The 47,903-nt window shown below is 69.5% G+C and carries 47 protein-coding genes, 2 tRNA genes and 1 pseudogene; 34 read left to right on the top strand and 16 right to left on the bottom strand.

Features of this window, described 5'->3' with window-relative positions:
• Positions 1–21 precede the first annotated feature (21 nt).
• The 6 genes from ACFWV3_RS43255 (at position 22) to ACFWV3_RS43230 (ending at position 6,333) form a co-directional block, all read left to right on the top strand.
• Positions 22–94 (top strand) — tRNA-Gly (locus tag ACFWV3_RS43255).
• A 1-nt stretch (position 95) separates the two neighbouring features.
• Positions 96–167: transfer RNA gene (locus ACFWV3_RS43250), tRNA-Val, on the top strand.
• A gap of 151 nt (positions 168–318) precedes the next feature.
• Positions 319–927, top strand: a complete 609-nt coding sequence (locus ACFWV3_RS43245) for a TIR domain-containing protein (RefSeq protein ID WP_382419793.1) — start codon at positions 319–321, stop codon at positions 925–927.
• On the top strand, positions 912–2,558 hold the full coding sequence (locus ACFWV3_RS43240) for a KGGVGR-motif variant AAA ATPase (protein WP_382419792.1): 1,647 nt from the start codon (positions 912–914) through the stop codon (positions 2,556–2,558). The genes ACFWV3_RS43245 and ACFWV3_RS43240 overlap by 16 nt, the downstream gene beginning before the upstream one ends.
• Before the next feature lie 11 nt (positions 2,559–2,569).
• Positions 2,570–3,178: a hypothetical protein gene (locus ACFWV3_RS43235; RefSeq protein ID WP_382419791.1), complete on the top strand. Its 609-nt coding sequence runs from the start codon at positions 2,570–2,572 to the stop codon at positions 3,176–3,178.
• The gene (locus tag ACFWV3_RS43230; RefSeq protein WP_382419790.1) at positions 3,175–6,333 is read left to right on the top strand and encodes an ATP-binding protein; all 3,159 of its coding nucleotides are present in this window, start codon (positions 3,175–3,177) and stop codon (positions 6,331–6,333) included. Before ACFWV3_RS43235 ends, ACFWV3_RS43230 begins: the two co-directional genes overlap by 4 nt.
• A 50-nt stretch (positions 6,334–6,383) precedes the next feature.
• On the opposite strand, the gene ACFWV3_RS43225 is transcribed toward ACFWV3_RS43230, so the two are convergent.
• Positions 6,384–7,019: a hypothetical protein gene (locus tag ACFWV3_RS43225; RefSeq protein ID WP_382419789.1), complete on the bottom strand. Its 636-nt coding sequence runs from the start codon at positions 7,017–7,019 to the stop codon at positions 6,384–6,386.
• Positions 7,020–7,237: 218 nt separating this feature from the next.
• On the opposite strand from ACFWV3_RS43225, the gene ACFWV3_RS43220 reads away from it, so the two are divergent.
• Positions 7,238–7,420 carry a hypothetical protein gene (locus ACFWV3_RS43220; RefSeq protein ID WP_382419788.1) on the top strand — a complete coding sequence of 61 codons (183 nt, stop codon included), beginning with the start codon at positions 7,238–7,240 and terminating at the stop codon, positions 7,418–7,420.
• 103 nt (positions 7,421–7,523) lie between these two features.
• A complete protein-coding gene (locus ACFWV3_RS43215; protein ID WP_382419787.1) occupies positions 7,524–8,708 on the top strand; it encodes a helix-turn-helix domain-containing protein in 1,185 nt (394 codons plus the stop codon).
• Here the strand turns inward: ACFWV3_RS43215 and ACFWV3_RS43210 are convergent.
• Positions 8,699–11,641 (bottom strand): tetratricopeptide repeat protein, encoded by a 2,943-nt coding sequence (locus ACFWV3_RS43210; RefSeq protein WP_382419786.1) that lies wholly within the window; start codon positions 11,639–11,641, stop codon positions 8,699–8,701. The two genes, ACFWV3_RS43215 and ACFWV3_RS43210, sit on opposite strands and share 10 nt — an antisense overlap.
• A gap of 128 nt (positions 11,642–11,769) precedes the next feature.
• Between ACFWV3_RS43210 and ACFWV3_RS43205 the strand changes: the two genes are divergently transcribed.
• The 9 genes from ACFWV3_RS43205 (at position 11,770) to ACFWV3_RS43165 (ending at position 20,148) form a co-directional block, all read left to right on the top strand.
• Positions 11,770–12,342 (top strand): hypothetical protein, encoded by a 573-nt coding sequence (locus ACFWV3_RS43205; protein ID WP_382419785.1) that lies wholly within the window; start codon positions 11,770–11,772, stop codon positions 12,340–12,342.
• An 88-nt stretch (positions 12,343–12,430) separates the two neighbouring features.
• Positions 12,431–13,357 (top strand): hypothetical protein, encoded by a 927-nt coding sequence (locus tag ACFWV3_RS43200; RefSeq protein WP_382419784.1) that lies wholly within the window; start codon positions 12,431–12,433, stop codon positions 13,355–13,357.
• A gap of 212 nt (positions 13,358–13,569) precedes the next feature.
• Positions 13,570–14,691 (top strand): ABC transporter substrate-binding protein, encoded by a 1,122-nt coding sequence (locus ACFWV3_RS43195; protein ID WP_382419783.1) that lies wholly within the window; start codon positions 13,570–13,572, stop codon positions 14,689–14,691.
• Positions 14,688–15,605, top strand: coding sequence for an ABC transporter permease (locus ACFWV3_RS43190; RefSeq protein WP_382419782.1), 918 nt, complete (start codon positions 14,688–14,690; stop codon positions 15,603–15,605). The genes ACFWV3_RS43195 and ACFWV3_RS43190 overlap by 4 nt, the downstream gene beginning before the upstream one ends.
• On the top strand, positions 15,593–16,375 hold the full coding sequence (locus ACFWV3_RS43185) for an ABC transporter permease (RefSeq protein ID WP_382419781.1): 783 nt from the start codon (positions 15,593–15,595) through the stop codon (positions 16,373–16,375). Before ACFWV3_RS43190 ends, ACFWV3_RS43185 begins: the two co-directional genes overlap by 13 nt.
• A gap of 6 nt (positions 16,376–16,381) precedes the next feature.
• The gene (locus ACFWV3_RS43180) at positions 16,382–17,410 is read left to right on the top strand and encodes an ABC transporter ATP-binding protein (protein ID WP_382419780.1); all 1,029 of its coding nucleotides are present in this window, start codon (positions 16,382–16,384) and stop codon (positions 17,408–17,410) included.
• A complete protein-coding gene (locus tag ACFWV3_RS43175) occupies positions 17,407–18,537 on the top strand; it encodes a low temperature requirement protein A (RefSeq protein WP_382419779.1) in 1,131 nt (376 codons plus the stop codon). Before ACFWV3_RS43180 ends, ACFWV3_RS43175 begins: the two co-directional genes overlap by 4 nt.
• 54 nt (positions 18,538–18,591) lie before the next feature.
• Positions 18,592–18,987, top strand: coding sequence for a VOC family protein (locus tag ACFWV3_RS43170; protein ID WP_382419778.1), 396 nt, complete (start codon positions 18,592–18,594; stop codon positions 18,985–18,987).
• On the top strand, positions 18,988–20,148 hold the full coding sequence (locus tag ACFWV3_RS43165; protein ID WP_382419777.1) for an MFS transporter: 1,161 nt from the start codon (positions 18,988–18,990) through the stop codon (positions 20,146–20,148).
• 31 nt (positions 20,149–20,179) lie between these two features.
• Here ACFWV3_RS43165 and ACFWV3_RS43160 read toward each other — a convergent pair whose 3' ends face one another.
• Positions 20,180–21,661, bottom strand: coding sequence for an LVIVD repeat-containing protein (locus ACFWV3_RS43160; protein ID WP_382419776.1), 1,482 nt, complete (start codon positions 21,659–21,661; stop codon positions 20,180–20,182).
• A 135-nt stretch (positions 21,662–21,796) separates the two neighbouring features.
• On the opposite strand from ACFWV3_RS43160, the gene ACFWV3_RS43155 reads away from it, so the two are divergent.
• Positions 21,797–22,399, top strand: a complete 603-nt coding sequence (locus tag ACFWV3_RS43155) for a DUF305 domain-containing protein (RefSeq protein ID WP_382419775.1) — start codon at positions 21,797–21,799, stop codon at positions 22,397–22,399.
• Between the two features lie 7 nt (positions 22,400–22,406).
• Here ACFWV3_RS43155 and ACFWV3_RS43150 read toward each other — a convergent pair whose 3' ends face one another.
• The gene (locus ACFWV3_RS43150; RefSeq protein ID WP_382419774.1) at positions 22,407–22,733 is read right to left on the bottom strand and encodes an antibiotic biosynthesis monooxygenase family protein; all 327 of its coding nucleotides are present in this window, start codon (positions 22,731–22,733) and stop codon (positions 22,407–22,409) included.
• A gap of 80 nt (positions 22,734–22,813) precedes the next feature.
• Here ACFWV3_RS43150 and ACFWV3_RS43145 point away from each other — a divergent pair, with 80 nt between their 5' ends.
• The gene (locus tag ACFWV3_RS43145; RefSeq protein WP_382419773.1) at positions 22,814–23,404 is read left to right on the top strand and encodes a TetR/AcrR family transcriptional regulator; all 591 of its coding nucleotides are present in this window, start codon (positions 22,814–22,816) and stop codon (positions 23,402–23,404) included.
• Here ACFWV3_RS43145 and ACFWV3_RS43140 read toward each other — a convergent pair.
• Entirely contained in the window at positions 23,397–24,221 is an 825-nt protein-coding gene (locus ACFWV3_RS43140; RefSeq protein ID WP_382419772.1) for an SDR family NAD(P)-dependent oxidoreductase, read from the bottom strand. The genes ACFWV3_RS43145 and ACFWV3_RS43140 overlap by 8 nt on opposite strands.
• Before the next feature lie 3 nt (positions 24,222–24,224).
• Complete coding sequence (locus ACFWV3_RS43135; RefSeq protein ID WP_382419771.1) at positions 24,225–25,127, bottom strand: SDR family NAD(P)-dependent oxidoreductase; 903 nt, start codon at positions 25,125–25,127, stop codon at positions 24,225–24,227.
• A gap of 71 nt (positions 25,128–25,198) precedes the next feature.
• Between ACFWV3_RS43135 and ACFWV3_RS43130 the strand changes: the two genes are divergently transcribed.
• From ACFWV3_RS43130 to ACFWV3_RS43110, 5 genes are all read left to right on the top strand, one after another.
• Positions 25,199–26,110, top strand: a complete 912-nt coding sequence (locus tag ACFWV3_RS43130) for a LysR family transcriptional regulator (RefSeq protein ID WP_382419770.1) — start codon at positions 25,199–25,201, stop codon at positions 26,108–26,110.
• 77 nt (positions 26,111–26,187) lie between these two features.
• Entirely contained in the window at positions 26,188–27,081 is an 894-nt protein-coding gene (locus tag ACFWV3_RS43125; protein ID WP_382419769.1) for an ABC transporter ATP-binding protein, read from the top strand.
• The gene (locus ACFWV3_RS43120; RefSeq protein WP_382419768.1) at positions 27,065–27,790 is read left to right on the top strand and encodes an ABC transporter permease; all 726 of its coding nucleotides are present in this window, start codon (positions 27,065–27,067) and stop codon (positions 27,788–27,790) included. Before ACFWV3_RS43125 ends, ACFWV3_RS43120 begins: the two co-directional genes overlap by 17 nt.
• A 9-nt stretch (positions 27,791–27,799) precedes the next feature.
• Complete coding sequence (locus tag ACFWV3_RS43115) at positions 27,800–28,954, top strand: sensor histidine kinase (protein ID WP_382419767.1); 1,155 nt, start codon at positions 27,800–27,802, stop codon at positions 28,952–28,954.
• Between the two features lie 387 nt (positions 28,955–29,341).
• Positions 29,342–29,965: a response regulator gene (locus ACFWV3_RS43110; RefSeq protein WP_382419766.1), complete on the top strand. Its 624-nt coding sequence runs from the start codon at positions 29,342–29,344 to the stop codon at positions 29,963–29,965.
• A 105-nt stretch (positions 29,966–30,070) separates the two neighbouring features.
• On the opposite strand, the gene ACFWV3_RS43105 is transcribed toward ACFWV3_RS43110, so the two are convergent.
• The 9 genes and pseudogenes from ACFWV3_RS43105 to uraH all read right to left on the bottom strand — a co-directional run bounded on the left by ACFWV3_RS43105 (position 30,071) and on the right by uraH (position 38,567).
• Entirely contained in the window at positions 30,071–30,427 is a 357-nt protein-coding gene (locus ACFWV3_RS43105; RefSeq protein WP_382419794.1) for a gamma-glutamylcyclotransferase, read from the bottom strand.
• A 40-nt stretch (positions 30,428–30,467) separates the two neighbouring features.
• Positions 30,468–31,364, bottom strand: a pseudogene (locus ACFWV3_RS43100) (XdhC family protein); the annotation flags it as partial.
• A 55-nt stretch (positions 31,365–31,419) separates the two neighbouring features.
• Positions 31,420–32,826: an NCS2 family permease gene (locus ACFWV3_RS43095; RefSeq protein WP_382419765.1), complete on the bottom strand. Its 1,407-nt coding sequence runs from the start codon at positions 32,824–32,826 to the stop codon at positions 31,420–31,422.
• A gap of 98 nt (positions 32,827–32,924) precedes the next feature.
• Positions 32,925–33,386, bottom strand: coding sequence for a nucleoside deaminase (locus tag ACFWV3_RS43090; protein ID WP_382419764.1), 462 nt, complete (start codon positions 33,384–33,386; stop codon positions 32,925–32,927).
• A gap of 19 nt (positions 33,387–33,405) precedes the next feature.
• Complete coding sequence (locus tag ACFWV3_RS43085; protein ID WP_382419763.1) at positions 33,406–35,592, bottom strand: molybdopterin cofactor-binding domain-containing protein; 2,187 nt, start codon at positions 35,590–35,592, stop codon at positions 33,406–33,408.
• Complete coding sequence (locus ACFWV3_RS43080; protein WP_382419762.1) at positions 35,589–36,941, bottom strand: 8-oxoguanine deaminase; 1,353 nt, start codon at positions 36,939–36,941, stop codon at positions 35,589–35,591. The genes ACFWV3_RS43085 and ACFWV3_RS43080 overlap by 4 nt, the downstream gene beginning before the upstream one ends.
• On the bottom strand, positions 36,938–37,399 hold the full coding sequence (locus tag ACFWV3_RS43075; RefSeq protein ID WP_382419761.1) for a (2Fe-2S)-binding protein: 462 nt from the start codon (positions 37,397–37,399) through the stop codon (positions 36,938–36,940). Before ACFWV3_RS43075 ends, ACFWV3_RS43080 begins: the two co-directional genes overlap by 4 nt.
• Positions 37,390–38,250 carry an FAD binding domain-containing protein gene (locus ACFWV3_RS43070; RefSeq protein ID WP_382419760.1) on the bottom strand — a complete coding sequence of 287 codons (861 nt, stop codon included), beginning with the start codon at positions 38,248–38,250 and terminating at the stop codon, positions 37,390–37,392. Before ACFWV3_RS43070 ends, ACFWV3_RS43075 begins: the two co-directional genes overlap by 10 nt.
• Before the next feature lie 2 nt (positions 38,251–38,252).
• On the bottom strand, positions 38,253–38,567 hold the full coding sequence (uraH, locus tag ACFWV3_RS43065; protein ID WP_382419759.1) for a hydroxyisourate hydrolase: 315 nt from the start codon (positions 38,565–38,567) through the stop codon (positions 38,253–38,255).
• A gap of 144 nt (positions 38,568–38,711) precedes the next feature.
• On the opposite strand from uraH, the gene ACFWV3_RS43060 reads away from it, so the two are divergent.
• The 10 genes from ACFWV3_RS43060 to ACFWV3_RS43015 all read left to right on the top strand — a co-directional run bounded on the left by ACFWV3_RS43060 (position 38,712) and on the right by ACFWV3_RS43015 (position 47,456).
• Entirely contained in the window at positions 38,712–40,148 is a 1,437-nt protein-coding gene (locus ACFWV3_RS43060; RefSeq protein WP_382419758.1) for a PucR family transcriptional regulator, read from the top strand.
• Positions 40,149–40,157: 9 nt separating this feature from the next.
• Complete coding sequence (locus ACFWV3_RS43055) at positions 40,158–40,463, top strand: hypothetical protein (protein WP_382419757.1); 306 nt, start codon at positions 40,158–40,160, stop codon at positions 40,461–40,463.
• 66 nt (positions 40,464–40,529) lie between these two features.
• The gene (locus tag ACFWV3_RS43050) at positions 40,530–40,853 is read left to right on the top strand and encodes a hypothetical protein (protein WP_382419756.1); all 324 of its coding nucleotides are present in this window, start codon (positions 40,530–40,532) and stop codon (positions 40,851–40,853) included.
• 50 nt (positions 40,854–40,903) lie between these two features.
• The gene (locus ACFWV3_RS43045; protein ID WP_382419755.1) at positions 40,904–41,626 is read left to right on the top strand and encodes a hypothetical protein; all 723 of its coding nucleotides are present in this window, start codon (positions 40,904–40,906) and stop codon (positions 41,624–41,626) included.
• 128 nt (positions 41,627–41,754) lie between these two features.
• Positions 41,755–42,597, top strand: coding sequence for a helix-turn-helix domain-containing protein (locus ACFWV3_RS43040; RefSeq protein ID WP_382419754.1), 843 nt, complete (start codon positions 41,755–41,757; stop codon positions 42,595–42,597).
• Positions 42,598–42,682: 85 nt separating this feature from the next.
• Positions 42,683–43,582, top strand: coding sequence for a superoxide dismutase (locus ACFWV3_RS43035; protein ID WP_382419753.1), 900 nt, complete (start codon positions 42,683–42,685; stop codon positions 43,580–43,582).
• Positions 43,583–43,755: 173 nt separating this feature from the next.
• Positions 43,756–46,104, top strand: coding sequence for a nitrate- and nitrite sensing domain-containing protein (locus ACFWV3_RS43030; protein ID WP_382419752.1), 2,349 nt, complete (start codon positions 43,756–43,758; stop codon positions 46,102–46,104).
• The gene (locus ACFWV3_RS43025; RefSeq protein WP_382419751.1) at positions 46,101–46,535 is read left to right on the top strand and encodes a roadblock/LC7 domain-containing protein; all 435 of its coding nucleotides are present in this window, start codon (positions 46,101–46,103) and stop codon (positions 46,533–46,535) included. The genes ACFWV3_RS43030 and ACFWV3_RS43025 overlap by 4 nt, the downstream gene beginning before the upstream one ends.
• Entirely contained in the window at positions 46,535–46,900 is a 366-nt protein-coding gene (locus ACFWV3_RS43020; RefSeq protein WP_382419750.1) for a DUF742 domain-containing protein, read from the top strand. The genes ACFWV3_RS43025 and ACFWV3_RS43020 overlap by 1 nt, the downstream gene beginning before the upstream one ends.
• A complete protein-coding gene (locus tag ACFWV3_RS43015; protein WP_382419749.1) occupies positions 46,881–47,456 on the top strand; it encodes an ATP/GTP-binding protein in 576 nt (191 codons plus the stop codon). The genes ACFWV3_RS43020 and ACFWV3_RS43015 overlap by 20 nt, the downstream gene beginning before the upstream one ends.
• A gap of 19 nt (positions 47,457–47,475) precedes the next feature.
• Here ACFWV3_RS43015 and ACFWV3_RS43010 read toward each other — a convergent pair.
• A partial coding sequence (locus ACFWV3_RS43010; protein WP_382419748.1) for a hypothetical protein occupies positions 47,476–47,903 on the bottom strand: 428 nt, incomplete at its 5' end.

Below are 47,903 nucleotides of genomic sequence, written 5' to 3'. Positions count from 1 at the left end.
ATCACGAAGTCAGTGATGTACGCGGATGTAGCGCAGTTGGTAGCGCATCACCTTGCCAAGGTGAGGGTCGCGAGTTCGAGTCTCGTCATCCGCTCGGACGATTAGCTCAGCGGGAGAGCACTACCTTGACACGGTAGGGGTCACAGGTTCAATCCCTGTATCGTCCACTCCACCGAGAAGCCCTCGATCGAACATGATCGGGGGCTTCTCGCTGTTCGCGGGGTCGCCCAGTTTTTGTCCAGTTAATGGTCGGAACGGCGTAAAGTGCCCACTTTTTTGTCTTTTATGGCGGCTTGACCGCCTCTACTGTTGTTTCCCGTGTCCGGCTACGACTTCGATTTCTTCATCAGCTACAGCCGTCAGGGCAGTGTCCAGAAATGGTTGTTGAACCACTTCTACAACAAGCTCAAGGACTGCCTCGCCGACGAATGCGCGCCCGCGCCGAGGGTCTACATGGACCGCCACATGCCCAGGGCCGTGGAGTGGTCCCACAACCTCCAGACCTCGCTGCGGCACAGCAAGATCATGATCCAGGTCATGACGCCGCACTACTTCACGTCCGGTTGGTGCATGGCGGAGCTGTACAGCATGCGGGCGCGGGAGGAGATGCTCGGCTTCGCGAGCGCCAGGATCCCTCAGGGGCTGATCTACCCCATCCTCTACTCCGATTCGGAGAACTTCCCGGAAGAGGAAAGGATGCGCAAATACCACGACTTCAAGGAATTCGCGCATCCTGATCCGGTCTACCAGCAGACCGTGCACTACTTCCAGTTCCACAAAGAAGTGAAGCAGTTGGCACGAGATCTGGTCGAGCTGGCGCACCAGGTGCCTGACTGGCAGCCAGACTGGCCGATCGTCGAACTCCCCGAGCCGATCGTGACTCCACGTCCGTCCTTGCCGAGGTTCAAGCCATGTCCGGAACCGTGATCACGTTCTACTCCTACAAAGGCGGAGTCGGGCGCAGCTTCACCCTGGCGAACACGGCGGTGCTGCTCGCCCGCTGGGGTTACCGGGTGCTCGCCGTCGATTGGGACCTGGAGGCACCCGGCCTCCACCTCTACTTCCGGCCGCATCTTTCGCAGATGCCGGACGGCGGTGTTGTAGATCTCGCCCACGACTTCATCCGAAAAGTTGAGATGCCCAGGTCGCACACGGTTTCCGTGGACGTCGACGGTGGAGTTCTCGACCTGATGGCGGCGGGCAAGGTCGTCGGCAACAAGCTGGACGCCGACTACGCGTACCGGATGCAGGAGATCGACTGGGCCGACCTGTACGAACAGGGGTTCGCCGAGTACCTCGAGGACCGCCGCGAGGAGTGGATCGCCAAGTACGACTTCGTGCTGATCGACAGTCGCACCGGGGTCTCGGACATCGCCGGCATCTGTGCCGCGCAGCTGCCGGACCGGTTGGTGGTCGTGTTCACCGCCAACGAGCAGAACCTGAACGAGGTGGTGGACATCGCCCGTCTCGCGGACCTGGCCAGGGACCGCCTTCCTTACGACCGACCACGTCACCAGGTGATGCCGGTGCTGTCGCGGCTCGACAACCGCCAGGAATATCAGCGGGCCGAGGAGTGGCATCAGAAGTGCACTGGTGTCGTCGCCCCGTTGTTCAGCAACTGGCTGGTCAAGGGCGTCACCCCGGAACAGATGATGCGACATCTGACGGTGCCGTACATCTCCTTCTGGAGCTTCGGCGAGCTGCTGCCGGTGATGACCGAGCGGCCTCCGTCGCCGGACCAGATCTCGTTCGCGCTGGAGACAGTCGCCGCGGTGATCGCGCACCAATTCGACCGGACCGATCTGCTGGCCGACAACCGCGATGCCTACGTGGCGGTGGCCCGCTCGCGGAGGCGCAACTTCGACTGGGACCTGCTCGTGTCCAGTCCGCGAACGCTGTGGCGCACGAGCACGGAGCTGATCACCGAGCTTCACCTGCTCGGCGTGACCGCGAACAGGTCCGTGTCGGGCGACCCGGAGTTCCTCGAACGGACCGGTGATCCCGCAGAGCACCTGTGCCTCGTGGTCGACGGCGAGCTGAGCCGGTGGCAGCTGACGGAGGCCGAACGGTTCGTGCGGCGGACGCTCGGGCCCGACGGTGCGCAGCGCCAGATGTTCTGCCTGCTGACCCGAGGAACGGACCGGGAGAGGTTGCCCGGTTTCCTGCGCAGCCTGAGGCATCTGGAGTTCGACCCGGCTGCACGACCCGTGGGAGTGGCGCGGGAGCTGCACGACCTCGTCAAGGCGACGCCCGCTCCGGAGACCGAGCCCGATCTCGAAGCGCTGCGCAGTGCTCAGGCGGCGTTGCGGGAGTTGCCAGGACATCTGCCGTACGCGGGGAGGTTCGCCCTTCTCGAGGAAACGGTGCGAGGTATGGCCGGGGCGCTGGACGACGGGGACATGGACTCGCTGCGCGATCGGTCCGCCGATCTGCTGCTGATCGGCAAGTCCCACCGCAATGGAACCGGTCCGGCGGTGCCGGCGCCTTTGCGTGACGAGCTGGGCGCTCTCCTCACCCGAGTCGATCGACGAATCAGCACGTTCACACACAGAGACTGAAAGGCGGCGTGATGCCGGAGACGTACAGCCCTCAGGCACGGGCGGCATTGATGCAGCTGATGCTGGAAGACCGCGCGATCTCGCACAAGGAGTTGGGCGAGCGGTTCAAGATCAAGATTCCGCCGCAGGTCCGTGGACCGCTGAACGACGACGAGTTGATGTCGACCTCGAAGGAGGGCGGCAAGCTGGTGCACGAGATCACCGACAGGGGCATCGCGTGGTGCTTGAACGATCTCGTCGGCGGAGACGCGCCCACCCAGTCAGGCCCACTGGCCAGGGCTCACACCGAGATGCTCCGACGAATCGTCGGGTTTCTCCATAGGCGCGGACTGTTCGCCGAAGCGCTCCGTTCAGGGGACCTCGAGTCGTTGATCCGCTCTGCTTACAGCGATCTGGCCACCGCGCCGGAGGACTGGATCCGGCTGGCTCGCATCCGTACCCGGTTGAACGGCGCCGACAAGAGCGAGGTGGACGACGCGCTGCTCGAGATGATGAAGACCGGGACGGTCCACCTGGCTCCGGACTCGAACACGAAGATGCTCACCTCCGAAGACCGTGCGGCGGCTGTCCGGATCGGTGGTGAGGACCTGCACCTCATCGCGATCGAGGAACGTTCGTGACCGCGCGGTTGAGGGAGGCGTTGGCCGCACTGCGGTTCAACTCCGCCGAGACGCCGGACGACGTCTGGCAGACCTCGCCCTCGCACGTCGACGGACTGCACCCGAGAGCGGAACACCGCATCAGCGCTGGAATCGCGGATGCCAAGTCGAGCACCGGTCCGAGCCCCATCGGGCTCGCACTGCAGGGGCGCAAGGGCGTGGGGAAGACCCACCTGCTCGGCTCCGTGCGCCGCATGGTGCAGAGGGAAGGAGGCTACTTCTTCCTGATCGAGCTCACGTCGGGCCAGATGTTCTGGGACGACGTCGCTGACGCGATGCGCAGTGAGCTGCTCAGGCCCAGCGACGTCGGCGACCTCCAGATCACCGTGCTGCTGAAACAACTGTGTGAGCGTGCGGGTGCCTCGGAGGAGACCACTCGTGCGATCGTCGGTGAGGCCCCGCTGATCCCCGACGATCTTCGCGCGTTGCTCAACGGCCTTCGCCAGGTGGACGGCCGGGTCGCGGTCGAATGCGGTGACACGATCAAAGCTCTGGTGCTCTACGCCTCCGAGTACGCGGACATCGGCCGTGCCTACCTCGAAGGACTCGACGACGCACAGGACGAGCGACGGCACTGGAGTCTGCCGGGCAAACCGAAGCGCCCGCAGACCCTCGTGCGGGACATCTCGCGCATCCTGGCGCTCACAGGTCCCAGCGTCGTGGCGGTCGACCAACTGGACACGTTGGTCAACAAGAGCCAAGACCACTTCGACGAGGACACGTCGAACAGCGAGTTGGCACAGGAGATCGCGCTCATCTCGGACGGGTTGATGCAGCTCCGCGAAACGACACGGCGAACGCTGACGATCGTGGCCTGCCTGCCGAACACCTGGGTGAAGCTCGGGTCCATCGCGAGTGACACCGTGGGAGACCGTTTCTCCACGACCCCGATCCTCGCCGCGATCATGGACCCGGAAATCGCCCGTGCGCTCGTGGAGAAGTGGCTCGGGGTCATCTACCAGCGCAAAGCCATCACCCCACCGCATCCGACGTGGCCCGTTGCTCGCGAGGCGTTCGCGACCTGGCAGCCGATGACTCCACGCGAGCTGCTCAAACGCATCCACGCACACGCGGAAAGCTGCTTTCACGGTGAGATAAAGGAACTGCGTTCGTTCGACGAACAGCCTCCCCCAGCGGAGGTGGTGGCGAGAGCTCCAGTCGCACCTGCTGGGCAAGCGCCAGACGACCTGGCCGAGCTCGACGCCGAGTTCGCGAGGCTGCGTGCTGAGGCGAGCCTGGCGGCTGCGGACGTCAAACCGCACAACGAGGACGAGGTCATGCCGGAGCTGCTGCTCGCCGGCCTGAGGTCCTGGGTCACCGAGATCGGCAACGACGACCTCACCTGGCACCCGGAAGCCCAATCGGACGACAACAGTCTGCACGCAGGGCTGCGGCACACCGTGGACGAGGAGAAGGACGTCGAGGAGCGGTGGGTGTTCCGGCTCATCGCGAGCAGCCACGGCAACCGCGTGCTGCGCCGGTTGCGGGACGCCCGTGCCGCGGCGGAGAACGTGCGGGGCCGCCACCTGATCCTGATTCGCAACGGCTCCAAGGGATGGACCGGCGCGAAGACCCGCGGTGAGCTCGCGGAGTTCGAGCGCGCCGGTGGCAGGAGCATCAACGTCTCCGATGACGACCTGCGAACTTTCGGCGCGTTGAAGGAGATGTGGTCAGCGCAGAGCTACCAGCTGTTCGCGTGGCTCGCCGCGCGCAAACCCGCCAGCGACACCACCTTCCTGCGGCAGATCCTGCCTGATCCGGCGCGGGCAGCGGCCAGGAGCGGGCACCAGGAGACGCGACCGCCGCCGCGGCCGAAGTCCTCACCGCCACGTCAGCAGCCGGAGCCGGAGACTCAGCCGGTGCCGGAATCTCAGCCTCGGGTCGCCGGGGACCCGGCCAAGCCCAGGGAGATCGTGCTCGGGATGGACGGCGAGATCCGGATCGCGCTCGAGTCGTTGCGCAAGCACGCGATCGTGTTCGCCGGGTCCGGTAGTGGCAAGACGGTGTTGTTGCGCCGGATCGTCGAAGAGTGTGCGTTGCAAGGGGTTTCGGCGATCGTGCTGGATCCCAACAACGACCTGGCGCGCCTTGGCGATGCCTGGCCCGAGCCGCCGGGGGAGTGGCGGGACGGGGACGCGGAGAAGGCTGCTGCCTACCTGGCCGGCACCGAGGTCGTGGTGTGGACGCCTGGGCGGGCCAGTGGGCGGCCGTTGGTGTTCCACCCCTTGCCGGATTTCGCTGAGGTTCGGGGGGATGAGGACGAGTTCGTCGCGGCCATCGAGGCTGCGGTGGCTCGGTTGGTGCCCCATGCCCGGATTGCCAACGAGACCAAGTTCGCTGTGCGTGGGCGGGCTGTGCTCAAGGAGGCGTTGAAGCACTACGCGCGCAACGATCGGCGGGATCTCCACGGGTTCGTGGACCTGTTGGCGGAGCTGCCGGACGGGGTCAGCGGGCTGAGCTCGGCGACGGCGACCGCTGCTGATCTCGCGGAGACGTTGCGGGCGGCCATGGTCAACGATCCTTTGCTTGGTGGCCAGGGGGAACCGACTGATCCCGGGGTGTTGTTGCGGCCGTCCGCTGGCAAGAAGGCGCGGATCTCGGTGATCAGTTTTGTCGGGTTGCCGTCGGACGAGCAGCGGCAGGGGTTCATCAGCCAGCTGCAGCTCGAGGTGTTCGCCTGGATCAAGCGGAACCCGGCGGCGGATCGGCCGCTCGGTGGGTTGATGGTGATGGACGAGGCGCAGACGATCGCGCCTTCCGGTGGGGTCACGGCCTCCACGCAGACGACGATCCTGCTGGCGTCGCAGGCGCGGAAGTACGGGCTCGGGTTGTTGCTCGCCACGCAGGCGCCGAAGGGTGTGCACAACCAGATCACCGGCAACGCCACCACGCAGTTCTTCGGGCGGTTGAACAGTCCCGCGCAGATCGCGGCGGCCACGGAGATGGCTCGGGCCAAGGGGAGCTCGGTCGCGGACATCTCCCGGCTGGAGCGCGGGCAGTTCTACGTCACCGGGGACACCTTCGGGTTCCGGCGGATGCGGGCGCCGCTGTGCCTGAGCCACCACCCGCCCAGTCCGTTGCGGCTGGAGGAAGTGGTCGAGCGGGCCAGGAAGTGAGCGAAGGGCGGTGTCCCCGGGAGGGGGCACCGCCCTTTCGCGTCGAGCCGTCACGCGGACAGCATGTCCTCGATCCGTTGCCACAGCGTGGAGAACTGGTCGGTGGTGCCGCCGAGGACGACGAAGTTCACCGTGTCGTCGTCGCGCGTCTCGACCGCGTAGACGGTGTTGTCCTCGCGCTCGACCCGCACGGCGACCGTGGTGCCGTCCAGGTGCAGGCTGCCGGAGAGCCGCTTGGCGAGCGTGGGGGACGCGGCCGCGAACTGCTCGGCGAGGGCGCGCAGCGGGTTGTTCTGCTGCGCGGGTTCGGGCTCGGGTTCCGCGGCCGGCTCCGGCTGCTTGAGCGCGGCGACCAGGTCGGCGACGAGCACCCGCTCGTGGCCCGCGGTCTCGGCGGCCTCGACGCGGGCCACCAGGGTGTCGACGAGGTTCCCGTCGGCGTGCAGGTGCGGTGACGACGACGGGTCGTCGCCGGTCAGCACCGGCAGGACGTGCTCGTCGTCGGTCCGCACCTCGTCCGCGGTCGACACGAACGGCACGAGGAAGCGCACCTCGGCCTGGGGCAGGTCGTTGCCCTCCAACACGGTCAGGCCCCGCTGGCGGCACGCCTCCACCACCTCGTCGGCCACGGCGCGCTGCTCCTCTGCGAACGAGACGGCGATGTCGTAGCTCGCGGATTCGGTCACTTCAACCTCCCTGATGACTCCCCGGCCGGCGGCCGGGTGCGCGGAGTGTTCACCACGGGTGTTGACCGGAAGTGGATGAGGAGTGGACGTGTTGACCACCTCGGTGGGCAACGGGAAACACCTGGTTCCGCGCTTTTTCTCGACGAATGCTCGAAGGGAGCCCGCCGGGAGCGGGCGAAATCCGGAAATTCAAATCCGATCCCTTCGGAGGATTCGCCATGTCCAAAATCGTGTCCACTTTCGTGGCGGGTGCCGCCACGCTGCTGACCGCCATCGCCGTCGCCGCCTCCGTTTCCGGTGGTGTCGCGGCCAACGCGGACGAGGAGAACCCGCCCAAGCCGCCCACCACGACAACCACGACCGAGACGCAGGACGGCGGCGGCAACCCGTGGCACGACTGACGTAGCCGCGAATTCGCCCCGGCCATTCGTGACAATGGCCGGGGCGATTGCGTGGCGATGATTGTGATGATGTACTCGCGGGACGCCGGACCAGGAGGCTGTCGTGGCTGAAACTTTTGGTGAGCTGCTGCGTGCGCACCGCCTCGCCGCAGGGCTCTCGATGGGGCAGCTGGCGAAGCTGACCCATTACAGCAAGGGATATCTCAGCAAGATCGAGAATGACCTCAAACCACCGACGCCGACCTTGGCGCGGCTGTGCGACGGAGTGTTGGACGTCGGCGGGCGGCTGGTCGAGGCAGCGGCGTGCGGCGGGCCTGCGCTCGGTCGCCGGCAGGTGTTGGTGGTGGGCACGATGCTCGGGGTCGGAGCGCTCGCGGGCAACGGGGCGCGGTCGGTGCCGGACGAGCAGGTCATCGCGGGGATGCGCACGTCGTTCGAGCAGTTGCGCGAACTCGGCCTGCGGACCAGCCCGGCGGTGGTCCTCGAACCGCTGAAAGCCCTGCACCACACGGTGCACGCGCTCGCGCGGGAGAACGCCGGCGTCGTCGGCACCCGGTTGTTGTTGCTGGCCGCCAGGATCGCCGAGTACACGGGCTGGATGAGCCAGGAGGCCGGTGACGAGCAGAACGCGGTGTGGTGGACCAGGCAGGCCTCGGAGCTGTCGCGTGCGGCGGGGGACCCGGACATCGCCAGCTACGCGTTCGTCAGGGAGGCCGGCATCGCGCTCTACCGGCAGGACGCCGCGGGCACGATCAGCCTGGCCCAGCAGGCGCAGTGGATCGGCAGAGCCGGCTCGCGCGTTCTCGCGCTCGCCGCACGACGGGAGGCGCAGGGGCACGCTCTCGCCGGAGACCGGCACGCCACCGAGAGCGCGTTCGGCCGCGCCGCACGGCTCATGGCGTGCGCGTCACCGGTTGGTCCGTATCCCGCACTTGGCACCAGCGCGCCCGATCCGCTCGAACTGGCGCGGGGATGGGCGTTGTCGGACCTCGGGCTCAACGCCGAGGCAGCCGCGGTGCTCGACCGGCAGCTGACGTCGGTGCCCGCCGGATCACGCCGCACCAGGGCCAGGTTCGGGGTACGGCGGTCACTCGCCCACGCGTTGTCGGGTGAGATCGAGCAGAGCTGCCACACGCTCGCCGACACCCTGGACGACGTGGCGCACATCGACTCCGCGACGGTGCGGGCCGACCTGCGGCAGCTGGCCAGGACCCTGGGCAGGTGGCACAACCACGGTGCCGTGCGGGAGGTCTACCCCGATCTCAAGCGCCTGCTTGCTCACCGTTGACCGCACGCGCAGGCCAACGTCGCCCGTTCGGCCCGCACCTCCTCCGCCTCCGGCTGGCCGAGCTCGGCGAACACCGCCTCCGCGGCCTGCCAGTGCTCGACCGCGTCAGCGTGCCGGCCGAGCGCGTGCATCGTCCGTGCCACACCGATCTCGCCGTGAGAGCGGTGGGTGCGGTTGCCGGTGCCGGTCGCGAGGTCGAGCAGTTCCAGGTAGAGCCTCAGCGCTCCCGGCCGGTCGCCACCGTCGCTGGCGGTGGCGGCCTGGTCTCGGCAGAGACGAGCGTGCAGATCGGCGTCGTCGACCCCACGGGCGGCCTCGGACGCGAGCCGGTGGTGGCGGCGTGCCTCGGGAAGCCTCCCGGCCAACCGGTGCGCGTCGGCGATGTTGGTCAGCGCGTAGGCGGCCACGACGGTGTCCTCCAGCTCCACCGCGATCTCGTGCGCCTCGACGTGGTCGCTGATGGCCTCGTCCAGCATCCCCAGGTGCTGCCGGTTCGCGCCGAGGTTGTTGAGCTCGTGGGCGAGACCGCGCTGGTGGCCGATCCCGCGGAGGATCTCCACGGCCGCGCCGTGGCGCCGCATGGCGAGATCGTGTTCGCGGTGCTGTTCGTTCAGGTACCCGAGCGAGCCCAGCGCGTGCGCCTGGCCGCGCAGGTCACCGCACTCCTCGTACTTCTCCAGCGCGGACTCGAAGTGCGCGATCGCCTCGCGGTGCCTGCCGAGCGGCATGGCGCACAGCGCGAGAGTGCACAGGCTCGACGCCTCGCCGCGCACGTCGCCGATGTCGCGCCACCGGGACAGGGCTTGCTCGGCGAGTTCCAGGGCCTCGGCGTGCCTGCCCAGCCGGTCGTTCGCGGAGGCGAGGCGGAGCAGCACGTGCGCCTCGCCGTAGAGGTCCGTCCCGTCGGAGAGGACCTTCCTGGCCAGTTCCATGGCCTCGACCCAGTCCTTGAACCGGTTCGCGGTGTAGTGGTGCCGCCAGACCAGTACGGCGAGCCGCCACGCGTGACCGGCCAGCCCGTGCTCACCCGCGTGCCGGATCGCGGCCGCGAGGTTGTCGTGCTCGGCGTTGATCCACTCCAGGGCGTCGCCCTGGTCGTCGAACCGCAGGCCCAGCGGACTCGTCCGGTCTGGGCACGGCTGGCCGGCGCGGTCGAACGGGTACGCGGCCCCGACCGCGTTCGCGAGGGTGACGAGGTAGAAGTCGAGCAGGCGGAGGCGCGCCGCGGACGCGTCCGAGGGTTCGGACGCCGCGAACTCCTTCACCGAGTCCAACATGCGGTAGCGGTCGGGGGCGACCTCTTCCAGCAGGCAGACCTCGTGCAGGTCGTCCAGCAGCTCACGGGTCGCCGCGACTTCGAGCCCGGCGAGCGCGGCCGCTCCCACGACGTCGACGTCCGGGCCGGGCAGCTGCCCGAACAACCGGAACACCGCGCGGTGTGGTTCGTCGAGCTGCAGGTAGGAGACTCGGACCGCGGTGGTGCCGTCCTCGCTCCACGGGCCGTTCTCCTCGATGAGGCCCAGCAGGTGGTCGAGCGACCACCGGTCGTGCCGCCGGAACAGCGCGGCCGCGACGTTGATCGGCATCGGCAGGTAACCGCAGCGCTTGACCAGTCCGGCGACGTCGGCCGACCTGCCCCGGATGCGGAACGGGTCGGTCAAGCTCTGGAACATCGCCAGCGCCTCGTCCGGAGGCAGCGGGGACAGCCGAACCTGCGCGCCGACGTCCGGATCGCCCATGTGTCTGCTGGTGACGATCGCGAAGCAGCCCTCCGCCTCCGGCAGCAACGGCCTGACCTGCTCCGAGGACGCGGCGTTGTCCAGCACCACGAGTGTCTTCGTACCGTAGAGCCTGGTCTGGAAGAGCGAGGCCTTGCGGCCGACGGTGTCCGGGATCTGCTCAGCGGGCACGCCGTGCTCCAGGAGCAGCTGGGTGAGTGCGTCCGAAATCGACGTCCTGGCGACGTTAGGGGTGAACCCGTTGAGCCGCACCATGATCTGCCCGTCCGGGAACCTGCCGCGGAGCCGGTGCGCGGACTCGACGGCCAGGCTCGACTTGCCGACGCCGGGCGCACCGCTGATCCACATCGCGCGGCGCTCGCCCGCTCCGGAGGCCGCCGACTCGATCGCTCCGAGCTCGTCCGCCCTGCCGGTGAACGCGCCGGGCCGGGACGGAAGCGAGCTGACCGGTTCGCCGCGCCGGGCGCGTTCAGCGAGGTTGCGCAGCACGGTTCCCGGTTCGATGCCGAACTCGGCGAGCGCATCCGACGCGGAGTCGAAGATCCTGATCGCACCGGCCCTGTCGCCGCAGGCGATCAACGCGCGCATCAGCAGTTCGGCGTACTTCTGGTTGTCCGGGCTGGTGCGGACAGCACGGCGCATCCGGTCCCGCGCCGACCGGTAGTCCCCGGTGACGAGCTCCAACTCCGCCAGATCACCGAGCGCGTCCCGGTAGCTGTCGTCGGGCAGGAACACCTCGGCGCCGCCGACCCTGTCGATGTCGATGTCCTCGATGAACCGGCCGCGCCACAACACCACCGCCTCGCGCAGCAGTTCGATGGCACCCCGCTTGTCGTTGTTCACCACGGCCAAAGCGGCTTCCTCGCGCAACCGGTCGAAGCGGACCGTGTCGATGTCGTCCTCGTCGACGCGCAGCACGTACCCGGTCGCCGTCGTTTCGATCGACGTGCCGGTGGACTCGAAAGCCTTGCGCAGCTTGTTGATGTACCCGCGGACGAGCGTGCGGCGTTCGGGCTGCTCCGGCCACACGATCTCGGTGATGCGTTCGGGTGACACGGGCCTGTTCGCGTGCAACAGGAGCACGACGAGGATGAAGCGTTGTTGCTGGTCTCCCAAGGACACCGGGGCTTGCTCGTGCCACGCCTCCAACGGACCCAGCATCCGGAACTCCACGCCGACCTCCTCGATGTCCACTCCTGTCTGGGTGGAATGTCGCGCGATACCCCTTCCGCGTGTCGATGTATCCGCTTTTTGTCCACCTTTGATCAACGCGAGGGGGCGACCGTGCTCCGAAGTCACGCAAGGTGTCGAGGGGGAGACAGATGGTGTCCGACGTGCTGCCCTGCTACGTGGTGTGCGACGTGTCGTTCTCGATGACCGGCCACGTCGACGAGGTGAACGCGGGGATACGTGAGTTCCGCGGGGTCGTGCACGCGGATCGGCGCGCCGCGGCGGAGGTCCGGCTCTGCGTGGTCGTGTTCGCGGACAGGGCGCTGGTCCTGCGGCCGCTCTCGCCTGCGCTCGACGCGGCGCCGCCGGTGGTGCCCCGGCAGGAGTCGGGGTCGGACTTCGGGGCGGTGTTCACGTTCGTGCGTTCTCTCGTCGAGCGCGACGTGGCGGAGCTCAAAGCGGATGAGATCGGGGTGCGGCGGCCGGTGCTGTTCTTCGTCTCCGACGGGCGGGCGACGGACCAGGACTGGCCGCGGGCGTTGGAGCGGCTCGCGGAGTCGCCGGCGCGGCCGGAGGTGGTCGCGTTCGGGCTCGGTGTCGTCGACCGGCAGGTGCTGGAGCGCATCGGCACGTCGCGGGTGTTCCTCGGCGGGGACGGGGTGCGGCTGGGCATCGCGCTGGCCTCATCGGTCGCACGGATGGTCCTGCGACCGGACCACGTGTGAGCGATCCACGGCGTGTCCACTTCTCGTCCACACGGCCCACGCAACCTGCCTCCGCCGCACGTGAGGACGCAAGGGGAGGAGAGCGGAGATGACGACGAACCTGGTCCGGGAGCTGAAGACGTTGCGCAAGGGGCGGGGCGTGCACGCGGGACGGATCGTGGACAAGATCGGCCCCGCGCTGGCCGTGGCCTGCGGGATCACCGGGGCCGACGGGTCGGTCGCCGCGAAGCAGAAGCTCGTCACGAGGCTGACCGAGCTGGTCGAGCAGCTGCCGGAGGACCTGCAGCTGCCGGCGCGGGCGGCGTTCGGGCTCACCTCCGAGGCCAGGCACCCGCTCTACCAGGAACGTGTCGGCTGGGTGGCGACCGTGATCGACCGCGACGCCCGCACCGTGCGCCGCCGCGTCGACGAGGCGGTGGACCAGCTGGCCGAGCTCGCCGCGACGACCACCCGGCGTGACGTCGGCGGCTGGCACACCGCGGAGCTGTCCGTGGCGGTCACCCTGGACCAGGGGCAGCCGGAGGTGCTGGAGCGCTACCAGGTCGTCGTCGACCAGGACGGGGTGGACTCGCTGGAGTTCGCCTCCGTGTTCCCGGTGCGCCGTCGGGACGTGGACGTGCATCTGCTGTACGGCGGCACGTTGCGCGACCGGAGCCTGGACCGCCCGGTGTTCACCCTCGTCCCGGCCACGCCGCTGGCACGCGGCGAGACGCACGACTTCGCTCTGCGCTACCGGTTGCAGAGCCGCGACGCCATGCACCCGTGCGTGCTGCACGTGCCCGACCGGCCGTGCGACCTGTTCGACCTGCGCGTGCGGTTCGAGCACGACGGCAAGCGGATCGTGCGCACGTTCGACGGGGTGCTGATGCGGTCGGACGGGGAGCCGGGCGGGATGCAGCAGGCGGTGGACCGGGCGGGGGACGTGCACCTGCGGTTCCGGCGGCTGCTGCCGGGGTTGCTGTACGGGGCGCGGTGGGGCGGGTCGGCGGTGTGCTCGGCGCGCCGGGCCTCGTGAGCGGAGGAGTTCGTCCACAAGCGACGGCATCTGACCACCGCGCTCGTCCGCGTCGGTCCCGGTACCGGGATCGGCGCGCAACACCTGAGCGAAGCTCGGAAAGCATCCAGCCGCAACCCCCAGGGCGCCAAGAATTCACGGTTGGAGTCGAGAAGGTCTCAACCGGCGCGGCTGGCTTGACAACGAAAGCTTCCCGCGCGAATCCTCCGCCTGTGCTGAAGCGAGGGAACGTCACCACGAAACTCATCGGTGTCGGCGCGTTGGTGCTGGCGATGGCAGCCTGTGGCGCCCCGCCCGCCAAGGAGACGCAGACCGGTGCCGCCGGGACCGCCAAGTCGGCGAGCGAGCTCGGCGGCATGGACAAGCTGGTCGAGGCCGCCAAGAAGGAGGGCAAGCTCAACGTCATCGCGCTGCCCCCGGACTGGGCGAACTACGGCGAGATCATCAAGGCGTTCGAGGCGAAGTACGGCATCAAGGTCGACTCGGCGCAGCCGGACGCGTCGAGCCAGGAGGAGATCAACGCCGCCAAGCAGCTCAAGGGCAACGACCGCGCGCCCGACGTGTTCGACCTCGGGCTGAACGTGGCGCTGGCCAACAAGGACCTGTTCGCCCCCTACAAGGTCAGCACCTGGGACGACATCGCCGCGGAGCTCAAGGACGCGGACGGTGCCTACTACGGCGACTACGGCGGCTTCATGTCGATCGGCTACGACGCCGCGAAGGTGCCGGCGCCGGCGAGCGTGAAGGACCTGCTCAAGCCCGAGTACAAGGGCAAGGTCGCGCTCAACGGCGACCCGACGCAGGCCGGTGCCGCGTTCTCCGGTGTCGTCATGGCGGCGCTGGGCAACGGCGGGTCCGCCGACGACATCGCTCCCGGTGTCGAGTTCTTCAAGCAGCTCAAGGCCGCCGGCAACTTCCAGCCGGTCGACCCGTCGCCCGCGACGATCGAGTCCGGGCAGACGCCGGTCGTCATCGACTGGGACTACACCAACGCCGCGCAGACCGCGAAGCTGCAGGGCAAGCTCGACTGGAAGGTCGTCGTGCCGGCCGAGGCCCAGATCGGCGGCTACTACAACCAGGCCATCAGCAAGGACGCGCCGCACCCCGCGGCCGCGCGCCTGTGGCAGGAGTTCCTCTACTCCGACGAGGGCCAGAACCTCTACCTGAAGGGCATGTCGCGCCCGGTCCGCCTGGACAAGATGGGCGACAAGGCGGACAAGGCCGCCAAGGACAAGCTGCCCAAGACCGACGGCAAGCAGGTGTTCCAGACGCAGGCGCAGGCCGACAAGGCCAAGGCCGTCCTGACCGCGACCTGGGCTCAGGCCATCGGATGACGAGTGTCGCTCCCGTAGCGACGACGCCCGGCGGTTCCACCAAGATCAAGGGTGGGGCCGCCGGTCGGCCGTCTGCGGCCGCCTGGCTCGTCGCGGTGCCGTTCCTCGCGTTCGTCGGGGTCTTCCTCGTCTACCCCACGGTCCTCGTGCTGTTCGGTGCCTTCCAGGACTCGAACGGCGCGCTGACGCTCGACAACCTCACGACCCTGTTCACCGGGGTCGTCTTCGACGCCTTCGTGCGCAGCATCGAGCTCTCCGCGCTCACGGCGGTGATCGGCGCGATCTTCGGCGCGCTGCTCACCTGGGCGGTCGCGGTCGGCAACCCGGACGGCATGCTGCGCCGGGTCGTCGTCGCCGGAAGTGGCGTGCTCGCGCAGTTCGGTGGCGTGCCGCTCGCGTTCGCGTTCCTCGCGACGGTGGGCTTCGAAGGTCTCGTCACGAAGTTCCTGCGCGACAACGTCGGCATCGACCTCTTCGCGGGCAGCGCGTGGCTGTTCGAGCTGCCCGGACTGACGCTCGTCTACACGTTCTTCCAGATCCCGTTGATGGTCATCGTGTTCCTGCCGGCGCTCGACGGGCTCCGTCCGCAGTGGCGCGAGGCGAACGCGAGCCTCGGCGGCACGAGCTGGACGTACTGGCGGCACGTCGGCGGGCCGATCCTGCTGCCGCCGTTCCTCGGCGCGCTGCTGTTGTTGTTCGCCAACGCCTTCAGCGCCTACGCCACGGCCGCCGCGCTCGTCTCGCAGGGCAGCCCGATCGTGCCGCTGCAGATCCGCGGGTTCCTCACCGGTGAGGTCGTGCTCGGCCAGGAGAACCTCGGCAAGGCGCTCGGCCTCGGCATGGTGGTCGTGGTCAGCATCGCGATGGGCGTGAACGTGCTGCTGCAGAAGAGGGTGGCCAAGTGGGTTCGCTAGTGAAGCAGCGCGTCCTGCGCACGGTCGTCCTGCTGGTCCTCGGCGTCTACTTCCTGCTGCCGCTGATCGCGATGGCGGAGTTCTCCACGCGGGGCAGGAACAACACCCGCAGCCTCGAGTCGTGGACGTCCATCGTCGACGACGACGGCCTGATGGAGGCGCTCGTCAACTCGCTGCTGCTGTCGGTCACGAGCGCGGTGCTGATGCTGGTGCTGCTCGTGCCGACGATGGCGTGGATCCGGCTGCGGCTGCCCCAGCTGCAGCGGCTCGTCGAGTTCCTGTGCCTGCTGCCGCTCGCGATTCCCGCGATCGTGCTGGTGGTCGGCATGGCGCCGTTGTACGCGTGGGTGAACTACTTCCTCGGCGACTCGCCGCTGACGTTGACGTTCGCCTACACGATCCTGGTGCTGCCGTTCGCCTACCGCGCGGTCGACGCCGGACTGTCCGCCATCGACCTGAAGACGCTGGCCGAAGCCGCGCGCAGCCTCGGCGCGTCGTGGTTCACGGTGCTGTGGAAGGTCGTCGTGCCGAACATCCGCGTCGCGCTCATCGGTGCGTCGCTGTTGTCCGTGGCGTTGGTGCTCGGCGAGTTCACCATCGCGTCGCTGCTCAACTTCGACACGTTGCAGGTGCAGGTCAACCTGCTCGGCAAGCGCAACGCGGGTGTGTCCATCGCGGTGTCGTTGCTGTGCCTGCTGTTCGCGTTCGTCCTCTTGTTCGCACTTTCCTACGTCGGCCAGCGTCGCCGTCAGACCGTGGTCGAGGAGTAATCAGACATGGGTCATCTGGAACTCACGGGGCTGAGGAAGTCCTTCGGCGGCAACGCTGCGCTGGACGGGCTCGACCTCGAGCTGGCCGAAGGCGAACTGGTGTCGCTGCTCGGCCCGTCGGGCTGCGGCAAGACGACGGCGCTGCGCATCGTCGCGGGCTTCGAGACCGCCGACTCCGGCACGGTCACGGTGGGCGGCAAGGACATCACGAAGGTCCCGGCCAACAAGCGGGACATGGGCATGGTCTTCCAGGCGTACAGCCTCTTCCCGAACATGACCGCGGCGCAGAACGTCGCGTTCGGCCTGAAGATGCGCAAGGCGGACGCCAAGAAGGCGGGCGAGCTGCTCGAACTGGTCGGGCTCGCCCACCTGGGCGGCCGCTACCCGCACCAGATGTCGGGCGGTCAGCAGCAACGCGTCGCGCTGGCGCGTGCTCTCGCGATCCAGCCGCGCGTGCTGCTGCTCGACGAACCGCTGTCCGCGTTGGACGCCAAGGTCCGCGTGACCCTGCGCGACGAGATCCGCCGCATCCAGACGGAGCTCGGCATGACGACGCTGTTCGTCACGCACGACCAGGAGGAGGCGCTCGCCGTCTCCGACCGGGTCGGTGTCATGTCGCACGGCCGGCTGGAGCAGCTCGACGCGCCGTCCGTGGTGTACCGGCAGCCCGCGACGGCGTTCGTGGCGCAGTTCGTCGGCGTCACGAACTCGGTGGAGGCCAAGGCGGAGGGGCAGACCGTCGTGATCAACGGCGTGTCGCTGCCCGCGACGCACGACCAGCCGTCCGGCAGCGACGTGCGGGTGATCGTGCGGCCGGAGGACATCGGGGTCGCGGCGCACGACGGCGCGCAGGGCAGGATCGTCGGTGACGTGCTCACCCAGTCGTTCCTCGGGCCGGTCACGCGGATCTCTGTCAGAGTGGGCGAGCAGGTCCTGCGGGTCGACCAGCCGTCCAACCAGGCGGCGGCGTTCCAGCCCGGCACGCAGGTCGCACTGGACCTCAGCGAATCAAGGATCATGGTGGTGCCTGGATGATCAGGAAGCTCCTCGCGCGCGACACGGCGGAGGCCCACCGGGTCGCGACGCCGTTGGAGCTGTTGTTCGACCTGAGCTTCGTGGTGGCGGTCGCGCAGGCCGCCGCCTCGTTGCACCACGCCGTGGTCGAGAACCACATCGGCCACGGCGTGCTCGCGTTCTGCATGGCGTTCTTCGCGTTGTGGTTGCCCTGGCTGAACTTCACGTGGTTCGCCAGCGCGTTCGACAACGACGACACGCTCTACCGGATCATCACGATGGTGCAGATCGCGGGCGTGCTCGTGATCGCGGCCGGCATCCCGCGCGTCTTCGAGCACGACGACTACCGCGTGGTCGTCGGCGGCTATGTCGTGATCCGGCTCGCGATGGTGGCGCACTGGCTGCGCGCGTCGCGGGACAACCCGGAGCACCGGGCGTGCACGCAGCGGTACGCCATCGGCATCGGCGTCATGCAGGTTCTCTGGGTGCTGTGGGTCGTGGTGGCGCCGCCGTCGCTGGCGATCCCGCTCTGGGTCGTCTTCATGATCGGTGAGCTGCTGGTGCCGCTGTGGGCTGAGCGCGCGTCGGCCACGACCTGGCACCCGCACCACATCGCCGAACGGCACGGCCTCTTCACGCTGATCGTGCTCGGCGAGTCGATCCTGGCCGCCACCCTGGCGTTCCAGAAGGGCTTCGACAGCGGCGTCAACCTGATCTCGCTCGCCGCGGCGTCACTGGTGATCGTGTTCTCGGTGTGGTGGATCTACTTCGAGGCGCCGACGCACCTGCACAACCTGCGCAAGGCGTTCCTGTGGGGCTACGCGCACCTGCTCATCCTCGGCTCGATCGCCGCGCTGGGCGCCGGGCTCGCCGCGTCCGTCGACTACGACCTGCACCTCTCGCACGCGCCGGGCACGACCGTGGCCGCGTTCACGACCGTGCCGCTGGCCGTGTTCCTGCTGTGCGCCTGGTACGTGCAGGACTGCCCCGGCCAGGACGGGATCCGGAAGTACCTGCTGCCGGCCGGGTCGGTGGCGGTGCTCGCGGCGACGTTCGGACCCGCGCCGATCCACGTCACGGCGGGGATCGCGCTGGTGCTGGTGGTCGCGACCAGGCTGGTGGGAGCGGCGGAGCGGGTCGAGGTCTGAGGCACTTCCGCGTCTTCTCCTCGTTCTGACACGCGGAGTGAAATGATCGTCACCATGACCGGTGTCCGTGAGCTCCGCCTGGTCGTCACCGCCGACGACTACGAAGAAGCCCTGCGTTTCTACCGAGACGTCCTCGGCCTCGAGCAACGGGCGGCGTTCGCCTCCGACGGCGGGCGGGTCACGATCCTCGAGGCGGGCAGGGCGACGCTGGAGCTCGCCGACCGGCCGCACGCCGAGTTCATCGACGACGTCGAGGTCGGCAAGCGGGTCGCCGGGCACATCCGGGTCGCGTTCGAGGTCACCGACTCCGCCGGCGTGACCCGCACCCTGGAGGCGGCGGGGGCAGAGGTCGTCGCGGAGCCCACCCGGACGCCGTGGAACTCGCTGAACGCCCGGCTGGAAGCACCGGCCGGGCTGCAGCTGACGCTGTTCCAGGAGCTGGGCGAGTAGATGACGATCTCCGCTGCCGGGTACCGCGACCTCGCGAACCGGGACGTGCTCGCGTGCGCCGTCGTCACCGTCGCCGCCAAGTTACCGATGTCGATGACGCCGCTGATGATGGTGTTCCTGACCAGGGGACTGCCCGGCGGGTACGTGCTGGCCGCGTCGCTGGTGGCCGTCTACGTGCTGGGGGAGATCCTCGGCGCCGCGCTGCTCGGGCTGTTCCTCGACCCGTCCCGGATGCGCGGGCAGCTGTCGGTCGGGCTGGTCGTCGGCGCGGTCGCGTTCACGACGCTGGCGCTCACGACGAACGTGACGGTGCTGGTCATCGCGGCGTTCATCGCGGGTGCCGGGCCGTCGACGACGCCGGGCGGGCTGCGGGCGATGCTGCTCGGGCTGGTGCCGGACGCGTTGGTGCCCAAGGCGATGGGCTTCGACGCCATGATCACGCAGGTGGTGTGGGCGGTGGCGCCCGCGCTCGTCACCGTGCTGGCGTTGAGCGTCGACCGGCGGGCGCCCGTCGTGGTGTCGGTCAGCCTGGTCGTCGTGGCGGCGTGGCTGGTGTTCATCCTGCCGCGCGGGCACGTGACGTCCCGGCGCGGCACGGCGAAGGTGAGCGTCGTGACGTCGGCGTGGCCGATCTACCTGGTGAGCGCGGCGGCACTGGCGCAGCTGGCGGTCGCGGAGCTCGTGCTGCCCGCGCTGCTGGAGCACCGGGGGATCGGCGTCGGCTGGACCGGGCCGCTGCTCACCGGGTTCGCGGCGTGCAGCGCGCTGGGGGCGGTGCTGTACGGGCTGAAGCCGTGGCCGGGCACGTTCCGCACGCAGGGGCTGGTGCTGCTGGTGCTCACGGCGACGTGCGTCGGCGCGGTGGCGTTGTTCCCCAACCTGCCGGGCATCACGGGCGCGCTGCTGGCGGCCGGGCTGTTCCAGTCGGGCGTGCTCGTGACGCGGAGCCTGGCGTTGCGCGAACGGCTGCCGGTCGGCGCGCACGCGCCGGGGCTGTCGTTGATGTACTCGGTGACCGGTGCGGGGTACGGGCTCACCGCGGTCGTCGTCGCGTGGGCGATGGACGTGGGCTCGCCGGTCTGGGCGGTCTTCGGCGGCGTCGCCGTCACCCTGGTCCTGACAGCGATCAGCGCGGCTGCCGAACGCCGGCAGCCGCGCTGATCTGCGTGGAAACTGATCTGGGTGGGAGCTCCTACCCGCGGTAGAAGTTGCCCTGGGTCTGCACGTTCAGCTCGTCCGTGCGGAAGAGCTTCGCCACGAACGTCCGCGGGTCGCGCATGTCGATGACGTCGAAGCCGCGGCCCATCTCCGAGGAGTAGATGTAGCCGTTGTACCAGTACGTGGACCACGTACCGCCGCCGGCGCCGTTCGCCATCGGGCCGCGCTCGAAGAAGCCGATCTCACGCGGCTTGGCCGAGTTGGTGAAGTCCCACACCGAGATGCCGCCCTGGTACCAGGACTGCACCATGATGTCCTTGCCGGGCACCGGGATCAGCGACCCGTTGTGCGCGACGCAGTTCTCGGTGTCGCCCTGCATGCGCGGGATCTTGTAGTAGGACTTGAAGACCAGCTTGCGGTTCTTGCCCTTGCCCACGATGTCGTAGATGCCGTTGGCACCGCGGTTCGGGCCGATCTTCTCGTTGCACGTCGCCGCGCCACCGCCACCGAGCTCGTCGGTGAAGACGACCTTGGTGCCGCTGTTGTTGAACGTCGCGGAGTGCCAGAACGCGAAGTGCGCGTCGTCCTGGACCCGGTTGATCTCGACCAGGTTCTCGCGGTCGGTGATGTCCCAGAGGACGCCGTCACCCATGCACGCGCCGGCCGCGAGGTCGAGCTGCGGGTAGACGGTGATGTCGTGGCAACCGGTGGTGGCCGAGGTGTAGCCGGTCTCGATCGTGCCGGGGACGCCGGGGTTCGCGCCGTCCGGGAAGAGCACCGGAGCCTTGATCAGCGACGCCGACGCCGGGTTCTTCACGGGAACCTTGACGATCGAGATCTTGTCGTGCGGCGGCTGGCAGTCAGGGAACGTGGCGCTCGGCGAGTAGGACGAGACGTAGAGGTAGACGCTCTTCTTGTCCTTGGCGGGCACCATCGTGTGGGTGTGCGAGCCGCAGTCGGTCTCGACGGCGGCGACGTAGCGCGGCGCGCTCTTGTCGCTGATGTCGAAGACCTTGATGCCTTCCCAGGACGACTTCTCGGTCGCCGGCTGGGAGACGCTGTTGCAGGAGTTGTCGTTGCGCGACGAGTCCGTCGACAGGAACAGCAGGTTCCCGTACACCGAGATGTCGTTCTGCGATCCCGGGCAGAGGACCTGCGCCTTGATCGTCGGCTTCTTCGGGTTGCGGACGTCGTAGATGACGAACCCGTTGTAGTTGCCGACGAACGCGTAGTTGTCCTGGAACGCGATGTCGGTCTGCGTCGAGTCGAGCGGAGCCTGCTTGTCCAGGTGGGCGACCGGGACCATGTTGCGGCTGCGGGAGATCTCGTCGACCCCCGGGAGACCGTTGACCGCTTCCGCCTGCGCCTCGAGTTGGGCCTCGGACAGCCCGCTGCCGTCGGACGGCAGGTCGGGCTCGGCGTGCGCAGGCGCGGTCAACGTCGACAGCGTCAGCGCGAGCGCCCCCAGAACCGCCAACGGCGCTCTGCGCCGCCGGGCCGTTGCGCGTGAAGTCACTGCTTTACCCCCTCATTACGGGTTGGTGAGGGGGAGTATGACCCTTTCGCCTTGCTAAAGGCCAGCTTCTTTCGGAGGGTTCTGTCTCAGTCGGTAGGCACCGGATCACGCCTGGTGAACTGTATTGTCCGAAGCATGCGTTCTGGGTTGGTCGTGGTCGTGGCGGCGTTCGCCCTGTTGGCAGGCTGTTCGTCGGAGCCGGAACAGGCGCCGGTCATCGCGCCGGACACTCCCGGCGGCTCGGCGCCCACCATCGCGGCCTCGGACGCGAGCCGTGCCGTCCCGCCCCCGCCCAACGACGCCGACCGCGACTACGTGTCGATGATGATCGCGCACCACGAGCAGGCGCTGGCCATGACGAGGTTCGCCCCGGACCGCGCCGAGAACGCGACGGTGAAGGGGCTGGCGGACCGCATCCGCTACAGCCAGGAGCCCGAGATCGGCGCCATGAAGCAGTGGCAGCGGATGAACAACCTCGTGGGCTCCCACGGCGACCACGGCTCGATGCCCGGCATGGCGACGCAGGACCAGTTGACCGCCCTGGGTGCCGCGCGCGGCAAGGACTTCGACCGGATGTTCCTGGAGCTGATGATCAAGCACCACGAGGGTGCGATCAAGATGGCGACGGACGTGCGCGGGGCCGGCAACAACGTCCAGGTCGAGGAGATGGCGGACGACGTGGTGGCCACGCAGTCCGACGAGATCAACCGGATGAAGGCGCTGCTGCCGACCCTCTGAGGCGGGTCTACTCCGTGCGCTGGCGGGGGAGGACCATGTCCTCCGCGTGCGTGAACCGTTCGGGCTCGTTGCCCGTCACCAGCCGTGCGATCGTGCGGTGGCCCTTGTGCGCCTCGCGGAACGCGTCGGACGCGACCCAGGCGCGGAAGGCGTCCTCCGACTCGAACTCGTTGACGGAGACGTAGGGCTGGTCGTCCTGGGTCGGCTTGAGCAGCGTGCTGCGCAGGAGGCCGGGGACTCCGGGGAGGTGGGTGCGCATGTTGCCGCGGAAGTAGCGCTCGAACTCCTCGGACATGTCCGGGTTCACGAACATCCGGTTGGTCGCGATGAACATGCTGGCCTCCCTGATCCCGACGCTCTGTCGGGAACTATTCCAACTCCCCGTCGGGAAATCAAGCGCGATACGATCCGGGTGTGCCGAGGATCAGCGCAGACACCGTGGCGGAGCACCGCGCCAACCGGTTGCGCGCCCTGCTGGACGCCGGGCGGGAGATCGTGGCGACCGAGGGGGCGGAGGCGCTGACGCTCGCGTCGCTCGCGAGACGCGTCGGGCTGTCGCGGCCGAGCCTCTACGAGTACTTCCGCTCGCGGGAGGAGCTGGTCGCCGCGATCGTGTCCGACGCCCTGCCGGAGTGGGCGGACAAGCTGGAGGACGCGGTCAACGGCGCGGACTCCGTGCCGGACAAGATCGAGGCGTACCTGCGGACCGAGCTCGCGATCATCACCGACGGCAGCCACGGTGCCGTGGTGGCCCTGTCCGCGCACGCGCTGCCGGACTCGTCGCGCGAGCAGATCAGGGCCGAGCACGAACGGTTGCTGGCGCCGTTGGTCGGCGTCTTCACGACGGCCGGGGTGCAGCGCGCGCAGCTGCGGGCGATGCTCGTCCACGCGATGGTCGAGGCGACGTCCCGGATGATCACGCCGGGCCGCACCGAGCACAACGAGGCGGTCATCCGGACGTTGCTCGACCAGGTCGTGCACGGACTGGACCAGCCCATCAGCTGAACGGCACGACCTCGCCGTGGCGGACGAGCTCGCCGTACCGCCCCGGTCGCACCGGGCCGAGCGCCAGGTCCAGCACCGCCTCCGCGGCCTGCGCCGGGGTCGGGGCGGTGCTGACGTCCCACCACAGCGCGGACGTCGGCGTGTTGATCATGCCGGGGCAGACCGCGGCGACCAGGACGCCGCGCTGTGCGTCGGTCTCGCGCCGTTCGTCCGCCAGCACGCGCACGGCGGCGACCTGGAAGACCTTCGACGGGATGTTCACGAACCCCGGCCACGCACCGGCTTTCGCGCTGCCGTCCTTGACGGCGTCGCGCCACCGCGCGACCTGCTCGTCGACCTCGTCCAATGAGGACGGTCGGGTGAAGTGCTCGTGCAGCACGGGTGCGACGTGGTGGAGCGTGCCGAGCGAGCTGGCGACGACGAGCAGTCGGCCGTGGTCGTTCAGGATCGGCGCGAACGCCCGCAGCAGCCTGGTGGTGCCGAAGTTGTTGACCTCGGCGTACTCGTCGATGATCTCGCGCGGGTCGTCGTCGGGGCCGACGCGCATGACGGCGTTGCCGACCACGACGTCGATACCGCCGTGGCGTTCCTCGATCCGGTCGGCGAGCTCGGCGGCCGCTCGGGGGTCCGCGACGTCCAGCAGCTCACCGCGGACCTGCGCGCCACCGCCCGGCACCGCCTGCGCGGCCTCGGTGACGCGGTCGACGTCCCTGCCGGTCAGGTAGACGGTGTCGGCGGGCGTCAGGCGCTGCGCGAGCCCTTCGGTCAGCGCGAGGCCGAGGCCCTGGGTGGCGCCGGTGACCAGTGCGATCGTCATGGGTCAGGCCTTCGCGAGGAGGGTTTCGGAGTACGTCCAGAGGCGGGCGGCGTTGTCCGGGTCGAGGGCGAACCGGGCCACGCCGCGCATCGGTGGTGTCTCGTCGCGGCGGTCGGCCGTCCGGGTCTCGTTGCAGTCGTCGAAGTACCGGCCGCCGATGCCCTCCAGCAGCGGTGACGTGGCGACGAGGACGGACGTCGCGGCGCCCTGCCCGGTCGTCTTGATGATCGCGGGGTCGACCCCGGTCGGGCCGATGTGACGCTGCAGGTTGGTGTAGATCGCGCCGGGCATGACGGCGTTCGCGGTGATGCCGTCGGCCGCCCACCGGCGCGTCGCCTCCACGGCGAACAGGACGTTGGCGGTCTTGCTCTGGCCGTAGGCGCCCCACGGCTCGTAGGTGCGGAACGCGTAGTGCACGTCGTCGAAGATCACCGGCGAGAGCATGTGTCCGCGGGAGGTGAGCGAGACGATGCGTGCGTTGCCGGCGGCCTTGAGAGCGCCGTGCAGGCCCGTGGCGAGGGCGAAGTGGCCGAGGTGGTTGGTGGCGAACTGCCATTCCCAGCCCTGCTCGGTGTACTGCTCGGGCGTCGCCATCACGCCCGCGTTGTTGACGAGGACGTGCAGCGGGCCGCGCCAGCTCCGTGTGAACTCGTCGACGGACGCGAGGTCCGTGAGGTCGAGCCGTGCGACCTCGACGGTGCCGCCGATGTCCTTCGCGACCTTCTCGCCCGCGGCGACGTCGCGCACGGCGAGAGTCACCTCGGCTCCGATGCCGGCGAGCGCGCGGGCGGTCTCCACGCCGATGCCGGAGGACCCGCCGGTGACGACCACGCGCTTGCCGGTGAAGTCGATCCCCTGGGCGACCTCGGCGGCGGTACTGCTGAACCCGAACTCTGTTTCGATCACGTCTTCGAAGCTAGGCGCGTTCTGGGCATGCGGGTAGCGAAAGTATGTCAAGCGGGGTATGCGTAAACGTCATGAGCTTGAGTGACGCGTCGCTGGTCGCGCTGAGGGTGTTCCGCGAGGTGGCCGAGCGTGGCACGTTGACGGGGGCGGCGACGGCGCTGGGGTACACGCAGTCCGCGGTGTCCCGGCAGATCGCGTCGCTGGAACGGGCGGCGGGTGCCGTGCTGCTCGAACGGCGGTACGACGGTGTGCAGCTCACGGCCGCGGGCCGGCTCGTGCTGCCGCGGGCCGCCACCGTGGTGGAGCAGGTCGACGCGGGTGCGCGAGAGCTCGCCGGGCTGCCGGACGAGGACGAGAGCACGGTCCGGCTCGGCTGGTTCGCGACGGCCGGGGCGTGGCTGCTCCCGCGGGCGCTGACGGCGTTGGCGCACACGCATCCGTCGATCACGGTGGTCACGCGGGAGGGGAGCACGCCGGCGCTGGTGCGGGCGTTGCGGGCGGGCACCCTGGACATCGCGCTGATCGCGTCGGCGCCGCCGTTCCGCGCCCCGGACGACGAGATCCCCGCGCTGGAGGTCGACACCCTCGTCGAGCGCACGCTGCGTGTGGCGGTGCCGTCGGTGCACCCGTTGGCGCGCAACGACTACATCGACGTCGAGGACCTGCGTGGCCAGCGGTGGATCTCCGGCTCCGGCGACCCGTGGGTGATGGGGGTGTGGCCCGGCCTCGACGAGCGGCCCGTCGTCGCGCACACGGCCCGCGACTGGCTGGCGAAGCTGCAGCTGGTCGCGGCGGGGTTCGGCATCACGACGGTGCCCACGTCGCTGGTCGCGGTCGCGCCCGCCGGGGTGCGGATCCTGCCCGTGCGGGGCGGGCCCGCCGAGCGGCGCCGGGTGCTGCTCGCGCGGCTGCCGGGGCCGGTGTCCGACCCGGTCGAGCGGCTGGCCGCGGCGTTGCGGACCGTCTTCGTCGAGACCGAGTAGTCCATCAACCGATCGGTTGATCCCGGTGTCGCCGCTCGTTCGATGATCTTCCGCTCGTGCTGCCCGATCGTGGTGGCATGGCAATCATCGAAGTGCGCGACCTCGGCAAGCGGTACGGGCCGAAGGTCGCGGTGGACTCGGTGTCTTTCGAGGTGGCCGAGGGGGAGATCTTCGGCGTGCTGGGGCCGAACGGCGCGGGCAAGACCACGACGGTCGAGTGCGTGTCGGGGCTGCGCAGGCCGGACCGGGGGAGCGTGTCGGTGCTGGGGCGGGAGCCCGCGGCGGTGCGGTCGTCGATCGGGGTGCAGCTGCAGGCTTCCGAGCTGCCGGAACGGATGCGCGTCGGCGAGGCGCTGGAGTTGTTCTCGTCGTTCTACCCGTCGCCCGCGGACTGGTCGGAGCGGCTGGGGCTCGCGGAGCACCGGAAGGTGGAGTTCGGGCAGCTGTCCGGGGGATTGAAGCAGCGGCTGTCGATCGCGCTGGCGCTGGTCGGGTCGCCGCGGGTGGCGATCCTCGACGAGCTGACGACCGGGCTGGACCCGCAGGCGCGGCGCGACACGTGGTCCGTGATCGAGGAGGTGCGGGCGGCGGGCGTGACGATCCTGCTGGTCACGCACTTCATGGAGGAGGCGGAGCGGCTCTGCGACCGGGTGGCGGTGTTCCGCGACGGCCGCATCGCGGCGCTCGACACGCCCTCGGGGCTGGTGTCGCGTGTGGACGGTGCGACGCGGGTGCGGTTCGTGCCTTCCGCCGCGCTGGACCTCGAGCTGGTGCGGGCGCTGCCCGAGGTCGACGAGGTGTCGCTGGTGGGGGAGCAGGTCGTCGTCAGCGGGTCGGACGCCGTGCTGCACGCGGTGACGTCCCTGTTGGCGCGCAAGCAGGTGGTGGCGCGCCAGCTGCGCGTCGACCAGGTGTCGCTGGACGACGCCTACGTGGAGCTGACCGGGGGTAGTGATGTTGAAGATCGTTGAGATCGAGGCGCGGCTGTTCCTGCGCGACCGGCTGAACTCGTTGTTCGCGGTGGTGTTCCCGTCACTGCTGTTGCTGGGGCTGGGGGCGGTTCCCGCGTTGCGCGAGCCGTTGCCGGACTTCGGCGGCATCCGGTTCATCGACAGCTACCTGTCGTCGCTGGTCGTGTTCACGCTGGCGTTCATCGGGTTGCAGCGGGTGCCGACGGTCGTGGCCGCGTACCGGGAGAAGGGCGTGCTGCGGCGGCTGGCGACGACGCCGATGCACCCGGCGCGGTTGCTGGCGGGGCAGATGATCGTCAACTTCGCCGCGGCGATCTTGTCGGTGCTGCTCGTTATGGTGGTCGGGTACGTCGTTTTCGACGTCGACCTGCCCCACCATCCACTCGGCCTGGCGTGTGCCGTGGTGCTGGGAGGGGCCGGGACGTTCGCGCTGGGCCTGGTGATCGCCGCGCTGGCCCCGAACGCGCGGGCGGCCGGTGGCTGGGCGACGGCGGTGTTCATGCTGCTCATGTTCCTGGGCGGCGTGTACCTGCCGCGGTTCATGCTGCCCTCGGCGATCCTGGAGATCGGGTCCTACGCGCCTCCGGGCGTGGAGGCGTTGCAGCAGGCGTGGCTCGGTGCCGCGCCGGATTGGAGGCAACTCGCGGTCATGGGGTTCGTGGGCCTCGTGGCGGGTAGCGTCGCGGCCAGGACCTTCCGCTGGGAGTAGCGCGTGGACATGGCCTCGTTGGACACGTGGGAGCGCAGGCTCATCGCGATCGCTCGCGTGATCCCGTACTTCGTGCTGACGGTGACGACGGCGTTGTACGTGATCTTCACCGAGCACTCGGCACCGGAGCGCTGGTTCACCTACGGCGTGGTCGCGTTCGGCTACGTGTGGATGGCGTGGTGGTTCACGTTCCACCCGTCGTGGCACAAGCGCGCGGACCTGATGGCCGTGTTCATCACCGGCATGGTGGTGTTCTACGGCGTGCTCGGCATGCGCGAGCACTGGTTCGGCGCGGTGTCGTACGCGGTCTACATCTACGCGAGCGAGGTGCTGCGCGGCCGCTGGATGTTCTTCGTGGTGGCGCTGACGGCCTGCCTGGCGACGCTGTCCCTGTTCGGCGGCTATCCGCCGGTCGGGGCGCGGGCCGCGTTCTGGCTGCTGCTGGCGGTGTTCGTGGTGGTGGCGTGCACGTTCACCTACGTGGGGCACGTGACCACCGAGCAGTCCCGGATGCGCAAGGAGCTGCTGGAGGAGAACGAGGGCCTGCACGCCCAGCTGCTGGTGCAGGCGCACGAGGCCGGGGTGCTGGACGAACGCCACCGGCTGGCCGGCGAGATCCACGACACCCTGGCACAGGGGCTGACGGGGATCATCACCCAGCTGTCGGCGGCGACTGCCGGTGACTGGGAGCGGCGGGTGGCGGTGGCTCGTGAGCTGGCTCGTGCCAACCTGGCTGAGGCTCGCCGGTCGGTGCACGCGTTGAGGCCGCCCGCGTTGGACTCCGCGGCGTTGCCCGAGGCGTTGGACGAGGTGGCCTCGGGGTGGTCCGTGGTTTACGGGGTGCCTGTTTCCGTGACGTTGACCGGGGCGGCTCGGGCCATGCATCCGGAGGTGGAGGTTGCCCTGTTGCGGACTGCGCAGGAGGCGTTGGCGAACGTGGCCAAGCACGCTTCCGCTTCTCGGGTCGGGGTGACGTTGTCCTATATGGAGGATGTTGTGGCGTTGGATGTTCGGGATGACGGGGTCGGGTTTGATCTCTCGGTGTCGTCTTCCGGGTTCGGGTTGCCGGCCATGCGGCATCGGGTGCATCGGTTGTCCGGGGCGTTGTTCGTGGAGTCCGAGGTTGGGGGAGGGACTGCTGTTTCTGTTCGGGTTCCTGGGTGAGTGGTGGGTTTTGTGCCGGGCGAGTTCCAGCGTGGTTGCTCTGGGCGGTCGGGTGCCTGTTCCAGCGTGGTCGTGCACCTCGGACGAAAGACTGATGTACATCGCCGCTCCGCGACGATTGCGATTGGGGCTTGACTTCGGGGCCCTTGCGAGGCGCTCTGTCGGCCGGAAAAGGCCGGATGCTTCGCAACCGGCCGATCCCATCAGGGGTAGCACCTCGCACCCAAAGTCAAGCCCCAATCGCAAAACCACGAGTGGGTGCACCGCTACCCATCTGGGCAAGGTCTGACTGCTCGCCTTCGGCATCGCTTGGGCGCCTCGGCTTCGCCGTTGGCGGTGCGGGGGTTGTTCCTGCTCGCCTTCGGCATCGCTTGAGAGGTGTGTTGCTTGATTCGGCTGGTGATCGTTGATGACCACCCCGTTGTTCGTGACGGGTTGCGGGGGATGTTGGCTGCTGCCGACTTCGAGGTGGTTGGTGAGGCCGCGTCCGGGGATGAGGCGGTCGCTGTGGTTGAGGCGGTCGGGCCCGATGTGGTGTTGATGGACCTGCGGATGCCCGGGTCTGACGGGGTGTCGGCGATCGAGCGGTTGCGTGGGCATCCGTGTCGGGTGTTGGTGTTGACCACGTACGACACGGATCGGGACGTGTTGCCGGCGATCAAGGCCGGGGCCACCGGGTACCTGTTGAAGGACACGCCTCGGGAGGAGTTGCAGCGGGCTATTCGCGCTGCTCATGCTGGGGAGGCCGTGTTGTCGCCCGCGGTGGCCACTCGGTTGTTGGGGCAGGTTCGGGAGCCTGCTTCCGAGCCGTTGTCGGGGCGTGAGCTGGACGTGTTGGCGTTGGTGGCCAAGGGGTCTACCAACCGGGCTGTGGCGGCGGCTCTGTTCATCAGCGAGGCGACGGTCAAGACGCACTTGTTGCACGTCTACGCGAAGCTCGGGGTGGGGGACAGGGCGGCGGCTGTCGCGGTGGCGTATGAGCGCGGGTTGTTGCGTGTTCAGGGGCGGTGAGCACTGCGCGGTGCGACCGGGTGGCTCGTGTGGCGGTGTGCACGACCGCGGCGGGACCAACCCCCGTTGGCCCCGCCGCTGCGGCAACTCCCCCTTGCCACTCCCTCACCCCTCGCGATGTAGGAACTCGCGCCAGTCGCCCAGATACGAGATGTCCTTGATGTCACCCGAACGGAGTAGGTCGTCGACCCTGTCCGAGCGCAGGACGGTGGCCAGGGCGGCACTGCCGTCCTCCAGCTCGATGACGCCTATCTCCAGCTCCGGGGGTTCGGCTGGGACCAGGTGGTCGCGGAGGACCTTCAGCGGCAGGTCGTAGAGCTCACCCACCACCCGGGCCGAGCCCGACTCGTGCATCGCGGGGAAGGTGTCCCGCACCGAGAAGTAGCGGTACCTGGGCGCACTGCGGGCTCGGCAGACCATCGGGGTGCCCTGCAGCTGGGAGTGCAGCGGGCCGCCCTTCATGCCGCCGCCGTTGAGGAAGATCAGTGCCATGGCTCTCCGTCGGGTGGATGGGAGTGGACAGGGTCGAGAGGGGGAGACCGGTGCCGCCGTGCCGGGAGGAGACGAGCTCGGCGGCGATGGAGATCGCTGTCTCCGCCGGGCTGCGGCCGCCCAGGTCCAGGCCGATCGGGGAGCGGAGTCTGGCCAGGGCCGCGGGAGAGACGCCTGCCTCGCGCAGGCGGTCGAGGCGTTCCTCGTGGGTGCGGCGGGAGCCGAGGGCGCCCACGAAGGCGAGTGGGCGGGACAGGGCCTCGGTCAGCACCGGGATGTCGAACTTCGGGTCGTGGGTCAGGACCACGACTGCCGTGTCGGGGTCGGTGCGGGTGGTCGCGAGGTAGCGGTGTGGCCAGTCGACGACGACCTCGTGGGCCGCGGGGAAGCGTTCGGGGGTGGCGAACACGGGGCGGGCGTCGCAGACCGTCACGTGGTAGCCGAGGAAGCGGCCTGCCTCGGCGACCGCGGCGGCGTGGTCGATGGCGCCGAACACCAGCAGGCGGGGCGGGGGGAGCCACGACTCGGTGAACGTGCGGCCGTTCGCCGTGAAGACCACCGACAGCGGGTGGCCGGCCAGGGAGGCCTGCAGCGCCGCGCGGAGCGGTGGGGTGTCGCGCTGCACCAGGACGTCCAGGGAGCCGCCGCAGGTCAGGCCGGCGGCGAACGCCGTGTCGTCGGAGTAGCCGAACGTGGCCAGCGCGGGTTCCGAGGTCTCGAGGACCGTGCGGGCCAGCTCGTAGACCTCCGCCTCCACGCAGCCGCCGGACACGCTGCCGATCACCTCGCCCGAAGGGCTCACCGCCATCGCGGCGCCCACCGGTCGGGGTGCGCTGCCGCGCACGGCCACCACCGAGGCGACCGCGAAGCGGTCCCACGACAGCAGCGTCGACGCCAGGTCACGCATCGAACCTCCTCCTGGGTGGCTCGGCCGGGTGGCCGCCCGGCCGAGCCGTCGAGGATCACTTGCCCGTGATCAGGTCCACGCCGAAGTACACGGTGAACATCAGCGCCAGGCCGGTCATCAGCCAGCCGGGCCACTGGCCCTTGCAGATCCGCAGCGCGACGTAGGACACGAGGCCCGCGCCGATGCCGTTGGTGATCGAGTAGGTGAACGGGATGATCGCCACCGTCAGGAACACGGGGATCGTGAAGTCCGTGTCCTGCCAGGGGATGCGGCGGATCTGGGTCATCATCAGGCCGCCGATCACCACCAGCGCCGGTGCCGCCGCCTGGGCCGGCACGATCGCCGCCAGCGGGGTGAAGAGCAGGGCCACCAGGAACAGACCGCCCGTCACCACCGAGGCCAGGCCGGTCCGGGCGCCTTCGCCGACACCCGCGGCCGACTCCAGGAACACGGTGTTCGGGGCGGACCCCGTGACACCACCGGCGATCGCGCCGGCGCCGTCCACCATCAGGATCCTGCCCATGCCCTCGACGCGGCCGTCACGGGTGAGGCCCGCCTCGTCCGACACCGACGTGATGGTGCCCATGGCGTCGAAGAAACCCGACAGCACCAGCGTGAACAGGAAGATCGTCGCCGCGATCACGCCCGCCGACACGAAGCCGCCGAAGAGGTCGACCCTGCCCAGCAGCCCGAAGTCCGGCGACCCGACGACCGACGAGGGCAGCGACGGCGTCACCAGGCCCCAGTTCGGCACGGAGAACACCGAGTTCACCACCACGGCGACGACCGTGGCCACCACGATGCTGATCAGCACGGCACCGGGCACACCCCGCGCCAGCAGCACGATCATCAGCAGCAGGCCCAGGCAGAAGACCACGATCGGCCAGCCGCTGAGGTGCCCGTCGACGCCCATCCGCACCGGCACCGTCGAGTGCGCCGCGTCCGGGGTGCGGGTCACGAAACCGGCCGACACCAGCCCCACCAGGGCGATGTAGAGCCCGATGCCCACGGTGATCGCGATCTTCAACGGTTCCGGGATCGCGTTGATGATCCGCTCGCGCACACCGGACGCGGCCATCACCACGATGCAGATGCCCTCCAGCACCACCAGACCGAAGGCCTGGGCCCACGTCATGGTCGGCGCCATCTGGAACGCCACCACGCCGTTCACGCCGAGTCCCGCGGCCAGCGCCAGGGGTGCGTTGCCGATCAGTCCCATGAGGACGGTCATCACGCCGGCGGCGAGCGCGGTGGCGGTGGTGATCTCGGCGATGGTGAGCTTGGCGCCGGTGATGTCGGCGGACGCGCCGAGGATCAACGGGTTCAGCAGCACGATGTACGACATCGCGACGAAAGTCGTGATACCGCCCCGGACTTCACGGCCGAGAGTGCTGCCGCGTGCGGTGATCCGGAAGAACTGGTCGAGCGGGGGAGACTTCGGTTGGCTCCGTACCTGGGTCATCGGAAGACGGCCTTTCCCATGCCGGTGGGCGCGTTCCAACGCCGGAACGCGTTTGTGCGATGCGAGCTCCGGTCAGCTAGACAGGCTTGTGGCCGTCTTCAGTAGTCGATACGAGTCGCGAGCGACATCCACGCTGTGAACGGGGCGTTGTCCTCGCCGGTGGAGATCTGGTGCACGGGCAGGTCCCACTCGTCGCGGGACCTGCTGAACAGCTCGTAGAACTCCCGGTCGTCGAAACCGGCCGCCGCCGCGTCGTCGCGGTCGGCGGCGTACAGCACCTTGTCCACGCGCGCCCAGAGCGCGGCGGACAGGCACAGGGGACACGGCTCGCACGACGAGATCAGCGTGCAGCCGGTCAGCTTGAAGTCGCCGAGGGCCTGGCAGGCCGCGCGGATCGCGACGACCTCGGCGTGGGCGGTGGGGTCGAGCGTGGGCGTCACCTGGTTGACGCCGGTGGCGACTACCTCGCCGTCACGGACGATCATCGCGCCGAACGGGCCGCCGCCGGAGGCCACGTTGCGGGTGGCCAGGTCGATGGTGGCGAGCAGATGTGCGTTCACAGCAAGGAACTCCAAGAACTCAGGTACCTGTGAGGTGTTCCGGGCGGACCGGGACGCGGGTGAGCGCCAGGCCGGTCGCCGCGCGGATCGCCGCCACGATCGCCGGGGTCGACGAGATGGTGGGCGGTTCGCCGACGCCGCGGATGCCGTACGGGGCGTGCGGGTCGGCCAGTTCGAGCACGTCGATGCTCATCGGCGGCATGTCGAGCACCGTCGGGATGAGGTAGTCGGTGAAGGACGGGTTGCGCACCTTGCCGCCGGAGGTCTGGATCTCCTCCATCACCGCGAGGCCGAGGCCCTGGGCGGAACCGCCCTGGATCTGGCCGACCACGGCCTGCGGGTTCAGCGCCTTGCCGACGTCCTGGGCGCAGTCCAGCGACACCACGCGCACCAGGCCGAGCTCGACGTCCACGTCGACCACGGCGCGGTGGGCCGCGAAGCCGTACTGGACGTGCGCGTTGCCCTGCCCCGTCTCGGGGTCGAGGGCCTCGGTCGCGCGGTGCCGCCACTCGGTGGTCTCGTCGATCACCTCGTCGCCGATGTCGGTGCGGCCGGCCAGCTTGTCGAACACCAGCGCGCAGGCGGCCTTCACGGCACCACCGGTGACGTACGTCTGGCGCGAGGCGGAGGTCGAGCCGCCGTTGCCGATCGTGGTGTCCATCGGCAGCACGGTCACGCGCTCGATGCCCAGCTCCGTCCGCACGATCTGCTGCATGATCGTCACCAGGCCCTGGCCGACCTCGCAGGCGGCGGTGTGCACGGCGGCGGCCAGCGAGCCGTTGACCATCGACACCCGCACGCGCGCCGTCGAGTAGTCGTCGTAGCCCTCGGAGAAGCAGATGTTCTTGATGCCGACGGCGTAGCCGACACCGCGGACGACACCCTCGCCGTGCGTGGTGTTCGAGACGCCACCGGGCAGCTCGCGGATGTCCGACGACGTGCCGGCGGGCAACGGCTTGTCCTGCACCAGCTTGAGCAACTGCGCGACGGGCGCGGCCGAGTCGACCACCTGGCCGGTCGGCATGACGGAGCCCTCGGTCATCGCGTTGCGCACGCGGATCTCGACCGGGGACATGCCCAATGCCTCGGCGAGTTTGTCCATTTGGGACTCGTAGGCGAAACCTGCCTGCACCGCACCGAATCCGCGCATCGCGCCGCACGGCGGGTTGTTCGTGTAGAGGCCGTAAGCGTCGACCGTGACGTTGTCGACCTCGTACGGACCGACGCCCAACGTCGCCGCGTTGGCCACGACAGCGGGAGTCGAGGAGGCGTACGCGCCGCCGTCCAGGTACATGCGGGTGCGGACGTAGACCAGCTTGCCGGTGTGGTCGGCGCCGTGCTCGTAGTACAGCACGGCCGGGTGCCGGTGCACGTGCCCGTAGAACGACTCCTCGCGGTTGTAGACCATCTTCACCGGCTTGCCGGTGTGCAGAGCCAGCAGGCACGCGTGCACCTGCATCGACAGGTCCTCACGACCGCCGAACGCGCCACCGACACCCGAGAGCGTCAGCCGCACCCGTTCCTCCGGCAGGCCCAGGGCGGACGCGATCTGCGCGCGGTCGACGTGCAGCCACTGCGTCGCGATGTACAGGTCGACCGACCCGTCCTCGGCCGGCACGGCGAGCCCGGACTCCGGGCCGAGGAACGCCTGGTCCTGCATGCCGACCTCGTACCGGCCGGTGACCACCACGTCCGCCTCGGCGTCCTGCGAGCCGCGCCGGATCGGCACGTGCCGCACCAGGTTCCCGCCGGGGTGCAACGGCGTGTCGTCGGCCGCGGTCTCCATGTCCACCACGGGTTCCAGCACGTCGTAGGTGACGACGATCTTCTTCATCGCCCGCAGCGCGGTCTCCGGGTGGTCAGCGCCGACCAACGCGACCGGCTCGCCCTGGTAGCGCACGACGTCCACCGCGAGCACCGGCTGGTCCTTGTGCTCCAACCCGTACAGGTTGCGCCCCGGTACGTCCGAGTGCGTCAGCACCGCGTACACGCCCGGCACCTTCAACGCCTCGGTCAGGTCGATCGACGTGATGCGGGCGTACGGGTGCGGCGAGCGCAGCGTCGAGCCCCAGATCATGTCCTCGTGCCACAGGTCGGACGCGTAGGCGAACTCGCCGCGCACCTTGAGGTTGCCGTCCGGGCGCTGCGGTGACGTGCCGATGCCTCCCGACACCGCGGAGGTCAGTTCGGCGGGGGTGAGGGTCATCGCGCAGCCTCCTGCAGCTTGGCACTGGCGGCGGTGAGGTCCCGCGCCAGCTCGTCGGTCGATGCCGTGAGCAGGACCCCGTCCCGCACCACGACCTCACCGCCCACGATCAACAGTTTCAACGGCGGCGGCGTGCCCAGCACCAGCGCCGCCACCGGGTCGGAGATACCCGCGTGGTCGAGCCCGGACAGGTCCCACACGGCGAGGTCCGCGACCTTGCCCGGCTCGATCGAGCCCAGTGCGTCGGCCCGGCCGAGCACCCGCGCGCCGCCCATCGTGCCCATCCACAACGCCTTGCGGGCGTCCATCGCGCCGGGCCCACCGAGCTGACGTGCCTGGTACAGCGCCGACCGCAGCTCGACGACCAGCCCGCCGTCCTCATTGGACGCCGCACCGTCGACGCCGAGCCCGACGGGCACGCCCGCGTCCAGCAGGTCGCGGACGGGCGCGATCCCGGTGCCCAGCCGGCCGTTGGACGTCGGGCAGTGCGCGGATCCGGTCGAGGTGGCCCCGAGCCGCTTCACCGCGTCACCGTTGAGGTGCACGGTGTGCGCGAGCCACACGTCCGGGCCGAGCCAGCCGAGCTGCTCGGCGTACTCGGTCGGCGTGCACCCGTTCTCCGCCAGGCACTGCTCTTCCTCGTCCAGGGTCTCGGCGAGGTGCGTGTGCAACCGGACGCCGTGCCGGCGGGCCAGCGACGCCGCGCCGGTCATCAGCTCCTTCGACACCGAGAACGGCGAGCACGGCCCGACAGCCACCCGGACCAGCGCGTCGTCGGCCGTCGAGTGGTAGTCGCCGATCGCCTGCTCCGTGGCGGTCAACGCCGCTTCCGTCTCCTCGACCAGGTTGTCCGGCGGCAGCCCGCCGTGCGACTCGCCCCGGTCCATCGACCCGCGGATCGCTTCCAGCCGGATGCCGACCCGCCGCCCCGCCGACACCAGCGCGTCGAACACGTCGCCGCCACCGGACGGGAACACGTAGTGGTGGTCGGCGGCCAGCGTGCAGCCCGTCAGCGCGAGCTTCGCCAGCCCCGCCGACGCCGCCGCGTGCGTCACGGTGTCGTCGAGCCCGCGCCACACCGGGTACAGCGTGGTCAGCCACTCGAACAGCGTGGCGTCGGTCGCGAGGCCACGCGTCGCCCACTGGTACAGGTGGTGGTGCGTGTTGATCAGCCCCGGCGTGACCAGGCACGACGACGCGTCGACGTAGGTGTGTGACTCGTAGGGCCGGGGTGCGGGACCGGACGCGACCGACCTGATCCGCCCGTTCTCGATCACGACGTGCCCGGACAGGTGCTCGGTCCCGGCCTCGTCCACAGTGGACACCGCGCAGCGGTCGAGGACGATCATCGGCGCGACGCAGCCAGGCGCACGGCGTCCAGGATCTTCTCGTACCCGGTGCAGCGGCACAGGTTCCCGGCCAGCGCCTCGCGGATCTCCGGGTCGGACGGGTTCGGCACCCGGTCCAGCAGGTCGTGCGCCTGCACCACGAGACCGGGCGTGCAGAACCCGCACTGCACCGCGCCCGCCTCGACGAACGCCTCCTGCACGGGGTCCAGCGCGTCCCCGTCGGCGAGCCCTTCGACCGTGCGGACCTCGCGGTCCTGCGCCTGCCCGGCCGCGACCAGGCACGCGCACACCGGCACGTCGTCCAGGTAGACCGTGCACGAGCCGCACTCGCCCTGCTCGCAGGCGTTCTTCGAGCCGGGCAGCCCGAGCCGCTCGCGCAGCATGAAGAGCAGCGACTCGCCCTCCCACACGTCGTCGGCCTGCCGCTGCTCGCCGTTGACCGTCACGTTCACGCGCATGCCTGTTCCCCGTCCAGAAGCTCCTGCCAGGCCCAGCCCAGCGTTCTGCGTGCCATCACTGCCAGCGCGTGCTTGCGGTAGGCCGCCGACCCGCGCACGTCGTCGATCGGCGACGCCGCCTTCGACACCAGCTCGCCGAACTCGCGCTTCACCGAGTCCAGCAACGGCGCCGGCGACGAGAAGTCCAGCGCTGAGGCGAGGAACTCCTCGGCCTCGTGAGCCCGCCGCGGGGTCGGAGCCGCCGACCCGACCGCCGCGCCGACCCGCTTCTCCGCCGGGAACAGCGAGATCGCGAACGAGCACACGGCGATCACCATCGCGTTGCGCGTGCCGACCTTGGAGAACTGTTGCGGTCCCGGCGCGGGGGGCAGGTGGACGGCGACGATGAGCTCGTCCGGCTCCAGCGCGTTCTTCTTGACGCCCAGGTAGAACTCGGCGGCCGGGATCATCCGCGTCCCGCGCACGGAGGCCACCTCGACGACCGCGTCCGACGCCAGCAGCACCGGGTGCGTGTCGCCGGCGGGGGAGGCCGCGCCCAGGTTGCCGCCGACCGTGCCGCGGTTGCGGATCTGCGGCGACCCGACCGTCCGCGAGGCCATGGCGAGACCCGGCAGCTGCGCGCCCAGCTCGTCGATGATCCGCACGTACGGCACGCCCGCGCCGATCCGCAGCCCAGGCTCCCACTGCCGCAGCTCGGGAATCCGGGTCAGGTCCAGCAACGCGGCGGGCCGGCGGTGGTCGTAGTTCAGCTCCACCATGACGTCCGTGCCCCCGGCGATCGGCACGGCGTCGGGGCGGTTCGCCTTGGTCTCCAACGCTTCGGCGAGCGTCTCCGGTCGAAGGAAGTCCATCGTCAGCTACCTCGGTAGGTGGAGTAGGCGAACGGCGACAGCAGCAACGGCACGTGGTAGTGCTGCGCCGGGTCGGAGTAGTCGAAGGTGAGCACGACCTCGGGGAAGAACGGCGCGGCCGCCGCGGTGTCGAACACCAGCCGGTAGACGCCCGCCGCCAAGCCGTCACCCCATCCGGTGATCCTCCCGTCCGCGTTCGTCTCCGCGGCCGCCACCTCGGTCCCGTCGCGGCGCTGCAGCGACACGGCGATGCCCGCGAACGGCCTGCCGCGTGCCGCGTCCAGCACGTGCGTGGAGATCGTCACTCGCCCTCCCATCTCGTTGTGAGCCAGTACACAGACCTCATGTGTCCCCGTGCTACGGCCGGATCACATGAACCGCCAGGCTCCTACAGCTCGTGAATTTGTGCTTTCCTACAAATGTCATCCATTCTGGCGACGAATGGACGAAAGTGACCTCTCATGTTGTTGCTGCGGACGTTGCTGCAGATGCCAGAGCTGCGCCTGAGCCTGCACACCGGTGAGGACCAGCTCGACCGCACCGTCACCCGCGTGTACGGAACGGAGCTGCCCGACCCCAGCCGGTACCTCTCCGGCGGGGAGCTGGTGCTGTCCGGCCTGCTCTGGCACCACGGCCCGCAGGACTCCGAGACGTTCGTCCGCTCGCTCGCCTCCGCCCACGTCGCCGGCCTCGCGGCGTCCGACATCGGCAGCGACCTTCCCGGCGACCTGGTCGACGCGTGCCAGCGCCACCACGTGCCGCTGCTGGAGGTGCCCGTCGACCTGTCGTTCGCGACCATCACCGAACGCGTGTCGATGGAACTGGTCGGCTTGTCGCGCCACCGCAGGCTCCTCAACGTCGTCGCGGAGGGCTCCGGCCTGCCCGCGCTGCTGCTCGCCGGCGGCCACGAGCTGAACGCCCGGTGCTGGGTGCTTTCCACGGCCGGCCGCGTCGTCGCGGGCGGCGAGCTGCCGGACCGCGTCTCGCTGGTGAAGGAGTTCCTGCGGGCCGACCGCCTGCCGAGGACCGTCAAGGGCGTGACGCTCGTCCCCGTCTCCGACCGCGGCGGCACCCGGCTCACGAGCTGGATCCTCGTCGTAGGCGGCCCGGTGCAGCAAGAGGCCGCCACCGAGCTCGCGTCCCTCGTCGGCCTGGAACGCCTGCGCCAGGCCCAGGGCAGGCAGATCGAGAACCGCACGGCGGCACCGCTGGTCGCCGCGGTGCTGAGCGGGTCGGCCGACCTCGAGTCACGGCTCGCGGCCGCCGGCCTGGAGAGCGCGCGGCTGCGGGTGCTGAGCGCGGTGACGTCCGACCAGCGGGTCGACCTCGCGGCGGGCGTGCTGGAAGAGGCGCTGCCGCAGGCGCTGGTGACCCCGGTGGGCGACACGGTGTACGCGGTCGCGAAGGCCGAGGACTCCCCGCCCGACGAGGTCCGCGAGGCGATGCGCGTGATGGAACCGGGCCTCGGCTCGTCGCGCGTGCTCGTCGGCATCAGCTCGCCGGTCGAGTCCCGCGGACTGCGTGGCGCGGCGGAGGAAGCCACGCACGCGCGCCGGCTGGGCGAGCGCCGTGGCGGTCGCACGTGCGTGGTGGCGGGCGAGGAGATCGCGCTGCACCAGCTGCTGCTCGCCGGGGTGCCGGAGGAACTGCGCGGCTCGCTGCGCCGCCGGCTGCTCGGACCGGTGATCGACTACGACGCCGAGCACGGCTCCGACCTCGCCGGGACGCTGAAGGTGTTCCTCGACTGCTCGGGCTCGTGGACCGCGGCGGCCGCCAAGCTGCACGTGCACGTGAACACGTTGCGGTACCGGGTCGGCCGGGTGGAGGAGCTGCTCGGCGTCGACCTGACCGAGTTCGAGGCGCGCGTGGACCTCTTCCTGGCGCTGCAGTCCGGTTAACCTGGGAGCGTGCCCTTCGGTCTGGTGAAGGCGCTGCGGAGGCTTCGTCCTTCCCCGCTCGTCCCCGAACATCGGCCGATAGAACGAATCGCGGCCGACCTTCGTCGTGTGCGCCGGTCGCGGGCCTGCTTCGGGCCGGGGGTGTCGGCGACCAAGAAGATCGGCGCACGTCAGGCCTACGACGCGTTGCTGGTGCAGGCCTGCGCGGCGCTCGGCGTGGAACACCGGCTGGGTGAACTGCCGGAAGGCGTCGAGCGCGAGGTCGAGCGGTTCCGGGTCGAAACGCGTCTCCACGACCTCGGGTTGTCAACCTGACGGCTGATGTTTCCAGGGCCTTCAGGCTGATGTATCCGGGTGCCCCCGGTTCGTACCGTTCTCTGTATGAGATCCGCCGCCTTACTCGTGGGCCTGCTGCTGGCCGGGAGCACCGGCTGCGCGGCAGCGCCCAGCATCCGCGTGACGGTCGAGGGAACGGGCACGACCGACCAGCTCACCTACACCTTCCCCGGTGAGCAGGAACGGACCCTGCGCAACCCGGACCTGCCCTTCGAACGGCTGGGCAAGCGCAAGGGGCGGGTCGCGATCAGGCTCGAAGGGGTGCACGGCGAGCTCACGTGCAAGATCGTCGTCAACGGCCGGCAGGTGAAGACCGCCACCTCGCACGCGGGTGCCGCGCTGGCGTGCGATCACTCGATGGCCGTCTGATGCAAGTGGAGGAAAGCCCGTAGCTTCGACGGTGTCAGGGAGGTGCGGGGATGCGCGATGTGCTGGCGGCGGATGCCACGGGGGTCATCAGGGGTCGCTGGGACGTACCGCCGCTCTTCCGCCCGCCCACGCCGCCGCGGCACTTCGTCGGGCGCGACGCCGAGCTGCGCGCCATCCGGGCCGGGATCACCGTGCTGACCGGGGCCGCCGGGGTGGGCAAGACCGCGCTGGCGTTGAAGTGGTTGCGGGAACGGGGATCCGGGGTCCAGCTCTACGTCGACCTCGCGGCGCACGGCATCGGCCGCGTGCTGCGGGCGTTCGGGCTGAACGTCGCGCCGGACGACGAGAGCGCGGTGTTCCGCAGCCTCGTCGCGCGCCGGCAGTTCACCCTGCTGCTCGACAACGCGAGCTCGGCCGCGCAGGTGCGGCCGTTGCTGCCGCCGTCCGGGACCGTGCTCGTGACCAGCAGGACCAGGCTTGGCATCGGGCACGTGACGGACGTCGGGCCGCTTCCCGACGACGGGCGGCTCTGGCCGTTGCTCGACCTGTCGTACGGGGAGCTGCCGGAGCGGCAGGCCCGGCTCTACCGGCTGTGCGCGTGGCAGCCGGGCGTGTTCGGGGTGCCGGAGGCAGCGTCCGTCGCGGAGGAGCCCGCGTGCGAGGTCGAGGACGCGCTGGACGACCTCGTCGAGAAGTCGTTGCTGACCGAAGTGGGAGACGACGCGTTCAGGTTCCATGATCTCGTGCGTGCCCATGCGCGCACGAAACGCTAACAATGCGAGAAATGCACACGGCGCGTTTAACGACTTAGCTCTCCGCTCAACGGAGTTCGTTGCCACTGAAGGGTTGTCCACACCGGGCCTCCCTTTCGGGAATCCGAATTGGTCATATCCTTCGCGTCATGCCGAAGGATTTCCGGGCCACCGCACTAGAACGCGCCATCGGGCGGCAGCTGGCCGGGTGGCGCGACGAGCGCGAGCTCAGCCTCACCGAGGCCGGCCAGCGCGTGGGCTTCAGCAGCGCCAAGCTGTCCATGATGGAGAACGCCGTGCAACCGTCGGCTCCGGTGGACATCATGGCGCTCGGATACGTGTACAAGGTGCCGACTCCGGAATGGCAGTTGGCGGTCTTGCGCGCGCAGTACGCGGAACGGATCCGCAAGTGCGCTCCAGACGAGTTGCTGAACTTCGACGCGGCCGCCGATTTCGCGAATCTCGTCTTCGAGGCGACGCTGCTGCGCACGTTCACAACGGATCTCGTGCCCGCCGTGCTCCAGCTCGCCGGGTACACCGACGCCGCGTTGCAGACGGACGACCCGGTGCGCACCGCACGGCTCGCGATGGTGCGCGAGGCGTGGTCCACCCGTCTCCACGACAAGGACCCGCTGGCGGTGCAGGCCGTCTTCCCCGAGGCCGTGCTGTGGCAGGTCGTCGGCGGGCCGCGGGTGATGAAGGCCCAGCTCCTGCACCTGATGGAGGTCAGCGAACACCCGGCGGTGAGCGTGCAGGTCGTGCCGCGCGGTGCCGGGGCGTACCCGGCCATGGGGTCGCCGTTCACGCTGCTCGGGTTCCCGCACCGCCAGCACAACGACGTGGCGTACCTGGAGACGTTCATCAAGGGCGAGTACGTCGAGGACCCCGGCCTCACCGAGCAGTGCGCGCACCGGTTCGAGAGCCTCCAGGAGATCGCGCTGGGGCCTGGCGAGTCGCTGGAGCTCATCGCGGAGGCCGCCGCTGAGCTGTAGAGATGTCGGAATGCTGAGAAAACTCCGGTTTCGCCGCCGAGCTGGAGAAGGATCGGGGACGCACCCAATCCGATTAGGAGGCGGCATGTACCGCAGATTCGGTGTCCTGCTCGCGGCGGTCCTGGGCGTCTCGCTCACGGCCGCGGCGCCGGCCACCGCGGACGGTTCCCGGCACTTCCCCGCGGAGTTCTCCCTGCCGAACGGGTGGCAGCCCGAAGGCATCGCGATCAGCGGCACGACGGCCTACTTCGGGTCGCGCGCCGACGGGTCGATCTACGCGGCGGACCTGCGCACGGGCAACGGCAAGGTGCTGGCGACGGGCCCCGGCACGCCCTCGCTCGGCATGAAGGTCGACGCGCGCAAGCGGTTGTGGGTCGCCGGCGGCACGGGCGGCGACGCCCGCGTCTACGACACCCGCAGCGGCGCGCTGCTGGCGAGGTTCCAGTTCGCCACGCCGGACACGTTCGTCAACGACGTCGTGCTGACCGAGAAGTCGGCGTGGTTCACGGACTCCCGCCAGGCGGTGCTGTACGAGGTGCCGCTGAGCCTCAAGCCGCACCGCGCGCTGGCGCTCACCGGCGACCTCGTCGTCACGCCGGGAGCGACGAACCTCAACGGCATCGTCACGGGCCTGCGCGACGACCTGATCGCCGTGCAGAGCAACACCGGTCAGCTGTTCCGGATCGATCCCAGGACCGGCAAAACCAGCACCATCGATTTGAACGGGCAGACGCTCACGAATGGCGACGGACTGTTGCGCGAGGGACATCAGTTGTTCGTGGTGCAAAACAGGTTGAACAAAGTCGCGCGTTACACGTTGGGCCGTGACGGAGCGACTCTCGCCGCGGAACGAACGGACGCGCGGTTCGACGTTCCCACGACGGTCGCCGCGTTCGGCAAGCGCCTCTACCTGCCGAATGCCCGGTTCAGCACGCCGCCGACGCCGGAGACGACTTACACCGTCGTCGCCGTCGAGCGCCCTTAGAAGGAACGGGAGAACTAGCCCGTACGGGGGTTCTTGGCTTGTGAGAACCCCCGTACCGGCTGTTGCTCCAGTCACTCGACTGGGTAGCCTGCGAACCAGAATTACAGCCGAAGGAGTGACTTGGCGTTACCCGCAGCGCTAGCCGTGGGACACATGGAGACCGTGAGAGCGCTGTGAACGAGAAGAGCGGTTACACACCGACCAACTACCGGACCATCCGGTCCCGGTTGGCCGGCGTCGTGGTCGTGCCCAGCGTGGTGCTCCTCGTGATGTGGGCCGTCTTCTCCTCGTACACCCTTTTCGACGGTTTCTACCTGCGCTCGGTGGCGTCGAGCGTGAAGGACGTGACGATCCCGTCCGTGCAGGCGTTCGTCGGGCTGCAGAAGGAACGCCAGCTGAGCCTCGTGCTGCTGAGCCAGGCCGGCGGTGGCACGGCGGAGCTGAAGAAGCAGCAGCAGGCCACCGACGAGTCCGTCCGGAAGATGAAGGACGCGTTCGCCGAGCTGTCCGACGGCTCGCCGCAGGACGTCGTCGACCGGATCAGCGCGCTCACGACCGTGCTGGACCAGCTGCCGCAGCAACGCGCACAGGTCGAGTCCCGCAGCGCGGACCCGCAGGCGGTCTACAACTACTACAACAGCCTCGTCGACGCGGGCGTGGCGTTGTTCTCCCGGCAGGCGCGGCTCGTGCCCGACGCGGAGGCGAGCCAGTCCGACGTCCAGGCCGTCGCGATCTTCCAGGCCGCCGACTGGATGTCGCGCGGCGAGACGATCGGCTCGCGCGGGCTGCTCAACGGCTCGTTCGCCCCGGCGGAACGCGTCGAGTTCTCCCGGCTCGTGGGCGCCTACCACTCGAGCCTCGACTCGACGATCCCGTTCGCGCTGGAGCCGGCCCGCCTGCAGTACGACACGCTGCGCGGCGGCGCCGAGTACCGCGCGCTGCTCGACCTCGAGGGCCGGATCATCAACGGCGACCGCGACGTCACCGAGCAGCAGTGGCGCGCCGCGGCCGCCCCCGTGCACGAGAAGCTCGTCGGCATCGCGGTCCAGCAGGCGGGCGACGCCGCAGACCTGGGCCTCGCCAAGGCGAACAGCCGGGTCACCGCCCTGCTGATCGGCAGCCTCATCGCGTTGCTCGCGGTCGTCGCCGGCATCGTGCTGGCGCTGCGCACGTCCAACCGCCTGGTCAGCAAGGCGCTCGTGACGCGGCTGAACTCGTTGCGCGAGGACACCCTGCGGCTCGCGCAGGAACGGCTGCCGCACATCGTGGCGCGCCTGCGCGGCGGCGAGCAGGTCGACGTGCACCGCGACATGCCGCCGCTGGACTACGGCAACGACGAGATCGGCCAGGTCGCGGACGCGTTCAACACCGCCCAGTACACGGCGGTCGCGGCGGCGGTGAAGGAGACGCAGGCCCGTGAGGGCGTGAACCGGGTCTTCCTCGACATCGCGCACCGCAACCAGGGGCTGGTGCACCGGCAGATCAAGATCCTCGACAAGTTGGAGCGCGAGGAGGAGAACCCCGAGCAGCTCGACTCGCTCTTCACGCTCGACCACCTGGCGACCCGTGCCCGCCGCAACGCCGAGAACCTGATCATCCTCGCGGGGGAGCAGCCGGGCAGGCAGTGGCGCAAACCCGTGCGGCTGAGCGACGTCCTGCGGTCCGCGGTGGCCGAGACCGAGCACTACGTGCGGGTGAAGGTCAACCCGGCTCCGGACCGCGCGCTCGTCGGGGTCGCCGTCGCCGACACCATCCACCTGCTCGCGGAGCTCATCGACAACGCGACGGCGTTCTCCTCACCGCGGTCCGAGGTCGTCATCCACTCCGCCGACGCCGTCCCGCACGGCATCGTGATCGAGATCGAGGACCACGGCCTGGGCCTCACGCAGGAGGAACGCCTGCAGGCCAACGCGAAGCTCTCCAACCCGCCGGACTTCGAGACGATGGCGTTCCGCGGCGAGTCCCGGCTGGGGCTCTTCGTCGTCGCCAGGCTCGCGGCGCGCCGGGGCATCAAGGTGGAGCTGCGCGACTCGCCCTACGGTGGCACCGTGGCGTTGTGCGTCCTGCCGCCGAACATCGTCGCCCCCCACACCGCCGCCGGCGACATCTCCGAGACTATGCAGATGCCGGTGCGGTCGTTCCACGACGAGGTCCACGGCCACGTCGAGGTGCACCCGCCCCCTCCCGCGGCGGCGGTGACCCCCGAGGGGCTGGCCGCGCTGCGCGACGGACTGAACTCCCTGGCTCCCGCGGACGTATCCGTTGCAGATGCATCGGTGGACGAACCGACCCCCGCGCCCCCTCCGCCGGACGGGAAGGCACCCCTTCCCCGCAGGAAGAAGCGGCAGAACCTCGCGCCGCAGCTCGTGCAGTCCGCGCAGGAGGCGCCCCCCGCCGAACCGGTGAGCAGCAGCGACCGGCCGGCCGAGCGGATCAGGGACGGGCTGGCGGCGTTCCAGCGCGGCACCCGCGACGCCCGGCTGTCCGACGACTGGAGATCAGAAGGAGCACCATCGCCATGAAGGACAACACCAGCCAGCACGGCGAACTGAACTGGTTGCTGGAGGAGCTCATCCAGCGCGTGGTCGGCGCCCGTCACGCGGTAGTGCTGTCGGCGGACGGACTCCTGCTCGGCCGGTCGGCCGGGTTGTCCCGCGACGACTCGGAGCACCTCTCGGCGATGGCGTCGGCGTTCCAGTCCCTGGCCCGCGGCACGGGCAGGCACTTCGGCGGCGGCGCGGTCCGGCAGACCATCGTGGAGATGGAGCACGCGTACCTCTTCGTGACCGCGGCGGGTCACGGAGCGTGTCTTGCACTTCTCGGAGAAGAGGACGCTGACATGGGCATGATCGCGTATGAGATGAACATGCTGGTCAAACGGGTGGGCACATACCTCTCCTCGGCCCCCCGCGCAGAAACGGCGACGGTGCCAGCCGCACGAGAGTCACGCTGATGACCTCGCGGGAGGACTGGTGGTACGACGAGGCCGCGGGTCCGCTGGTGCGGCCCTACGCCATGGTGCGGGGGCGCACTAGACCGAACGCACCCGACCTCCACCTGGTGACGCAGGTCCGAGCGGCCTCGTTTGCGTCCGACCAGACGTCGCTGTCGGTCGAGCATCGCGAGATCATGTCCCTGTGCTCACGCCCGCTGTCGGTCGCCGAGGTGGCCGCCTACCTCGACGTCCCGCTCGTCGTGGTGAAGGTCCTCCTGTCGGACCTGATCGAGCGCGGTGACGTGCTCGTGCAGAACTCCTCTCACCAGATCCCGGACCGGGATCTCCTGCAGGCCGTTTTGGATGGTGTTCGTGGGATCTGAGCTGACCGTGCCGACCGCGGTGAAGATCGTCATCGCGGGCGGGTTCGGCACCGGCAAGACCACCATGGTCGCGTCGGTGTCGGAGATCGCGCCGCTGAGAACCGAGGAGCTGCTCACCGAGGCCGGCGTGCACGTCGACGACCTCGCGGGCATCGAGGGCAAGGACACGACCACCGTCGCGCTGGACTTCGGGCGCATCACCATCAACACCAAGGTGGTGCTGTACCTGTTCGGCACGCCGGGCCAGAACCGGTTCTGGTTCATGTGGGACGAGCTCGCGACCGGCGCGATCGGCGCCGTCGTCCTGGTGGACACCCGGCGGCTCGACTCGTCGTTCCCCTCGATCGACTTCTTCGAGCACAGGGGCATCCCGTTCATCGTGGCCGTGAACTGCTTCGACGGCGCCCAGCAGTACACGGTGGCCGAGGTGCGGCACGCGCTGGACCTGGACGAGCAGATCCCGGTGCTGCTGTGCGACGCCCGCGACCGCGAGTCGTCGAAGGCCGTGCTGGTCGGGCTGATCCAGCACTCGATGAACCGGCTGGCCGCCGTCTAGCGATGCCCGGCGTGCTGTGTCATCCGCGCAGCACGCCGAGCCGCCGCGGCGGGCGGTAGTCGTAGCCGTAGCCCAGGTCCTGGAAGCCGAGGCAGAGGGCGAACGGCCGGTCGCCGAACTCCCGCTCCAGGCTCCGCCAGTTGCGCACGAGGTACTCGGTGGCGGCCCAGGTCGTGTCGCCGTGCCGGCCGAGGCAGAACACGACGGTCGTGCCCCGCGCGGCGTCGTGGACCCGTTCGACGACAGCGAGCTCCAGGCTGTCCGAGGTGATCCGCCTGCCGACCTCGGCCCCTCCCAGCACCTCGGCGAACCGCTCCTCCGCCTCGGCCTCCGTCGAGAGCCGCAGGGTCACCAGGTTCTCGTCCAGGTAGAGCCTGCGGACGCTGTTGCGCGCGGCGGCGCCGACCACGACGAGGTTGCCGTTCAGCTCCGCGAACTGCTTGGGGT

Origin of the sequence: Lentzea sp. NPDC059081 (genome assembly GCF_042738015.1) — a bacterium.
GTDB lineage: Bacteria > Actinomycetota > Actinomycetes > Mycobacteriales > Pseudonocardiaceae > Lentzea.
Note: the sequence above shows the minus strand (reverse complement) of the source record. Positions and strands in the feature narration are given on the sequence as shown.

Bases quoted from the DNA above. Each gene is read 5' to 3' on its own strand.
- ACFWV3_RS43015 (WP_382419749.1), top strand. From the start codon at position 46,881: ATGGTGTTCGTGGGATCTGAGCTGACCGTGCCGACCGCGGTGAAGATC.
- ACFWV3_RS43085 (WP_382419763.1), bottom strand. From the start codon at position 35,592: ATGACCCTCACCCCCGCCGAACTGACCTCCGCGGTGTCGGGAGGCATC.
- ACFWV3_RS43125 (WP_382419769.1), top strand. From the start codon at position 26,188: ATGGCAATCATCGAAGTGCGCGACCTCGGCAAGCGGTACGGGCCGAAG.
- ACFWV3_RS43020 (WP_382419750.1), top strand. From the start codon at position 46,535: ATGACCTCGCGGGAGGACTGGTGGTACGACGAGGCCGCGGGTCCGCTG.
- ACFWV3_RS43045 (WP_382419755.1), top strand. From the start codon at position 40,904: ATGCGCGATGTGCTGGCGGCGGATGCCACGGGGGTCATCAGGGGTCGC.
- ACFWV3_RS43115 (WP_382419767.1), top strand. From the start codon at position 27,800: ATGGCCTCGTTGGACACGTGGGAGCGCAGGCTCATCGCGATCGCTCGC.
- ACFWV3_RS43140 (WP_382419772.1), bottom strand. From the start codon at position 24,221: ATGACGATCGCACTGGTCACCGGCGCCACCCAGGGCCTCGGCCTCGCG.
- ACFWV3_RS43130 (WP_382419770.1), top strand. From the start codon at position 25,199: ATGAGCTTGAGTGACGCGTCGCTGGTCGCGCTGAGGGTGTTCCGCGAG.
- ACFWV3_RS43050 (WP_382419756.1), top strand. From the start codon at position 40,530: ATGAGATCCGCCGCCTTACTCGTGGGCCTGCTGCTGGCCGGGAGCACC.
- ACFWV3_RS43120 (WP_382419768.1), top strand. From the start codon at position 27,065: ATGTTGAAGATCGTTGAGATCGAGGCGCGGCTGTTCCTGCGCGACCGG.
- ACFWV3_RS43170 (WP_382419778.1), top strand. From the start codon at position 18,592: ATGACCGGTGTCCGTGAGCTCCGCCTGGTCGTCACCGCCGACGACTAC.
- uraH (WP_382419759.1), bottom strand. From the start codon at position 38,567: ATGGGAGGGCGAGTGACGATCTCCACGCACGTGCTGGACGCGGCACGC.
- ACFWV3_RS43075 (WP_382419761.1), bottom strand. From the start codon at position 37,399: ATGCGCGTGAACGTGACGGTCAACGGCGAGCAGCGGCAGGCCGACGAC.
- ACFWV3_RS43200 (WP_382419784.1), top strand. From the start codon at position 12,431: ATGACGACGAACCTGGTCCGGGAGCTGAAGACGTTGCGCAAGGGGCGG.
- ACFWV3_RS43025 (WP_382419751.1), top strand. From the start codon at position 46,101: ATGAAGGACAACACCAGCCAGCACGGCGAACTGAACTGGTTGCTGGAG.
- ACFWV3_RS43035 (WP_382419753.1), top strand. From the start codon at position 42,683: ATGTACCGCAGATTCGGTGTCCTGCTCGCGGCGGTCCTGGGCGTCTCG.
- ACFWV3_RS43190 (WP_382419782.1), top strand. From the start codon at position 14,688: ATGACGAGTGTCGCTCCCGTAGCGACGACGCCCGGCGGTTCCACCAAG.
- ACFWV3_RS43105 (WP_382419794.1), bottom strand. From the start codon at position 30,427: ATGAAGGGCGGCCCGCTGCACTCCCAGCTGCAGGGCACCCCGATGGTC.
- ACFWV3_RS43240 (WP_382419792.1), top strand. From the start codon at position 912: ATGTCCGGAACCGTGATCACGTTCTACTCCTACAAAGGCGGAGTCGGG.
- ACFWV3_RS43040 (WP_382419754.1), top strand. From the start codon at position 41,755: ATGCCGAAGGATTTCCGGGCCACCGCACTAGAACGCGCCATCGGGCGG.
- ACFWV3_RS43175 (WP_382419779.1), top strand. From the start codon at position 17,407: ATGATCAGGAAGCTCCTCGCGCGCGACACGGCGGAGGCCCACCGGGTC.
- ACFWV3_RS43155 (WP_382419775.1), top strand. From the start codon at position 21,797: ATGCGTTCTGGGTTGGTCGTGGTCGTGGCGGCGTTCGCCCTGTTGGCA.
- ACFWV3_RS43220 (WP_382419788.1), top strand. From the start codon at position 7,238: ATGTCCAAAATCGTGTCCACTTTCGTGGCGGGTGCCGCCACGCTGCTG.
- ACFWV3_RS43180 (WP_382419780.1), top strand. From the start codon at position 16,382: ATGGGTCATCTGGAACTCACGGGGCTGAGGAAGTCCTTCGGCGGCAAC.
- ACFWV3_RS43070 (WP_382419760.1), bottom strand. From the start codon at position 38,250: ATGGACTTCCTTCGACCGGAGACGCTCGCCGAAGCGTTGGAGACCAAG.
- ACFWV3_RS43205 (WP_382419785.1), top strand. From the start codon at position 11,770: ATGGTGTCCGACGTGCTGCCCTGCTACGTGGTGTGCGACGTGTCGTTC.
- ACFWV3_RS43080 (WP_382419762.1), bottom strand. From the start codon at position 36,941: ATGATCGTCCTCGACCGCTGCGCGGTGTCCACTGTGGACGAGGCCGGG.
- ACFWV3_RS43235 (WP_382419791.1), top strand. From the start codon at position 2,570: ATGCCGGAGACGTACAGCCCTCAGGCACGGGCGGCATTGATGCAGCTG.
- ACFWV3_RS43060 (WP_382419758.1), top strand. From the start codon at position 38,712: ATGTTGTTGCTGCGGACGTTGCTGCAGATGCCAGAGCTGCGCCTGAGC.
- ACFWV3_RS43095 (WP_382419765.1), bottom strand. From the start codon at position 32,826: ATGACCCAGGTACGGAGCCAACCGAAGTCTCCCCCGCTCGACCAGTTC.
- ACFWV3_RS43165 (WP_382419777.1), top strand. From the start codon at position 18,988: ATGACGATCTCCGCTGCCGGGTACCGCGACCTCGCGAACCGGGACGTG.
- ACFWV3_RS43150 (WP_382419774.1), bottom strand. From the start codon at position 22,733: ATGTTCATCGCGACCAACCGGATGTTCGTGAACCCGGACATGTCCGAG.